We start from the raw sequence: 44,889 nt of genomic DNA, 5'->3' as shown, positions 1-44,889 counted from the left end.
GCTGGGCAGCTGGCACGGGGGCGGGGCGGGGCCGGGTCCGCCGGGTCGGCCGAGGCGTCCAGATCGTCCGGTTCGACCGGGTCCGTCGAGGACGTCGTCGCGTCGTTCCAGGACGTCGAGGCGGCGATGACCGAGGGGCACCCGGCGTTCGTCGCCGCCAACGGCCGGATCGGGTTCGGGCTCGACGAGTACCGGGCGTTCGCGCCCGAGTCCGGCGGCCGGTTCCGGTACCGGTGGCTCGCCGCCCGACGCGAGCACACGCACCTGGCGCTCGCCGCGGACCGGACCGAGCAGGCGCACTGGGAGTCGGAGCTGTCGGCGTCGGTCGTGGCCGGGTTCCGTGCCACGTTGGAGCGTCGCGGGCTCGACCCCGACGACTACGTGTGGCTGCCCGTGCACCCGTGGCAGTGGCAGCACCGGATCGCCGTGACCTTCGCGCCCGACCTGGGCCGACAGGACCTGGTCGACCTGGGCGAGGGACCCGACGAGTACCAGCCGCAGCAGTCCATCCGCACCGCGTTCAACCGCACCGAGCCGGCACGCTCGTACGTGAAGACGGCGCTCGCCGTGCAGAACATGGGGTTCCTGCGGGGGATGTCGCCCGCGTACATGCGGAACACCCCGGCCGTGAACGACTGGGTCGAGTCGATCGTCTCCGCCGACCCAACGCTCGCCGCTGCCGGGTTCTCGGTCCTCCGGGAGCACGCTGCCATCGGCTACACGGGGGACGCCTACCACCGGGTCGACGTGTCCTCGCCGCAACGCAAGATGCTCGCGGCGCTGTGGCGGGAGAGCCCGCTGCCGCGGGTGGCGGACGGCGAGCGACTGCTGACGATGGCGGCGCTGCTGCACCGCGACGCCTCGGGGAACGCCGTGGTCTCGGCGCTGATCGAGGCATCCGGTCTGCCCGCCGACGTCTGGGTCCGGCGCTGGCTCGACGCCTACCTGCTGCCCGTCGTGCACTGCCTGACCGTGCACGACCTGGTGTTCATGCCGCACGGCGAGAACCTGGTGCTCGTGGTGCGCGAGGGCGTCGTGGTCCGGGCCGTGATGAAGGACATCGGCGAGGAGGCCGCGGTGCTCGGTCGGCACGACGACCGCCCGGTCCCCGCCGACATCGACCGGATCGTGCACCCGGTGTCCGACGACGAGGCCGCGCTCGCGGTGTTCACCGACGTGTTCGACGGGGTGCTGCGGTTCGTCGCCGCGATCCTCGACCACGACGGGGTGCTGCCGGAGTCCCGCTTCTGGCAGGTCGTGGGGGAGTGCATCGACGCCCACGCCGCCGCGCACCCGGACCGCCGTCGTCCCCTGGACCTGCGGGTGCCGACGTTCGAGCACTCGTGCCTGAACCGGTTGCAGCTGCGGAACACCCTGTCGATGGTGGACCTGGCGGACCAGTCGGCGTCGCTCATCCGGGCGGGGGCGATGGCGAACCCGATCGGGCGGTAGGGGCGTGCGGCGTGAGCGAGACTGGTCCGATGGAGACCGGTGCTGGCGCGGGTGTGGGGGCGATCTCGGTTGCGATCGAGGACGTCGCCGAGGCACGCTGCGTCCTCGCTCGAGCGTCGCACCGTGCCGAACGCGTCGCGGGCATCGGATGGGTGCTCGGCGTCCTGGGGTTCGTCGTCGGGGTCTCCGGCATCGATCGCATCCCCACGGTCGATCCGGACGCTGGACTGTGGGTCGTGACCGTTGCGGCGATCGGCCTCGTGGTGATCGGGTACCTCGCCGCCTACTGGATCACCCGGAACCCACGGGCGGAACGGTCCGCCGCCGTCGATGCCGCAGCAGAGCGCATGATCGCGGCAGCGCGCGCCGGGGGATTTCCGGAGCTCGATCCGAAGAGCGTCCGGCGCGCGTTGCGCGAGGACGACAACGGGCCCGCGCCGTGGTTCGATCACAAACTCGGGCCGCAATCGTGGCCGGTGTGGCGGATCGGTACCGTCGACCCAGCGGAGAGCCACTTCGTCATCGCGGAACGATCGAACGATGCTCGAACGCTCACGGTCCGAGCCGAACCCGCTCAGCCGGGGTGGTGGTCCAGGGACTGAACGCCGACCGTCGGCCTCAGGGCTGGAGGCGTGTGGCCGTCCAGGCGCCCTCGGCGAGTGCGTACTGCAGTCGTCGGTGCATCCGGTCACGGCTGCCGTGCCAGAACTCCACGATGTCGGGCTCGAGACGCCAGGCAACCCATCGTGCAGGTCGGGGGACGTCGTCGCCGGAGTCGTCGAGCAGGTCGTTCGCGTCGTCGATCAGGTCCTGCAGGGTGCGGGGTTCGAGCACGGCGGACTGGTCGGCGATGGCCGTCGCGGCGCGTGACTTCGGGGAGCGGTCCGCGAACAGGGCGTCCGACTCGGCATCCGACAGCCGGACGACGTGGCCTTCGAACCGGAGCTGCTGCATCGTCTCGCGCCAGTACGCCTGCAGGGCTGCGTGCGGGTTCTCGGCGAGCTGCCGGCCCTTCGGGCTGTCCTCCGACGTGCCGAAGACCAGTCCGTTCGTCTCAATCCGCTTCACGTCGACGGTGCGAGCAGACACGCGGCCGTCGGCACCGGCCGTGGCGAGGGTCATCGAGAGCGGCTCGGAGACCTGTCGGTCCTTCGCCGCGGACAGCCACTCGCGAGCGAGGTCGAGCGGAGACGCTGGCGGGTTGTCGAACTCGGGCAGGTGCAGGGAGTCGTCACCGGAGAGCGGGGCAGAGGACATGTACCCACCCAACCGTGCGCGGGGGCTCGGTGTTCAGGGAGTCACGGACGGTCGTCGCCGGCACCCGGTCAGGCGTCGGGGAACTTCGCTTCGACGAACGCGCGTTGCGCCTGCACGGTGCCGAGGTGTTCGTCGGCCGGGGCGAACACATCGACGAGGTCCTTGAACCGAGGCCGACGACCGCGGCGGAGTCGGTACGCCCGCATGCCACCGCCCTGCTGTCGCGCCATCCCACTCGGCCACACGTCGACGCGTGCCCCCTGCACGCCCAGGAGCCAGCCCTCGTCGTCGAGCGCCTCGCGCACCAGGCTCAGTGCCTCGAAGGCGTCGTACGCCGTGGCCGTGTGCTCTGCGCCCAGCAGCAACACGGTCACGGTGTAGCGCACCTGATGATCGGGGTTCGTCAGGTCCATCTCGACGATCACGGTCGCCGGCGCGCTCGTGCCGTTCCTGTGAGCGGTTCGTTCGTAGGTCGTCATGTCACGCACCGAGCCGCAGCGCATTGAAGAACGGGACGCCCGGGTGGGCGATCGCGCCTCCCGGACCGATGGTCATCAGGGTTCCCGACTCGGACACCGTGGCGTTCCGCGGAGTCGCCGAGAAGACGCCCGGTCCGAACCCAGGGAACCTGACGCGGGACGCGATCTCGTCGAACGTCGCAACCCGGTCGAGCTCCAAGCCGTAGCCGACGTGACGATGCCCGAGCGAGTCGGTGTACTCGACGCGGCGGAAGGTCCACGCTCGTTCTGCCGGGCCCAGAGACGGCGAGACGGCTTCCGCCAACCGCGCGAGCTGCCGGCAGACGGCAACGCGCTCGGCGAGGGGACCAGCGGGGACCGAGTTGAGGAGCTCGTGGGCGAACGGGATGTCGATGACGGCAGGCGGGTGCTCCTGGTCACCGAAGGCCGTCGTGGTGATCTCCGTCGGGAGATCGGCGTGCCGCGCGAACGGGCGGTACGGCGGAAGCGGTGCTGCTCGGAGGTTGCCGTCGCCGTCGCGCCAGTCGCTCGTCAGGTCGAGCGGCACGTCGGCTTCCCCGACGATGCGGAGCGAGCGCTCGTCCTGTCCCCAGTAGGTGTCGCAGGCGACGCACCGGAAGTACGAGGTCCGCTGCTGGTGGCTGACGCCGATCGACGTCTCGACCCTGCCGTGCCGCGCAACTGCAGCGGTGCAGACCGAACACCCCGGCTCGATCGCCGTCGGATCCGCGCTCGGCATCGTCATCTGTTGATCACCACTCGGTTGAACAGGAGTCCGATGGGCGCCGTGACGCCCGGTCCGATCGCGAGGAGGGTGCCCGCCGAGTCCGATTGATGGGCGGTCGGACTGGGCGGGCGATGGTCCCCGGCCTCCTCGGGCAACGCGGCTCGATCGCTGAGTAGCTGCAGGCTCGGCTTCCCGCGGAGTACCGCCCCGTACCCGACGTGGAGGTGGCCGAGCTCGTCCTCAGCCTCAGCCATCGTGCTGTCCGTGGAGGAGTGCGCGGGCGGCATTCCGCCAGGCACGTGGAACGGCGTCAACGGAATCGACGATGGTGATCTCCGGGTGCGGTCGGTCTCCGAGGGCCCGGAGGATCTCCATGCGACGCCGGGCGGGATCCGGGGCGATCACCAGGTGCAGTCGCGGCCCGGTGGCGTTGAAGGTGAACAGTTCCCATGCGGTGTTCGGGACGGACACTCCGAGGACCACTTCGGCCCAGATGCCGCTGGATGCTGACATCCGCCTGGCGTGTGCTACTCGCGACTGGATCGGCAGGAGACCCCGCCGCGCTCGGGGGCGTTCGGCGACCGGCAATCCCTCCCAGTGATCGGCGGCCACGTCGACGAACACGATCGCGCGACCGCTGCGCTCGTCCTCGATCAGCGACTGACGACTCACCCGCCGTGAGCCGGTGCCGACAGCCGGCGGGCGGTCCCCGGCGATGGAGTACGCGAACTCGACGACGACGCCACGGTCGTACGGCATCGTGGCGGGCCGGCCGCTGTCGTCGATCGCCAGGTGCAGGTCATCGGGTACGGGGACAGCAGCGATGCGCACGCTCACCACCCTACGAGCATGTTCGTGGCGCCGGGGTGCTCCGCAAGGACATCAGGCATCCGGCAGAACGACGAGTGCAAAACGCGCCCGCTCACTCGCGAACCCACCGGGGAAGTCCCGGACCAGTGTTGTTCCGTCGTCGAGACGTTCCGCCGCCATGCCGTCGGGAAGTCGGAAGTCGGAGGTCGGCCAGCGCTGTTGATCGTCGGCCGTCCTCGGGGACGCTGCCCAGAAGCGAGATGCAAGTCGTCAGGAAGGGCGCCGGTTGATGGTCCCAAGCCTGCCCGTCGTCAGCACGAGAAGGGACTGTTTCGTCTCGTATCGAGGATGGCGGGTGTCACTGTGACACGGGTTCGATGAGGGCTGGCTGCTGGCGAACCCACATTGCGTGCTCTACCGGGATTTCGTCGATCCAAGCTGTCGAAACAGGATCTGGATGATTGATCGCGTGTGCCACCTCGTAGACGGCATCCGAATACCGCAGCCCGCTAGCTTCGTCATCGGCCGCAACAACGACAAGGACCTCGGCGGGAAGTACGTCGACTTGATGGCGGAGCAGCCATACGCGAGCAATACCGGCTGCACCCTTGGTGCGCTCCTGCAGTGCGCCACACAGATCACGCTCGCGGCGGCTCGGCGGTGCCAGCGTCACTGGAGCACCGGCGGGGAACAGGCCGCTGTCATTGATGACCTGATCTCGGTCGCCTGGACCGACCACCTGGGGATGCGGACGATCAATGTCAACGATGACGCCCCAGTCCTGCGGGATCATCCGGACCAGCTGGTGCATCGGAAGGCTCTTCGGCGTGGCGGGTACATCGCTGGTCATTCTCGCCCTCGCGTCATCGAGCTCGGTGAAAGCGAGGGCCAGCGGGACGCCCTCGTTCCCGACGATCGCTAGAGGTATGGCCAACCGGTCATGTCGCAGCACGATGACCTGCGTACGGGCGAACGCATACTTCGACGACATCATGGCGCGACGATGAGGATTGCTGGGAAGTCCACCGTTCGTCATTGGTTCAGTCGCCACTTTCGTCATCTATGACGAGCGCGAAGCGCGCCCGCTCCGTTGCAAACCCCCCGGGGAAATCTCGAACCAGAGTGCCGCCCCCGTGCAACCGTTCTGCGGCCATGTTGTTGGGGAGCAGGAGCTCATTCAGGATGGAAGGGCCTTTCATGAACACCGCAGACGAATGCTCCACCGCTTTCGAAAGACGCCGGTACGGATCGCGGTACAACACCCTACCCCCAGCTCGTTGCACAGACTGGACGACGTACGGCAATCGTCCCCATGCGGCCTCGGCAGGGTGCTTTGCGGGGACATCGTGACCGTTCCAGTTCGGGGTCAGATCGATCGCAGGACCGAGTCGAACGAGTGCCCGAGTGGCGGCATCTCGGTCGTCGTTGGCCAGGCTGTCCCCGGGCGTAGTCAACCGGAGATCCACTGAGTACCGGTAGTCACCAGATCGGACACCGTCCCTCAGCCGGGAGATCAGCCCGCCGGTGTTGCCTCGGAGTTCGACGACTTCGATCCCCTCGCCGAACGACCATTCCTTTTCGAGGTCGGCAATCGAGTACAAGGGCCCGACCGCGCTGAAGCGTCTGTCAACGAGGATCTCGTTGCCGCGCTGGCGGAAGGGGCCGCGGTGCTCCACGATGGTGAAGGCTCGGTCCTCGAGCCAGTTCATGAACGTGAGCAGACGACCGTACTCCGGCCAGAGCGGGTGCGGCGCGACCATCGAGTGATAACGACCATCCGGGGAGCGTTCGGGGATCGCGAGCCAAGATTCCGACCTTGGTAGGAGCGACCTACCCGACCGGGAGAGCCCCATTCTCATCGTGGCGTGCTGTCATGGCGCAGGTCGTTCAAGTAGTCGAAGGGAATGGCGTTCCCGCTCCGCAGAGACCAGCTTCCAAGGCGCTTGAGTCCGTCGCCGTACTCGTTCATACGCATCGTGTAGTCCGACGGCGACGTGGTGGCTGCGTCCATCGCCGGATGGTCGATCACGTTGGCTGCGGCCGACCAAGTGCTGCGGTCCCCGGGGATGAACACTTCTGTTGCGCCGCCGGCGCCGTACTGGGTGTTCGCGACAGCTGTGCCTTGGGCGTGGGGGATCGGTGCGGTGACTTCATAGGTAGTGCCGTCCGTCCGGAAGTTCTGGTACGGGCCGCGCTCGTCGTGGACGCCGATCTGTACCGACTCCGAGTACCTCCGCGCATCACCACCGGCGGTGATGAGATCGGACGTCGGGCCGTCGCTGACGACGAAGAACTCCCCGTTCCCGACAACCTGCAGACGCTTGCCGACAAGCGCAGTCGGGTCACCGGTCGTCCAGGGATCGACTCCCGGGTATCCAGCTCCCCAAGCCGACGGCTGTCCTTGCCAATGGCGAGCTCTTGCCGCCATCGAGGGAGCGTCCGACCGCCAGTAGGAGTCAAGCCCGTTCTTGAAGCCCTTGAGCGGATGCGCCAAGTCCTGCCGGATGCCGTTGCCCCCGCCGACCACGAAGGCGCGAAGAGATTCAAGGGTTCGGAGCGCAGTGCCGTGACGGACGTTGGACAGCAGATGGCGCGCAGGAGCGAACAGCGTTCGAGCCTCGGAGCCCACGTGCCGACCAGCGGAGCTGAACTTGGATGCGAGAGAAGCGCCCTTCGCGAACTCCCTCCCGATCTTCGCCGCGGTGGTGATTCCCTTCCCACCGGGCACACAATCGAGCAGCGCGAACGCGAGGTCCCACCCGTCGGCGGTGCCCTTGCTCATCTTGTACAGGGTGTCAGCGAGCACGAGCAGCGCTGCGCCGAGCACGATCCATGCGAGCGGTCCGCCGATGATCATCGCGATGATCCCACCCACCGCCACGACGACCTTCGCGATGGAGACGATGGCCTCCCATTTCTCGGACCCGAAGAACTTGTCCCACGTGGACTGCTTCCCGAGGCCCGCGTCCGCAGCTTCACCGATCTTCGTCGCGGTCCGCTGCTCCGCGTCCTGCCAGTCACTCTTCGCATCCGCCACGAGCCGCTTCGCCGCATCGATCCGCGACTGCGCCGCCGAGATGTCCCCCTGCGCCGACGACACCGACCCCTGCGCGACGGAAGCGTTGTCGGACGCTGCCCGCAACTGCGCAGGCGAGGGAACATCCACCCCGTCCGGCACGTCGGAACCCGCCGGGTACTCGTCGGCGACCTTCGACAGGTCCTTCGACGCGGACTCGTAGTGCGACAGCGTCGACTGCGCATCCGCCAACCGGTCCTGCGCCGCGGCGAGGTCCCCGGTGGCGTCCTTCGCGTCCGCCAACGCACCATCAGCCCGGTACTGGGTGTCATCGACCGTGTCAGCCCACCCCGACAACGCCGTCGCGGCGAGTTCGTACGAATCGACGAGCTTCGTCAGGTCCGACGGGGTGTCCTCGATCGCGTCGACGAACACATCAGCGGCCTCACCCTCCCAGTCGGTCAGCCACCCGGACCCCTTCACCGACTGCAACCGGGTCGACGCGTCATCGGCCGCGTCGGAGATGCGCTGGTACTCCCGCGCCATCATCCGCAACGTCGACGGATCCCCCTTGACCGGATCATCACCCTGATCGACGACGTCCCACCCCGACGGCCGCCCCACGACTACTGCGCCCTCGAGACAGCGGGTCCGCCGCCGCCGTTCTCGTCGTTGACCTGCAGGGCCTGTGCCAGCTGCTCGTCGGTCTCGGTGTAGGTCTCGATGGACGAGCTCAGCATGTCCGCCAACGCCTTCGTCGACTCGCTGATCTTGTCCCGCTTGTCGCCCCAGCGGTGGTCGAAGTCGTGCAGAGCGTTCTGCACCGTCCCCGAACCGATCTCGTCGTCGGACGCGTCGACACGCTTGTGCGCCTGCTCGAGCGTGCTGTGCACGGTCGTCAGGTCGTTCTGGAGCTCCCCGAGCCCCATCAGGTCAACCAGCAGTTTGCCTGCCACGGAACAATCCCTCCCCGATCACGAACCGGCGCCGTCAGGACGGCGCCACAGGAACCGCGACGACCCCGTGCCCCACGCGATCGCGGGGCACGGGGTCGACGACGGTGTCAGCCCTTGAGGCCGGAGGCCAGCGACTCGTCCGTCTCGGACAGGGTCTGCGAGGCCTTGGAGAGGAACGTGGAGAGGCCTTCGAGCCCCTGGACCGTCTGGGTCACGCCACGGTTGAACTCGTCGTAGGACTCGCCGAACGCGACCGACGACTTGTCGGTGACGTAGCCGTCCGAGATGAGCTGCTGGATCTTGCGCTGCAGTGCCGACAGACGGTCTTCGATGTCTGCCTGGCCCGCCTTGAGGTCGGAGGCTGCTGCCTCGAGGTCTGCGTACGAGACGTTGATGTTCGCCACGGTGTGACTCCCTTTCCCCGGAGTTTCGTTTGTCCCCCCAACGGGGCGTGTTGCAGGGGACACTACCATCGTCCTGCGACACGAAGTCAACGCTACGGGGGAATGCCATGACCTTCACGTTCACGATGGTCGACCGCGAGAGCGGCCAGACCGCGAACGTCTACGTGGACGGCGACGACTCCCGGGCGGTGCGCGAGCTGGTGGCCGAGGCCGAGCGCCTCATCGCCACGGACGTCGTCGCCTCCGGCCGGACCCCCGTGTACTTCGTCGGGGAACAGCCGCTCGACCTCTCGGCGTCGGTCGCCGAGTCGGGCGTCCGCGAGGGCGTGGTGGTGCGCCGGAGCCTCGAGCAGGTGCCGCCGCCGCCGCTCCGCCCGCTGACCGACGCCGAGGTCCGGATCGTGTCCGGGCTGCACGCGGGGACGATCGTGCGGGTCAGCACCGGCACGGTGACCATCGGTACGGCACCGTCCGCGCACGTGCGGGTACCGGTGAGCACCACGGACGAGGTCGAGGCCGAGGCGTCGGGGTCCGACACGGTGCCGGACATCGCCCTGCTCGTCACGGTGACCGCCGACGGCGCGAAGGTGCGCCCGGCGAACGGCTACTCCGGCGCGCTGCTGGACGGCGAGCCGGTCACCGAGGAGACCGACTGGCCCGAGACGGCACAGCTCGCGGTCGGCGGGGTCCTGCTCGGCTTCGGCCGTGCCCCGAACCGCGGCGCCCACCTGTCCCTGGCGGACGACGGCATGTCGCTCGAGTACAACCGGCCCCCGCGCATCCTGCCGCCGGACGAGCACACCCGCTACCAGCTGCCCCCGCCGCCGACCGAGCCCCCGGCCCGGGCGCTCCCCATCCTGATGGCGCTGGCGCCGATGGGCATGGCGGTCATGTTCGTGTCGACCACCGGTCGCTGGATCTACCTGCTCATCGCCCTGCTGTCGCCGATCCTGATGATCATCACGGGCCTCCAGGGCCGCCGGCAGGGCAAGAAGACGTACCGGCAACGCGTCGTGGAGTACGAGGACACCAAGGCGCGGATCGAGGCGGACGCGACCGAGAGCCTCCAGTCCGAACGTGCACGCTGGATCGCGAGCGCGCCGGACCCCGCCGCCGTCTACGAGACGGCGGTCACGCCCCTGCCGCGCCTGTGGGAGCGACGCCGGACGGATCCTGACCACCTGCTGGTCCGCGTCGGCACGGCGACGCAGCGCTCAGAGGTGACCATCGAAGACCCGGAGCAGCTGTCCCACAAGCGGACCGTCGCGTGGGACGCGACGGACGTGCCGGTGCGAATCCGCCTGGCCGAGCGCGGCGTGATCGGCATCGCCGGTCCGGACGACGACGCCCGACGACTCGCGAACTGGGTGGTCGCGCAGCTCGCGACGCTGCAGAGTCCGAAGGACGTCACCTTCACACTGCTCACCGACACCACGCGCACGTCGCTGTGGGAGTGGATGTCCTGGCTGCCGCACGTCCGCCGCGACGGTGCGGACCAGCCGATGACGAGCATCGCCTCGAACGCGGCGTCGACCGCGCGGGCGATCGCCGAGCTCGCCGCGATCATCGACGCCCGCAAGGAAGCCGGGATCGGCAAGAAGACCCCGCCGGCCGACGAGATCGTCGTCGTGATGGACGGCGCGCGCCGGCTCCGCGCGATGCCCTCGCTCGTGCAGGTGCTCAAGGAGGGGCCGTCGGTCGGGGTGTTCAGCATCTGCCTCGACCTGGACGAGCGGCTCCTGCCCGAGGAGTGCGACGCCGTGGTGGTCGTCCGCGACGACCGGGTGCGGGTCACCCAGCAGCGCAGCGAGCGCATCGACGACGCACGCCCTGACCTGGTCGACCAGGACTGGCTCGAGTGGGTCGCCCGGTCGCTGTCGCCGATCGTCGACGCCAGCCCGGACGTGCAGGACGGCGCCATCCCGTCGTCCGCCCGGCTGCTCGACGTGCTCCAGCTCGAACCGCCCACGTCCGAGGCCGTGCAGGCACGCTGGCTGCTCGGCGGCCGCAGCACCACCGCCGTGGTGGGGGCGTCGATCGACGGGCCGTTCGCGATCGACCTGCGGAACGACGGCCCGCACGGCCTGGTCGCCGGGACCACCGGTTCCGGCAAGTCCGAGCTGCTGCAGACGATCGTGGCGTCCCTCGCCGTGGCGAACCGGCCGGACGAGATGAACTTCGTGCTCGTCGACTACAAGGGCGGCGCGGCCTTCAAGGACTGCGTCGACCTGCCGCACACGGTCGGCATGGTCACCGACCTCGACACGCACCAGGTCGAGCGCGCGCTCGAGTCGCTCGGCGCCGAGCTCCGCACCCGCGAGCACGCCCTCGCCGAGGTCGGGGCGAAGGACCTGGAGGACTACCAGGACCTGCAGGCCAAGCGCGCGGCGAACGGGGACACGATCCCGAGCCTGCCGCGGCTGCTCATCGTCATCGACGAGTTCGCCTCGCTCGCCCGCGAGCTACCCGACTTCGTGAAGGGCCTGGTGAACATCGCCCAGCGCGGTCGCTCGCTCGGCATCCACCTGATCCTCGCCACGCAGCGTCCTGGCGGCGTCGTGTCGCCCGAGATCCGCGCGAACACGAACCTCCGCATCGCGCTGCGCGTCACCGACCAGTCGGAGAGCCAGGACGTCATCGGCGCGAACGACGCCGCGCGGATCGCCAAGTCGACCCCGGGGCGCGCCTACGTGCGGCTCGGCGCTGCCTCGCTGCTGCCGTTCCAGTCCGGTCGTGTGGGTGGGCGCCGGCCCGGCTCGGACGATCAGGAGGCCCGCCCCGCCCTGGTCCGCGAGCTCACGTTCGCCTCGTACAGCGATCCAGCCCCCCGCCCGGCTGCCGTCGAGGCCGCGGCCAGCGACGTGGAGGTCACCGACCTGAGCGTCCTCGTCGCGTCGATCGACGACGCCACCCGCGCCCTCGGCACCCCCGAGCAGCGGAAGCCCTGGTTGCCGCCGCTCGGCGAGGTCGTCGGGCTCGACGACGTCGAGGCGACCGGCACCGGCGACCTGGCACCCCTGGCGGTCGCCTGGGGCGTCGAGGACCACCCGGGTGACCAGCGGCAGCGCCCGGCGGTGTTCGACCTCGACGCGGACGGCCACCTGTTCGTCATCGGCTCGCCGCGCTCCGGCCGCAGCCAGACGCTCCGCACGCTGGCCGGCGCGATGGCCCTGCGGCTCGGCGTCGGCGACGTCCACATGTACGGGATCGACTGCGGCAACGGCGCGCTGCTGGCCCTCGGGGCGCTGCCGCACTGCGGTGCCGTGGTGCAGCGGCACGAACCCGACCGGGTCTCGCGACTGCTCGGCATCCTGCTCCGCACGGTGCAGGAGCGCCAGGCGGCCTTCGCCGCCGGTGGGTACTCGTCGATCGCGGAACAGCGGACCGACGCGGGCACCGTGCCGATGCCGCACATCGTCGTGTTCCTCGACCAGTGGGAGAGCTTCATGGCGACCCTGGCGGACGCCGAGAACGGTGCGCTGCACGACGCCGTCCAGACCCTGCTGCGCGAGGGCGTCGGCGTCGGCGTGCACCTGGTCGTCTCCGGCGACCGCACCCTGACGTCCGGCCGGATGTCGAGCCAGGTGGAGCGGAAGCTGCTGCTCGCCCTGGCCGACCGCGGCGACTACAACTACGAGGGCATCAACGGCAAGAAGCTGCCGGAGTCGATCCCACCCGGGCGCGGGTTCCGCAACGCCACGGCGACGGAGACCCAGGTCGCCGTGCTGCCCGGCGGCCTCGGGGGCCGCGACCAGGCCGCCGCGCTCCGGGGCATCGGTGACGAGGTCCGTGCGCACGTGCCGGCCGACGCCCCGAAGCCGTTCCGGATCGACGTGCTCCCGCGCTCCATCACCTTCGCGGACGCCGTGCGGTACCTGCCGTCGGCCGAGGCATCGGTCGGCCGGGTCGCACTCGGCGTCGGCGGCGACGAGCTCCGGCTGTTCACGCACGACTTCGTGCAGGACACCCCGGTCTTCATCGTCGGCGGCAGCCCCCGCTCGGGCAAGAGCACCGCGCTCGTCGCGATGGCCCGCCACGTGCTGTCGGCGGGTGGGTCGGTCGTCGCGGTGACACCGCGGGAGTCCCCGCTCCGAGCACTCGACGGAGCACCCCGCGTCACGGTCGTGACCGACGGCGGCATCGGCGCCGAGGGGCTGTCCGCCGCGATCGACACCGGCTCGGACGGCTTCACGCTCGTGCTGGTCGACGACGCCGAGGCCCTGAAGGAGTCGCCGGCCGAACCGGTGTTCCGGGCGATCATGGACTCCGACCGGGGTCGTTCGGTCGGGCTCGTCCTGGCCGGTGACGTCGAGGGCGTGGCGAGCGGGTTCCGCGGCTGGCAGGTCGACGCGAAGAAGGCGCGTCGGGGCATGCTCCTCGCACCGCTCAGCACCGTCGACGGCGACCTGATCGGCACGAAGCTGTCGAAGAGCCTCGTCACCCAGGACCGCGTCGCGGGTCGGGCGCTGCTGAACGACGCCGACCAGGCGCTCCGACTCGTCCAGGTACCGGCGGGCGACTAGCGCCGGCCGCGGGGGCGCCGGCCTCGGGGGTGGAGCCGGAGCCTGCGCAGCCCGGAGCCTGCCCGGTCCGGGGCCCGCTCAGCCCAGCGGCGTCTCGCTGACGAGTCCGACGGCGGGTTCGGCGCGGAGCGTGTGCCCGCCGAACACCACGGTGTCGCCGGGCTGCACGGTCGTGCGCTGCGACGGCACGAGCATCGCCGCGGGGAACCCCGGACGCTGCAGTTCGACGCCGTTCGCCGACGCGGTGTCGAGCACCCAGAGGGAGCCCTCGGCGCCGAACCCGAACTCCAGGTGGGTGCGGCTGAGCAGCCGCTCCGGGTCCTCCAAGGCGATCATGTGGGCGTGTCCGCCGTCCGGGTGGGCGCTCGCGGGGTCACGGCCGATCAGCCCGCCACCCGACACGGTCACCCGCTGGGCGCCGTCGAGGACGAGCACGGCAGCCGCTGCCTGGCGGGCGGGGGCGGCGTCACGACGGGCGGTGGTTCCGCCGGACGATCCGAGCGGTCGGCCGGGCAGCTGCGCCACGGTCGCCCGGACCCGGTCGGCACTCGCACGCGGAGCCGGGGGTGGCGTGGTGACCGACCGGGCGAGCTCGCCGCGCTGGGCCATCTGTGCCAGGTCACGCTCGTCGACCCGCTCGACGACGGGTTCGACGACCTTGCGCTTCTTCCGGAACGGCCAGAGGCGCATCAGGACGCCTCGCTGCCGACCGCGGCGGAGTCGATGAGCTCGAAGGTGTCGGTCACGGTCTCGAACAGTTCGTACAGGGGCTCGGCCAGGTCGGTCGCGGGCGACGAGACGCTGACCAGGGCGACCTGGTCGCCGGCGGGCACGAACGTCTGCATGAGCACGACGTCGAACGACCCGCGGCCGTCCGGCGCCTGCACCGTCGAGACACCCCAGACGCGCGGCACCCGGCCGACGCGGGGGACCTCGTGCACGTCGACGTGCATGCCGTCGTCGTCCCCGCCGAGTGCGGCGACGTGGTCGGTGAGCGCGGCGAGCGGGTCGCCGCCGGCCTCGGGCGCGGGCAGGACCGTCACGGTGAGGGCACCGGAGACGATGCCGTCCTCGCTCGGCTCGGCGAACGCGGCGCAGTACCGCGCGCCGCTGTCCCACGCCGAGCGGGCGAACCGGCGGAGCACCCGGACGATCTCGGTGCGGTGGTCCCACAGTTCCCGGTGGTCCTCGATGCGTTCCTGCACGAGGGCGCTGATCCGGTCGTCACGGCGTTCCGGTTCGACCGGGAGCTCGAACCAGGACCGCGGGACCGTGATGGCGAAGTGGTCGACCGACATGCCCGCTACCGTACCGTGGCGTGTCGCCTCGCGGTCCGCCGCATCGCCCGCAGCAGCAACGGCCCCGGCAGCCGCAGCAGCACCCTCGGCACGAGCGCCCGCACCCCGGCCACCACCCGGACGGTGCGCCGGAAGCGCCGTTCCTCCCGCGGCCCCCACGCGAAGCCGTACGCCGTGCGCACCCGTTCCGGCAGCATCCCCACGGTCACGACGCGGACGAGGGGCACCGCCGCCCGCACCCACAGCGGCGCGAACCGCGGGTGCAGCAGGTCGCGGACGACCCCGCGGGCGTCGTCGGTGACCTCGAGCCCCTCCAGCGTCCGCTGCCAGTACCGGTCGAACGCCGCCACCGAGGTCGGCCAACGCTCCGGCGGCACCCGCAGCGCGGTCGCGATCGGGGCGTAGGCGGCGAGGACCTGCTCGGCGCGGGCTGCGGAGACGCGTGTGCCGAACAGGTCGTGCGCCCGCCGGGCGGAGTCGAACAGGGTCGCGGCCACCCAGAGTTGCCGGTCGAAGTCGTCGGCGCCGGCGACGGGCCGGTGCGCACGGTTGACGAAGCCGGCTGCGGTCGCCGAGTCGGTCTCCGTGCCGATGACGACGGCGTAGACGAACATCAGGGTGTGGGCGAGCCGCTGCTGGGGTCGCCGGGCGAAGTCCGAGTGCCGTCGGACACCGGCCGCGACGACCGGGTCGGCGATCTGCAGCAGGATGGCGCGGCCGCCCGCGGCCACGGGCGTGCTGTCGGCGAGGAACCGCCGCAGGTGACGGTCGTGCACGCGACCAGCAGTCGGACGGGAGGCACGGTGCGGGTCGTGTGTCGCGCCTCCAGGCCGTGGGGTGGTCACGCCGCACCCCGTCGGCGTCGCGCCCGCAGGACGGGCCACAGGTCCGCGGCGATCGCCGCCAGGAGCGCGACCGCGCCGACGACCAGGGCGACCAGTGCGTACGAGGCACCGACGGGCGCGTCACCGGTCAGGGCGAGGAGCGTCGCGACGAGCCAGATCGCGGGGAGCGGCCAGAGGCGGGTCGGTGATCCGGTGACGACCGCACCGACGACGCCGACGACGAGGAGCGGGACCCAGCGGCCACCGGGCTCCGAGCGGGCGGCGAGGTGTGCCGCGGCGGCGACCAGCAGCATCGCCGCGACCGCCAGCAGCCGCGCTGCCGAGGGCATGCTGCGGACGCTGGAGCGGACTCGTCGGAACACGGCCCGATGCTACCGAGCCGTGTTCCGGGGGAGCCTGATCAGGTCAGCGCTCAGAGCGGCTTCGTGCCGAGGTCGTTGCCGAGGTCGGCGCGGTCCTCGTCCTGCTCGTTCTCGTGCTCCCACAGGTCGGGCGAGCCCTCGCGCGGGGACCCGCCGGTCGGACCGTCGTCGGAGCCGTCACCGGGCTGCGGCTCCACCGTCTCACCGGCGACCGCGTCGTTCGTCACCGTCTCGAGGGACTCCTCGGCCTCGTCCACCTCGTACGGGCCGACGTGCTCACGGTCGATGTCGTCGTCGCGACGCTGCTGGGACTCGAAGTCGTCGACGGGGCTGATGCCGGGGTCGCTCATGGTGGTTCCTTTCCGTTGCGGGCTTCCTGCCTACCCGCCGGCGCTTGGCGGCCGTCCGGTTTCGTGTCGTGTTCACCCGGGCGTCACCTTCCGGTCACACCGCCACGGCAGCATCGCCGATGCTCGGGGGAGTGGAGCGCGGTCGCCGACGGGTGGTCGAGCGACCGCGCCTTCCCCGCCCGGGTCGTCCGGGCCGCTGTCAGACGCGTTCGAGCAGGTCGCGTTGCTCGACGTCGGCGAGTGCGAGGGTGCGGTAGCCGGCGGACTCGAAGAACACCGTGATGCGGTCCTCTTCCGTGCTCATCACCACGCCCGTGCCCCACTCGGCGTGCTCGACGCGCGCATCCGGCGGCCACGCTTCGTCGTTCGCACCGTCGGCGACGTGGGCGGAGGCCTCGCGTGCCGTGCCGGACGAGCAGGTGTCGCAGTTCCCGCACGGCTCCGGCAGCTCGTCGCCGAAGTAGCCGAGCAGGAACTGCCGGCGGCACCCGGTCGTCTCGGCGAGCTGACGCATCATCGCGATGCGGGACTCCTCGACCCGTTCCCGTTCGGCAGCACGGTCGGCGGTGGCACGTGCCGCACGGTCGGCGTCCTGCGGGCCGTCCGGCACCCGGGAGACACCGTCCACGTCGTCGCGCAGGGCGCCGGCGTCGAGCAGGGCGTTGAGTGCTCGTCCAGCGGTGCGGGCCGACAGGCCGGCGGCCTCCACCAGTGCGGAGCGGGCGATCGAACCGGTCACCGGGACGGCGTCGAACACGGCCCGGACCGAGGCCGGTCGCGGCGAGCCGGACGCGAAGAACGTGCGCAGGCCGAAGTCCTCGGCGCGGTAGTGCAGGGTGGCGCCGGCCGGTTCGGCATCCCGCCCGGCCCGCCCGATCTCCTGGTAGTAGGCGTCGATCGACTCGGGGACGTCGGCGTGCACGACGTACCGGACGTCGGGCTTGTCGATGCCCATGCCGAAGGCACTCGTCGCGACCACCACGTCGACGTCGCCGTCCAGGAACCCGGTGTGCACGGCCTCGCGCTCCGCCACCCGCATGCCGGCGTGGTACGGCTGCGCACGACGACCGCGGGCGGCGAGGGCGTCGGCGTACTCCGTCGTCGCCGCGCGGGTGGCGACGTAGACGACGGTCGGCCCGTCGAGCTCGGCGACCTGGTCGACCACGGCCTGGCGCTTCTCGGCGTCCTCGGCGTGCCGCACCACCTCGAGCCGGATACCGGGACGGTCGAACCCCGAGGCGAGCACGAACGGGTCGCGCATGCCGAGCCGCTCGACGATGTCGTCCCGGACCGGAGCGGAGCCCGTCGCGGTCAGGGTGAGCACCGGCGGTCGGCCCAGGCGCTCCGCGACCTCGCCGAGCGCCAGGTAGTCCGGTCGGAAGTCATGACCCCACGACGAGATGCAGTGCGCCTCGTCGACGGCGACCAGCGCGACCCCGGCGTCGCGGAGTCGCTCGAGCACGTCGTCCTTCACCAGCTGCTCGGGGGCCAGGAACACGTAGCCGACCTCGCCCGCGGCGACGGCGTCCCACGCGTCGGCGACGTCCCGTGCCTTCTTGGTGGCGTTCAGGGCGACGGCTCTGGGTGCGTCGGGATGGTGCTCGAGCCCGACCACCTGGTCCTCCTGCAGCGCCACGAGCGGGGAGACGACCACGACGAGGCCGTCCAGCCCGAGGCCGGCGACCTGGTAGATCGCGGACTTCCCCGATCCGGTGGGCATGACCGCCAGGGCGTCGCGGCCCTCGAGCACCGCGTCGATGACGGACTCCTGGTCGGGGCGGAGCTTCCAGCCGAAGACCTCGGTGGCGCGGGTACGGAGTTCGGGTTGCACCGATCCACAGTGCCGAGCGCCAGCTCGGGCCGGTCCCAGCGGTGCGCGCAGCGGCTCACGCGCGTCGGGGCGGACCGGGGCCTGGCATCCGTGCACCGGCCGTCCACCGAGCAGCGCTAGGCTGCGTGGCGGCCGTTGTCTCGACATCGAGCGACCCTCGATGTGGAGTGCGCGACCGGGAAACCGATGCCGATCGCACGAACCGTGCGGGAAGAAGAACAGCGTGGATCTTTTCGAGTATCAGGCCAGGGACCTCTTCGAGTCCTACGGCGTCCCCGTGTTGCAGGGGATCATCGCCGACACCCCCGAGCAGGCGAAGGCGGCGGCCGAGAAGATCGGTGGCGTCGTGGTCGTCAAGGCGCAGGTGAAGGTCGGCGGTCGCGGCAAGGCCGGCGGTGTGAAGGTCGCGAAGACCCCGGACGAGGCGTTCGAGCACGCGCAGGCCATCCTCGGCCTCGACATCAAGGGCCACACCGTCCAGCGCGTCATGGTCGCCCAGGGTGCCGACATCGCCGAGGAGTTCTACTTCTCCGTGCTGCTCGACCGGGCCAACCGCTCCTACCTCTCGCTCACCAGCGTCGAGGGCGGCATGGAGATCGAGCAGCTCGCCGTCGAGAAGCCCGAGGCGCTCGCCCGGGTCGAGGTCGACCCGCTGACCGGCATCGACAAGGCCGCCGCGCTCGAGATCGCTCGGCAGGCGAACTTCCCATCGGAGCTGCAGGACGCCGTCGCCGACGTCTTCGTCAAGCTCTACGACGTCTACAAGGGCGAGGACGCGACCCTCGTCGAGGTGAACCCCCTCGTCCGCACCGGCGACGGCCAGATCCTGGCACTCGACGGCAAGGTCTCGCTCGACGAGAACGCCGACTTCCGCCACGAGGGCCACAAGGACCTCGAGGACACCGCCAGCGAGGACCCGCTCGAGGCCAAGGCGAAGGCCCACGGCCTGAACTACGTCAAGCTCGACGGCCAGGTCGGCGTCATCGGCAACGGCGCGGGGCTCGTCATGTCGACGCTCGACGTCGTCGCCTACGCCGGTGAGCGCCACGGCGGCGTGAAGCCCGCCAACTTCCTCGACATCGGCGGCGGCGCCTCGGCCGAGGTCATGGCCAACGGCCTCGACGTCATCCTCGGCGACCCGCAGGTGAAGAGCGTCTTCGTGAACGTCTTCGGCGGCATCACCGCCTGTGACGCCGTTGCGAACGGCATCGTCGCCGCGCTCGGCATCCTCGGCGACGCGGCCACCAAGCCGCTCGTCGTGCGCCTCGACGGCAACAACGTGGAAGAGGGTCGCCGGATCCTGGCGGAGGCAGCGCACCCGCTCGTCACCGTCGCCGCGACCATGGACGATGCGGCCGAGAAGGCCGCCGAACTCGCCGCCGCAGCGGCCTGAAGGGACTGACCATGTCGATCTTCCTCAACAAGGACTCCAAGGTCATCGTCCAGGGCATCACCGGCGGCGAGGGCACGAAGCACACCGCCCTGATGCTCAAGGCCGGCACGAACGTCGTCGGCGGCGTGAACGCCCGCAAGGCCGGCACCACCGTCACCCACGGCGACGTGTCGCTGCCGGTCTTCGGCTCGGTGCGCGAGGCCATCGACACCACCGGTGCCGACGTCTCGATCGTCTTCGTCCCGCCGGCGTTCGCGAAGGACGCGGTGATGGAGGCCATCGACGCCGAGATCCCGCTCGTCGTCGTCATCACCGAGGGCATCCCCGTGCAGGACTCGGCCGAGTTCTGGGCGCACGCCAAGGCGAAGGGCGGCACGACCCGGATCATCGGGCCGAACTGCCCCGGCATCATCACCCCGGGGGAGTCCCTCGTCGGCATCACCCCGGCGACGATCACCGGCAAGGGCCCGATCGGGCTCGTCTCGAAGTCCGGCACCCTGACCTACCAGATGATGTACGAGCTCCGGGACCTGGGCTTCTCGACCGCCATCGGCATCGGCGGCGACCCGGTCATCGGCACCACGCACATCGACGCGCTCGCCGCGTTCGAGGCCGACCCCGAGACCGAGGCCATCGTGATGATCGGTGAGATCGGTGGCGACGCCGAAGAGCGTGCGGCCGAGTTCATCAAGGCGCACGTCACGAAGCCGGTCGTCGGCTACGTCGCGGGCTTCACCGCTCCCGAGGGCAAGACGATGGGGCACGCCGGCGCGATCGTGTCCGGTTCGGCCGGTACCGCCGAGGCGAAGAAGCAGGCGCTCGAGGCCGCCGGCGTCAAGGTCGGCAAGACGCCGTCCGAGACCGCCGCGCTGCTGCGCGAGGTCGTCGCCGCTCGCTAGCGACCAGCCCGTTCCGCAAAACACCGGTGTTCGTCGGTTGAACCGCGTCCTGCGCGTGTTCGTCCTGCGAGCACCGGTGTTTTGCGTCGGCAGCCGCGCGGCTCCGGGGCGGCCGCGCGAGGGGCACGTATCCTCGCTGCGATGAACCGCCTGGGAACCGCTCTGCTCGCCGCGATCGAGGCGGTCGTGACGGTCGGCGTCGGCATCGGGATCGCCCTCGTGCCCCTGACGCTGCTCTGGGGGTTCGAGTACGGCCTGCAGGTCGACTGGGACGTGTTCTGGAAGGCCACCGGCAGCGTCTGGCTCGTCGGGCACGGCGTCGACGTCTCGTTCCTGCTCGGGTCCGCTCTCGCCAAGAGCACCGGGGTCAGCGGCGCAGCCGACCCCATCCACGTGACCCTGGCGGCCCTGGGATTCGCGGTCGTGACGGCCTGGCTCGGCGCCCGTGCCGGACGTCGGTTCGCGGAGACCGAGCACCGCACCACCGGGCTGCTGGTCGGGACCGCCGTCGTCGCGCTCCTCGGTCTGGCCGTCGCACTGTCGTCGACCTCGGCTGCCACCCGCCCCACGCTCTGGCAGGCCGTGGTGCTGCCGGCGCTCTGGTTCGGGATCCCTGCACTCGCCGCCTCCGAGGTCTGCCGTCGTCGCCGTGACCTGCCCGCCGACGCCGGCACCCAGCGGGTCATCGACCTGGTCGACCGCATCCCCGCCGTCTGGCGGACCGTCGCCGGGTTCGGCCTGCGCGCCGGGACCGCCGCGACCGCCGTGGTCGTCGGGGTTGCCGCGCTGCTGGTCGGCCTGCTCCTCTTCACCTCGTTCGCCGAGGTCATCACCCTGTACGAGCAGTCGCACGCCGGGGTCATCGGCGGCGTCGCACTCACCGTCGGACAGCTCGCCTTCCTGCCGGACTTCGTCGGGTGGGCGACCTCGTGGCTGATCGGTCCCGGGTTCGCCATCGGCACCGGGTCGAGCGTGTCCCCGATCGCCACGACCCTGGGCCCGATCCCCGGGCTGCCGGTCTTCGGCGCGCTGCCGACCTCCGGTCACACCTTCGGGCTCGTCTGGATCCTCGTGCCGGTCATCGCCGGGTTCGCGATCGGCGGCTCGATGCGGCCGCGGTTGGTGCGGGCCCTGGGCGCCACCGACTCCGCGCTGCACCGTGCGCTCGGCGGTGTCGTCGCAGGACTCGTGGCCGGGGTGCTCACGGGGCTCATCGCCTGGGTGTCCTCCGGTTCGTTCGGCCCCGGCCGCCTGGCCGACGTCGGTCCGCACGCCCTCGCGGTCGGCGGGTTCGCCGCACTCGAGATCGGCCTGCCGGCGATCATCGCGCTCGCCGCGGGCAGTGACCTGGTCCGGCTGCCGGACCGCGGATGGACGCGAGAGCGCTGGACCGAGGCCGACGAACCCGACGATGCCCACGACGCGGCGCGCGCCGGGGTCGATGTCGGCGAGGGGTCCCTGCTCGCCGCGCTCGACCAGGCCGGCGCCGGGCACACCACCGACGTGCACCGCTTCGTGGTCGAGGAGTCCCACGACGGGTCGACCGCTGCACGGCCCCGCGCGACGACCGAACACGTGACCGAGCCGGTCAGCAGCGAGCCCGCCTCCGCACCCGCACGACCCGCCTCCGCACCCGCACGACCTGCCTCTGCACCCGCACCCGTCGCACCGCGTGCCGGCGACACCGACCACGACGTCGAGCTCCCCGACTGGGCGAAGACCGACGCGGTGGCCGCCGACCGCCTGGCCGCCGAGCCCGAACCGGAGCGCCGTAGTGCCGGACGAGCAGCGCTGGGTGGCCTCCGCGACCGCCTGGCCGGTGCGGCCGAGGGCGTCCGGGGACGAGCCGGTGCACTCCGCGACCGCGTGACCGGCTCCGACGCCGAGCCGGAGCAGCCCGGCCCCGAGCGGCCCGCAGCCCAGGCAGCCGCGTCCACATCCGCACCCACCCCGGTGCCGACCGACGCCCAGCCCGCGTTCCCGTGGAGCACCGAGGAGTTCGTGGCCGGCCGCGACGACGTGGACGAAACGGCCGAGGCGGACCGCGTGGACGTCGCGCCCGACACCCGAGCGCCCGCCTCGAAGCCGGCGGAGCCGTCCCGCCCGGCGAAGTGGGACGTCACCGACCAGATCCCCGAGGACGAGCTGCCCTGGTGGCGGCAGCCGAAGGACGACCGGTAACAGCGCCCGTCGCGTGCGTGCCTGCCGGTAGGGTTGGTGCCGTGCTCGAACTGGTCGTCCTGATCTCCGGTACCGGGTCGAACCTCCGAGCCCTGCTCGAAGCGACCTTCGACGCCGAGTACCCCGCCCGTGTCGTCGCCATCGGTGCCGACCGTGACGCCGAGGGTCTCGGCCTGGGCGAGGAGTTCTCGATCCCGACCTTCACGGTGCCCTTCACCCGCTACGACTCCCGCGCCGAGTGGGGCCAGGCCCTGGCGGAGCAGATCCGCCCGTGGTCGCCCGACCTGCTGGTGCTCTCCGGCCTGATGCGCCTGCTACCCCCGGCCGTGGTGTCCGAGTTCGCCCCGGGGATCATCAACACCCACCCGGCGTACCTGCCCGAGTTCCCCGGCGCCCACGGCGTGCGGGACGCCCTGGCCGCCGGGGTCACCGAGACCGGTGCGAGCGTCATCGCGGTCGACGACGGCGTCGACACGGGGCCGATCCTCGCGCAGGAGCGCATCCCGGTGCTGCCGGGGGACACCGAGTCGACGCTGCACGACCGCATCAAGCCGGTCGAGCGCCGCCTGCTCATCCAGACCATCCTCGACATCGCCAACGGCACCACCGACCTGAAGGGCACCCCGAGCGCATGAGCGTGCACGCAGCCGACCCCAGCCTCTACCGCGACCGTGACGTGGTCCCGGTCCGCCGTGCACTCATCTCGGTGAGCGACAAGTCCGGCCTGCTCGAGCTCGCCGGCGCACTGGCCGACTCCGGGGTCGAGATCGTGTCGACCGGCTCCACCGCCCAGACCATCCGCGACGCGGGCTACGCCGTCACCGACGTCGCGAGCGTCACCGGGTTCCCGGAGTCCCTCGACGGTCGCGTGAAGACGCTGCACCCGTCGGTGCACGCCGGCCTGCTCGCCGACCTGCGGCTCGAGTCGCACGAGCAGCAGCTCGCCGACCTCGACATCGCGCCGTTCGAGCTCGTCGTCGTGAACCTCTACCCGTTCGTCGAGACCGTCGCGTCGGGTGCCGACACCGCGACCGTGGTCGAGAACGTCGACATCGGCGGCCCCGCGATGGTCCGTGCCTCGGCGAAGAACCACCCGAACGTGGCGATCGTCGTCTCCCCGGCGTCCTACCCCGAGGTCGTCGAGGCCGTCCGTGCCGGCGGCACCACGCTCGAGCTCCGGAAGCGCCTCGCCGCCCAGGCCTTCGCGCACACCGCCGCCTACGACACCGCGGTGGCGTCCTACTTCGCGAGCGACGTCGTCACCGCCGCTGCAGCCCCGACGACCGCCGGCGACATCCGGACCCCCGGTGCGTTCGACGAGCACCTGACGGTCGAGGCCGAGCTGTCGGCGACCCTGCGCTACGGCGAGAACGCCCACCAGGCTGCGGCGCTCTACACGACGTCGGACGGCACCGGCATCGCGCAGGCGACGCAGCTGCACGGCAAGGAGATGTCGTACAACAACTACGTCGACGCCGACGCAGCGGTCCGTGCGGCCTTCGACTTCGACGAGCCCGCCGTCGCGATCATCAAGCACGCCAACCCGTGCGGCATCGCGATCGCCCCGGCCGACGCCGCCGACCCGATCGCCTCGGCCCACGCCGCCGCGCACGCCTGCGACCCGCTCTCGGCGTTCGGCGGGGTCATCGCCGCGAACCGCCCGGTCACCGTGGCCATGGCCGAGACCGTGAAGGACATCTTCACCGAGGTCGTCGTCGCCCCCGGGTTCGACCCCGAGGCGCTCGAGATCCTGTCGCGCAAGAAGAACATCCGCCTGCTCACGCTGCCGGCCGACTTCGCGCTCGCCGACCGCGAGGTCAAGCAGATCTCCGGCGGCTTCCTGGTGCAGGACGCCGACCGCTTCACGGGCTTCGACCAGGCCACCTGGACCCTCGTCGCCGGCGAGCCCGCCGACGAGCAGACCCTCGCCGACCTGGCCTTCGCGTGGCGTGCGAGCCGTTCGGTGAAGTCGAACGCCATCCTGCTGGCGAACCAGGGTGCGAGCGTCGGTGTCGGCATGGGCCAGGTCAACCGGGTCGACTCCTGCCACCTCGCGGTGAACCGTGCCGGTGACCGTGCGACCGGCAGTGTCGCGGCGTCGGACGCGTTCTTCCCGTTCGCCGACGGCCTGCAGGTGCTGCTCGACGCCAGTGTCCGTGCGGTGGCGCAGCCCGGTGGCAGCGTCCGCGACGACGAGGTCATCGCCGCGGCGAAGGCCGCCGGCGTCACGATGTACTTCACGAGCGAGCGCCACTTCTTCCACTGATGTGAACAATCGGTGGCGAACCATTGCGCGCCGTGAGTCACTGTGAATAGTCTGTAAGGCTCCGCGGCAGGCAGCCGACGATCCCTCGGGACCGGCGGCACCGCGGACACAACGGTGACGAAGACGACGACTGGAGTGACGATGGACAACATGACCGGAACCGTGGCGACGGCCGCCCGTGCAGGTCTCGTGTCCGTCGTGGGGACCACTCCCGCACGGCGATCCCTGATCGCACCGCGGCCCCGCGCCGCGGCCGCCGTCTAGTCGGGCCGTTCCCACGGCCCCGCGACGCAGCACCACCGGCGTCCGCGAACCACCCGCCTGAACCCGGGGGACGACTGTCCCTCGGTGCCTCCGGCCCGACCGACGTCACGCGAGTGACGGCGGAGACGCGACCACGCGCCCGGCCGATGATCACCACGCAACGCCACACCGAGCCTCCAGGCCGAAGCCGCGCGACGCGAGCAAGCAAGCAGCAAGCAAGCAAGCAAGCAAGCAAGCAGCAAGCAAGCAGCGAGCACGCACCGCGCAGCGCGACCCGGGGACCCGGCAGACGCATGAGGACGCAACGCATGTCCAAGTCGCCCACCACGGCGCGCCCGTCCACCTTCCGCGCGATCGCGCGGATCTACCCCTACGTGAAGCCCTACCAGGGGCGCCTCATCGGCGGCATGGCCGCAGCGATGGGAGCCTCCCTGGTGGCGCTCGCAATCCCCTACGTGCTGCAGTGGCTCGTCGACGGTCCGCTGTCGTCGCGCGACTCGGCACAGATCTGGCCCGCCGGGCTCGGGGTGCTCGCCCTCGGTGTGCTCGAGGCGTTCTTCATCGCCTCGCGCCGCCGGCTGGTGATGCGCCCCTCGACCCGCATCGAGACCAGCATGCGCAACTCGCTCTACGCGAAGCTGCAGGACCTGCCGGTCGCGTTCCACGACCGCTGGGAGTCCGGGCAGCTGCTGTCCCGCTCCGTGTCGGACCTGTCGCTGATCCGGCGCTGGCTGGCCTTCGGGGTCGTCCTGCTCGTCGTGAACATCGTGACGATCGTCGTCGGCTTCGTCGTGCTGTTCACCTTCGGGTGGATCCTCGGGCTGATCTTCCTGATCGCGTCGATCCCGCTGTGGATCAACGGCCTGCTGTTCGAGCGCCGGTACTCCGCTGTCGCACGCCGCAGCCAGGACCAGGTCGGTGACCTCGCCACGAGCGTCGAGCAGTCGGTGCACGGCATCCGCGTGCTCAAGGCGTTCGGTCGCGGCGGCGCCAAGCTCGAGGAGTTCAGCGAGCAGGCCGAGGCGCTGCGCGGCACCGAGATCAAGAAGGCGAAGGCCATCGCGGGCATCTGGCTGTGGCTGCTGCTCGTGCCGGACGTCGCGTTCGCGCTGTGCCTGCTCGCCGGCATCTGGCTCGCATCGCAGGGGCAGCTCAGCGTCGGGCAGCTGTTCGCGTTCTTCGCGACGGCGACGGTGCTGCGGTTCCCGATCGAGTCGATCGGCTTCCTGCTCTCGATGACGTTCGACACCCGCACGGCGGTCGACCGCTTCTTCGAGGTCATGGACTCCGAGAACACCATCACGGACCCGGAGCACCCGAAGACGATCGCGGAGCCGCACGGTGCGCTGTCGTTCAACGGCGTGCACTTCCGGTACCAGGACTCCGCACCGCAGTACCCGGACCTGATCAACGGCGTCGAACTGCAGCTGCAGCCGGGCGAGACCATGGCGCTCGTCGGGCTCACCGGCTGCGGCAAGACGACGCTGCTCTCGCTCGTGCCGCGTCTGTACGACGTGACCGGCGGTTCGGTGACGATCGACGGGGTCGACATCCGCGACCTCACCCGCGAAGAGCTGCGCCGGCACGTCGGCGTCGCGTTCGAGGACGCCACCCTGTTCTCGTCGACCGTGCGTGAGAACGTGCTGCTCGGTCGACCGGACGTGCAGGGTGCCGAGGCAGAGGCGCTCATGCGCGAGGCGCTCGACATCGCGCAGGCGTCCTTCGTGGACGACCTGCCCGACGGCGTCGACACCCGGGTCGGTGAAGAGGGGCTGTCGCTGTCCGGTGGGCAGCGCCAGCGCCTGGCACTCGCCCGCGCGATCGCCGCACGGCCGTCGGTGCTCGTGCTCGACGACCCGCTGTCGGCGCTCGACGTCGACACCGAGGCGCGGGTCGAGGCGGGCCTGCGACGCGTGCTCGCCGACACCACGTCGCTCATCGTGGCGCACCGTCCGTCGACGGTGACGCTGGCCGACCGGGTCGCCCTGATGGAGAACGGCGTCGTCACGGCCGTCGGGACCCACCACGACCTGATGGCCACCAACGAGCACTACCGCTACGTCATCTCGTCGCTCGACGACGACGACGCGACCGCACGACAGGAGGCGATGGCATGAGCCAGCAAGAGAAGAACCTGCCGCTCGACACGTCGGCCGGGCCGGGAGGCGCGGATCCCGTCGTCGACGACATCGCCGACGCGCAGTCTGCCGCGCCCGTCACCGCCTCGATCACCACCATGGGCGTGCGCGGCGAGGAGCGTGAGGACTTCACGAAGGCCGAGAGCAAGCGCCTGCGGCGCCGGTCCCTCGCCCTGCTCGGGTCCCTCGCCGCACCGCTGAAGCTCCGGCTGGTGCTGCTCGGGATCGTGGTCGTGGTCTCGACCGCCGGCACCGTCGCGGGTCCGGCGCTCATCGCGTGGGGCATCGACAACGCCCTGCCCGCGGTGATGGACCAGAACGACTGGGTGCCGGCGTTCGGGGTCGTCGCGACGTACATCGTCGTGGCCGTCCTCGGCGCGGTGCTCACCGCCTGGTACACGGTGCTCGCGGCACGGATCAGCCAGGCGATCCTGTTCGACCTGCGCAAGCGGGTGTTCCTGCACACGCAGCGGCTCTCGCTCGAGTTCCACGAGACGTACACGTCCGGCCGGATCATCTCGCGCCAGACGAGTGACCTCGACTCGATCCGCGAGCTGCTCGACTCCGGGTTGAACCAGCTCATCCAGGGCGTGCTGTACATGGCGTTCACCGCCGTGGCCCTGGTGCTGCTCGACCCGACGTCCGGGCTCGTGCTCGCGGTGTCGCTCGTGCCGCTCTGGTTCCTGATCCGCTGGTTCCAGACGAACTCGCAGACGCTGTTCCGCTCCACCCGTGTCACCTCGGCGCGCGTCATCGTGCACTTCGTCGAGACGATGACGGGCATCCGGGCGGTGCAGGCGTTCCGCAAGGAGTCCCGCAACCGTGACGAGTACGGCGGCTACGTCGAGGACTACCGGGTGGCGAACACGAAGGTGTTCAACCTGTTCGGGACCTTCGACCCCGTGCTCGTGCTCATCGGCAACGCCACGCTCGCCGCGGTCGTCATCGTCGGCGGCTTCCGGATCGTCGGCGGGACGCTCGAGGTCGGTGCGCTGCTCGCGGTCGCGCTGTACGCCAAGCGCTTCTTCGACCCGGCGCAGGAACTCGCGATGTTCTACAACGGGTACCAGTCGGCCTCGGCGGCGATGGAGAAGATCTCCGGTGTCCTCGAGGAACGGCCGAGCGTGCCGGACCCCGTGAAGCCCACCCGCCTGGCGGACGCCACCGGGAAGATGGACTTCGACGACGTCGTCTTCGCCTACAACAAGGGCAAGGTCGTGCTGCCGGAGTTCGACCTGCACATCCCGTCGGGGCAGACGATCGCCCTCGTCGGGTCCACCGGTGCCGGTAAGTCGACGCTCGCCAAGCTCATGGCGCGCTTCTACGACCCGACCCAGGGCTCGGTCAAGCTCGACGGTGTGGACCTGCGCGACCTCGACACGAAGGACATGCGCCGCGCGATCGTCATGGTCACGCAGGAGGCCTACCTGTTCTCCGGCACCGTCGCGGACAACATCGCGCTCGGCAAGCCCGGTGCGTCCCGTGAGGAGATCGAGGCGTCGGCCAAGGCCGTCGGCGCGCACGAGTTCATCATGGCGCTGCCCGACGGGTACGACACCGACGTGAACAAGCGCGGTGGCCGTGTCTCGGCGGGTCAGCGGCAGCTGCTCTCGTTCGCGCGGGCGTTCATCGCGGACCCGAAGGTGCTCATCCTCGACGAGGCCACGGCGTCGCTCGACATCCCCTCGGAGCGACTCGTGCAGGAGGGCCTGGAGACGCTGCTCGCCGACCGCACCGCAGTGATCATCGCGCACCGGCTGTCCACCGTCGCGATCGCCCACCGGGTGCTCGTGATGGAACACGGCCGGATCGTCGAGGACGGCACCCCCGCCGACCTCATCGCCGGCACCGGGCGGTTCGCCCAGCTGCACGCGGCCTGGCGCGACTCGCTCGTCTAGGCCCCGGTCGGGCTGCACCACGTGGTTGGCTTGCTCCATGAGCAACGACAGCGTGGTGCAGCCCGGCGGCGTCGCCCTGCACGACCCCTTCTACGGTGCCCCCTTCACCGAGGCCGTCCGACGGTTCTGGCGGAAGTACACCGTGTTCACCGGACGGGCATCGCGCGCCGAGTTCTGGTGGTGGTGGCTGTCGTCGTTCGCGATCGGGCTCGTGCTGCAGCTCGTGCCGCAGGTGTTCACGCCGGACACCCCGGTGCTCGAGAACCCCGTCGGCTCGTACCTGTTCATGCTGTGGGTGCTCGCGACGCTCATCGGCTCGCTCGCCCTCGGCGCCCGACGGCTGCACGACGCGAACCTGTCCGGCTTCTGGCAGTTCCTGCACGTGCTGCCGGGCCTCGGCTCGCTCATCGTGTACGTGCTGTGCCTGCTGCCCGCGAACCCGAAGGGTGCGCGTTTCGACCGCTGACGGTGGACCCTGGCGGAGCACCCTGGCGGGCCGACCTGCGCGGCCGGGGATCAGAACGGGTCGTCCGCGTCCGTGGCGGGTGACCAGCGCGCACGACGCATGTCGAGCCTCCAGGCCGTCGTCCCCTGCACGAGCGGCGTCCCCTCGACGCGGTAGTGCTCGAGCGCACGGGCCTCGTGGTGCAGCGGCGGGTGCCCACCCGCGCGCACCACGCGCCACCACGGCAGGTCGGCGCCCTCGTGCGCCATCACCTTGCCGACGGCACGCGACGCCCGCGACCCGAGGGCTGCGGCGACGTCGCCGTACGTCATGACGTGACCCGGCGGGATCATCCGCACCACCTCGGCGACGGCGGCGCCGAAGTCGACGGGGGCGTCGTCGGATGCCACGTCGTCGGAGCGTACGTCGTCGGGGGAACGCTAGAGCGTCAGGACCGCGAAGTGGTCGCCGTACTGGGTCTCGCGCACGACCTCGAAGCCCACGGCGCGGAAGAACGCCTCGGGGCTGTCGTCGCCGCCCGGCTCGTACACGACCGTCAGCCGCTCGAACCCACGGCTGCGTGCCTCGTCCGCCAGACCGTGCACGGCGAAGCGACCGACGCCCCGGCCCTGCGCGCTCGCCGCCACGTTGACGCGCCAGATGCAGCTGCGCAGCTCTTCCTGCGCGTTGTCGGCGTCGAAGGAACCGATGATCAGGCCGAGGACCTCGTCGTCGTCGAGGACGACACGGGTCCACGCGGAGCTCGGCTTGACGTCGGACTCGGCGACCCCGTAGGTGGTCGGCTGCACGAACTGTTCCTGGCCCGGCTTGAGCGTCAGGGAGTTGGCCGCGGCAGCGGTCTTCGCGGAGAGTTCTTCCAGGCGCAGGTCGGACATGCGGCCAGGCTAACGGTGCAGACCCTGCGGAAGCCAGTGACGACGGCAGACCGAGACCGCACCGTTGCCGCGGTATGGTCGCGGCATGGCAGAGCATCGACGCGGAGCGAACCTCCCGTCGATCGGCGGGTTCAACCGCACCGTGGTCCTGGACGCCGTCCGCCGCTCGCCCGATGGCCTGAGCCGCGTCGAACTCGCCGCCCGCACCGGCCTGAGCGCGCAGACCGTGTCGAACGTCACCCGGTTCCTGATCGAGGCCGGCATGATCGTCGAGTCCGGCACCGTCGTCTCCGGCCGCGGCAAGCCCCGCACCATCCTGCGGCTCGAACCGGGCAGCCGGTACGCGGTCGGCGTGCACGTCGACCCGGCCGTCGTCACCTACGTGCTGCTCGACCTCGCCGGCACCGTCGTCGCCGCGTCCACGACCTCGACCCCCACCGCCGACGACCCGTCCGAGGTGGTGCGCACCATCGCCTCGGCCGTCGACGGGCTCGTCGCCGACGCCGGTGTGGCCGTCGACAGCGTGCTCGGTGTCGGGATCGCGAGCCCCGGACCCATCGACGTCGAGGCCGGCATCGTGGTCGACCCGCCGTTCCTGCCCCGGTGGCGGGACGTGCCCCTGCGCGATGCGCTCGCCGAGGCCACCGGCTACCCGGTCCTGCTCGAGAAGGACGTCACGGCAGCCGCGGTCGGCGAGATGTTCCTGGCGGGGGAGTCCTCGGCCCGGAACTTCGCGTTCGTGTACTTCGGCACCGGGTTCGGCGTCGGGCTCGTCGTCGACCACGAACCCGTGCGCGGGGTGGGGTCGAACGCAGGTGACGCCGGGCACATCATGGTCGACCAGGGGTCGCTCGCGGGCACCCCGGACGGCTCGGGCACGCGCGGCGAGGTCGGTGCAGCCGTCGCGCCGGACCGGCTGGTGCGGGTCGCGCGGTCGCGGGGTCTGGCGTTGTCGGGCGGCGGCGCGGTCGCCGAGGCAGATGCTGGTGCAGACGCCGCGGGTGCCACCGACGCCGCCGATGCCACGGACGCCGCCGACGCCGCCGATGCCGCCGATGTCGATGCCGTGAACGCCGCGTGGGACGGGCTCGCCGCGGCCATCGCGGACGGGGACGACACCGCCGTCACGCTCGCGGCCGATGCGGGTACCGTCATGGGCAACGCCGTCGTCCTCATCGTGAACCTGCTCGACATCGACCGCGTGGTGTTCGGCGGCCCGTTCTGGTCACGCATCGCGAGCGCTGCCCTGCCGGCCGCGCGGACCGCCATCGTCGGGTCGCCGCTGCTCGTGCCGAAGCACGCCGTGCAGGTGGTGGAGAGCGACCGCGGTGCCGACGTCGCCGCCGTGGGTGCCGCCTGCCTGGTGCTCGACGCCGCGCTCTCGCCGCGGGCCAGCACCCTGCTCATCCGGCGCTGACGGCACGGGCGCCGGCGCTCGGCGCCCTGCCCGGCCGGAGCACTCCGCCCCGGCCCGCTACGCTGCGATCCGACGCAGCCGCCAGGTGTGCGGGATCGACGGGGGACACATGACGGACAGCACGGACAGCGCGGACGGCAAGGACGGCACGGACGGCACGATGGACCCGCGGTGGGCGAGGGTGCGTCCACTCGTGTTCCGGACGATCATCGGCGCGGTCGTCGCCGCGGGCCTGGTCGGCATCGCCGCGGTGCTCCTCGGCGACTTCGGCATGGTCGCGGTCCAGCTGCTCCTGACGATCGTCGTCGTGGTCGTCTTCGCGTTGCTGTCCTGGTACGACGCCGACGTGTCGTCCAGGCGGTCGGGGATCTTCGCGTTCGCGAGCATCGCCACGTCGATGTACCTGCTCGTCGCCGGGCTGTACAAGGTGTGGATCGTGCCGACGGGCGTCTCCGGTGACGGCATCTGGTTCGTCCTGGAGCACTTCTGGCACTGGATCTGGCTCGTCGGCGTCGCCCGGGTGGCGCTCCTGCACGTCCACCTGCTCCTCGTGATCCACCGGCGGTACCCGACGCCCGTCCTGCAGATCGTCGCGAAGGCCACCGTCGGCGTCATCGCCCTGCTCGCCTTGCTGCTCTCGATCCCGCTGCTCGCGCCGGACGTCGACTACGCCCGCGGCTACTGGCGGCTCGTCTGGGTGGTGGTGATCCTCGACCTGCTCGGGACCGTCGTGGTGCCCCTCAGCAACGCCCTGTTCCGTCCGCGAGCCACGCTGCCGTCGGCGACGTGGCCGGCGCCCGAGCAGCAGCCGGCGTGGAGCGCAACGCCGACGCCTGCGGCTCCCGCACCTGCTCCCGAGGTGCCACTGCCGCCTGCTCCCGCACCTGCTCCCGCTCCTGCCTCCGCCACCGATCCCGCCCCCGGAACGGTCGTCGCGTCCGACGGGCGTCGCTACGCGTCCCGTCCGTCGGCCTCCCGCGCCCTGGCCTGGCCCCGCTACGTCGACGGCACGCCCCTGCCCGCGCTGCCCGACGGGACGCCGGACTTCTCGGAGGTCACCGAGCGCTGACACCTCGAGCAACGAGTGTGCAGCAGACGTCGGGTTCGCCGTGCGGACTCGACGTCTTCTGCGCACCGGATGCGGTGAGCGCGACCGCAGGGCGGACGGGAGGCGCGGTGCGGGGCCGCCCCGCGCCTCCCGTCCGCACGCGGCGGGTCCAGGGCGCCGGACGCGACCCGGGACACCGCCCGTTCACCCCGCGGCCACCGGCCGGTCGCGTGGATGCTGAACAGTCGTGCAGGTCTCCGCCCGCTCGCTCCCCCGAGAAGGACCCTGCATGCGCGCTCCCGCCCTGCGCCCGCCCACCCTGCGCATCGGTGCTGCCGTCGCGACCGCCCTGGTCGTCGCCGCCGGTGTCGTCACCGCCAGCCCGGCCCTCGCCGCCGTCGGTGACGACGACCCGGCCGTCGGCGCAGTCGCGGCGAACGGCCTCGTCGTCAACGAGGTCGAGTCGAACGGCGACGACACCGACTGGGTGGAGCTCAAGAACACCTCGGGCACCGCGATCGACCTGACCGGGTACGCGTTCCTCGACTCCGACGGCTCGCACGACGCATACGTGCTGCCCAGCGGCTCGACGATCGCCGCCGGCGGGTACTTCGTCGTCGACCAGCTGTCCGCGACCGCCCCCGGCTTCGACTTCGGACTCGGCGGTGCCGACACCGCGCGCCTCTACGACCCCGCCGGCGACCCGGTGCTCCGGTACGCCTGGACGACCCACGCGGGTGTCACCTACGGCCGCTGCGCCGACGGCGTCGGGCCGCTCGTGGACACCACGGCCTCGACCAAGGGGGCTGCGAACGACTGCTCCTCACCCGTGCGGATCAACGAGGTCGAGTCGCAGGACGGCACCCCCGGCGACTGGGTGGAGCTGACCAACACCGGCAGCACCACCGTCGACCTGGGCGGGTACGTGCTGCGGGACAGCGAGGACGACCACACGTACACGATCCCCGCGGACACGACCGTCGCGGCCGGGGGCTTCACCGTCCTCGACGAGGCGGCGTTCGGCTTCGGACTCGGCAAGGCGGACTCCGCGCGGCTGTTCGACGCCCGCGGTGCGGTCGTCGACTCGACCTCGTGGACGGCGCACGCCGCCACCACGTACGGCCGCAACCCCGACGGCACCGGCGACTTCGCCGAGACGGCAGCACCCACGAAGGGTGCGGCGAACCGGTTCGCCGGCGTCGTCACCGCCGAGGCCTGGCCCGGCGGCCCGGACGAGACCGTGCTCGACGACGAGGACACCTTCACGGGCGACTTGAGCGGCCTCGACTGGACGACCTCGAAGACCTCGCGGGACGGGCAAGTCTGGGCCGTGCAGAACGGCGACGGCCTGCTCTACCACCTGACCTCGGACGGCGCGGGCGGCTGGGCGCCGTCGAACGCCGCGGGCACCGACCTGCGCTACGCCGACGGCACGGGCACCCCGGACGCCGAGGGCGTGACCGTCACGAGCGACGACCCCGGCGCCGTCTACGTGTCGACCGAGCGCAACAACGACGTGTCGAGCACGAGCCGCCCGTCGGTCCTGCGCTACGCCACGACCGACGGCTCCGAGGGCACCCTGCGGGCCACCGACGAGTGGAACCTCGCCGCGGACTTCCCCGGGCTCGGCGCGAACGCCGGGCTCGAGGGCGTCACCTGGATCCCGGACACCTGGCTCACCGCGCACGGCTTCGCTGACGAGCGCACCGGCGCCGCCTACGCACCGTCGAGCTACGCCGGACACGGCGAGGGGCTGTTCTTCGTCGGGGTCGAGGGCACCGCGAGTGTGTACGCCTACGCCCTGATGGACGACGGGTCCTCGGCGCGGGTCGCCACGATCGCGACCTCGCTCGCCGTCGTCGCCGACGTGCAGTTCGACCCGACGCTCGACGCGCTCTGGGTGGTCTGCGACGAGGTGTGCTCCGGCCGGACTGCACTGTACGAGGTGACCGACGGGGCATTCACCGCCTCGACGCTGTACGAGGCGCCCTCGGCCACCGACCGCACGCTCGCCAACGAGGGCTTCGCGATCTCGGGCGTCTGCACCGACGGGGAGCGCGCGACCTTCTACGCCGACGACAACGACACGGACGGGTTCTCGCTCCGCACGGGGACGTACCCGTGCGAGGGCGGCGACACCGGCCCGGGCACGGAGCCCACGCCGACCCCGACCCCGGGCGACGGCGGCACGACGCCGACGCCGACCCCGGGCGGGACGCCCACCGCGGGTCCGACCCCGGGTCCCTCGGCTGCCCCGGTCGTTCCGGTGGCGCCGTCGGAGTCGTTGTTGACGGAGGCGAACCGTGGCGGGGTGTCGGCTCCGGCGACTGCTCGTGCGGGGGAGACGATCACGGTGACGGTGGGCTCGGCTTCGGCCGGTGACACGGTGAACGTGTGGTTGTTCTCGGAGCCGACGCTGATCGGCACGGCTGTGGTGGCTGCTGACGGGACGGTTCGGGTGACGATCCCGGCGGACACGGCTGCTGGTGCGCACCGTCTCGCGGTGACGGCTGCTGACGGGAGCCTGATCGGGTGGACCCCGATCACGATCACCACGGATGGGCAGCTCGCGTTCACGGGTGCTGCGGGGCTCGGTGCCGGTGCGTTGGTGGCGTTCCTGTTGCTCGCGGCGGGTGCGGGTGTGCTGGTCGTGCGTCGCCGACGTCGGACTGCGGCCGCCGCGGAGTAGCCCCCACGCCCCACGGGCGCACTTGGTGAGCAGGAATGGTCGGGTCCGCAGTGGGGACCCGACCATTGCTGCTCACCATGCGCGGTGGGCGCGACCGCGCGACGGACGGGAGGCGCGGTGCGGGGCCGCCCCGCGCCTCCAGGCCGGTGGGTGGCTGCGATCAGTCCGCCGACCCGTGCATGGTCTGGGTGTCGTCCTGACCCGGGATGGCGTCCTTCGTGGTCCAGCCGTACCAGCGGCCGTCGATCTCGGTGACCGCGCGGCCGTCGCCGCAGGTGACCAGGCCCTTCGTCGGGAGCTCCTCGGGCAGGAAGTCGGCGGTCATCGCCGTGCCGCCGTACGACTCGTCGAGCGGGGTGCAGTCGTCCACGTCGACGCCGTCCTTCGACGCGAACCCGATGACGTACCCGGGCTGCGAGACGTGGAGGCGGACGTCGATGTCCTTCGCGTCCTCCGGCACCCACTTCGGCATGAAGAAGGCCAGGTCCTCGGACTCCCCGGAGCGCGGAGCGTCGGAGTACGCGTCGAAGTGCTTCTGCGGGGTCTTGTTCGGCACGATGTCCTGGATCGCGCTGCAGCCGGCGGTCAGCAGCAGGGCGGACACCGCGGCGGTCGAGGCGAGGGCGATCCGGAGGGTGCGGCGGGCGGTGGTGGGGCGCGTGTCGGTGCTCATGGATCCAGTCTCACGACGGAGGCGACGCTGAAACATCACGTGCGCACCCGGAAGTGGTCGGGGGTTACCCCCACCCGGGCGCCGCAGTACGCCGGGCCTGCCGAGCAGTGCTCAGGAGTGCCCAGGTCGCCCCGGTAAGCAGGTTCGGTGCACCAGACGCAGCAGCCACCGGTCGGAGTCCCCTGGCACCAGGCCACCTTCCCCGCCTCGTTCTCGCGGTTCTGGCGGGGGTACGTCGTGTTCCGCGGTCGTGCCGCTCGTGCCGAGTTCTGGTGGTGGGCGCTGTGGTGGGCGATCATCTCCGCTGCGATCAACATCGTGTACGGCGTCGGACTCTTCACCACGCCGCCGCCGATGCCGAGCCCGGAGGAAGCGCGCGTCCTCGACCAGGCGATGCAGTCCTTCAACCCGTTCCCGGTCTGGTGGTTCCTGCTCACGTCGATGCCGGTCTTCGCCCAGATCGCACTGGGGGTCTTCGTGGTCGTCGGGCTCGCGGCGCTGCTGCCCTGGATCGCCATCGCGGTGCGGCGGCTCCACGACACGAACCGCTCCGGGTGGTGGGTCCTGCTCTGCTTCGTGCCCGCCGGCTACATCGTGCTCGCCGTGTTCCTCGCGCTGCCCTCGGAGCCACCCGCGGCGCCGCAGCAGTCCGGGCCACCCGTCGGTGATCGGCCCGCGCACCCGGTCGTGACGCCGCAGTAGCGTCGGGGCATGCAGCAGGAGATCCTCCGGTACACCGCGTTCGCCGCCGAGCCGGGCGGAGGCAACCCCGCCGGGCTCGTGCTCGACGCGGGCGGACTGTCCGACGACCAGATGCTCGCGGTCGCCCGGCAGGTCGGGTACCCCGAGACCGCCTTCGTCGTGGGTGCGACGTCGACCGGGCCGCGGGTCCGCTACTTCTCGCCGAGCGCCGAGGTGCCGTTCTGCGGGCACGCCACCGTCGCACTGGCCGTCGCGCTGGCCGAGCGCGAGGGGCCGGGCCGCCGGGTGTTCACGACCCTGGCCGGCGAGGTCGCGCTCGACGCCACCGTCGGTGCGGACGGCTCGGTGCAGGTCGCGATGACGAGCGTCGAGCCGGCGACACGGGACATCGACCCGGCCCTGCTGGTGCGGCTGTTCGACCTGCTCGGGCTCGAGGCGGCGGACATCGCTCCAGGGTTCCCGGTGCTGGAGTCCTTCGCCGGCAACTGGCACCCGGTGCTCGTGCTGCACGACCGTGAGCTGTTCCACCAGTTCCGGTTCGCGCCGGGGCCCCTGGCCGAGCTCAAGCGCGAGGCCGGCTGGGCGGGGACGGTCACGGTGCTGCACTGCACCGGCGACCGGGAGTACGAGGCGCGCAACCTGTTCCCCGCCGGGCGCATCACCGAGGACCCGGCGACGGGATCGGCAGCGGCGTCGACCGGGGCGTACCTGCGGCAGATCGGTGCAGTGCAGCCGGGCGACCGCATCACGATCCGGCAGGGGCGGCACGTCGGGCGTCCGAGCCTGCTGCTCGTGGACGTCCCCGAGGCCGGCGGGATCACGGTGACGGGGAGCGCGACGCCGATCTCCTGACGGACGTTCCTTCCCAGAACGCATGCGATGGGAAGCGGAATCGGGCGTACCTGGTCGAAACTTCCGACCTGGTACGCCCGATCCCGCTCGGTACGCCCGATTCGACCCGGTACGCCCGATTCCGCCCGGTACGCCCAATTCTGCCCGGTACGCCCGATTCCGCCCGAGAAACTCCTTGACACGGTTAAGTCAATACGGTGGACTAATCCTGCGCGCGGGCGATGGTGCCCGCGGACATCACCCGTGCAAAGGAGCACCGATGAAACGCACCCGCATCATCGCCGGACTCGCAGCTGTGGCCGTGGCCGCAGTCGGTCTGGCTGGCTGCTCGAGCTCGGGGTCCGCCTCGAGCGACACGATCAAGATCGCGTACCAGAAGTTCGGCGCCTTCCAGCAGCTCGACGCCCAGATGAAGGTCGTCAAGAAGCAGTACGAGAAGGACAACCCCGGCAAGAAGGTCACCCTCGTGCCCATCCAGGCACAGGGCAACGACTACTACACGAAGCTCGCGCTCATGAACAAGGCGCCGGCCACCGCCCCGGACGTCATGTACGAGGACACGTTCCTCGTCAAGGCCGATGCCGAGGCGGGCTACCTGCTGCCACTCGACAAGTACACGGACAAGTGGGACGAGTGGGACCAGTTCTTCGACAACGCCAAGCAGGCCGGGCAGGGTGACGACGGCAAGATCTACGGCGTCCCGATGGGCACCGACACCCGAGCCCTCTGGTACAACAAGGACATCTTCAAGAAGGCCGGGCTCGACGTCCCGTGGAAGCCGAAGACGTGGGACGACGTGCTCGCGGCGGCGAAGACCATCAAGGAGAAGCAGCCCGACGTCATCCCGTTCAACATCTACTCGGGCAAGGCGCAGGGCGAAGCCTCGACCATGCAGGGCTTCGAGATGCTCCTGTACGGCGCCGACGGCTCCGGCAACACCCTGTACAAGGACAAGAAGTGGGTCACCGGCTCGAAGCAGTTCGAGGACTCGCTCAAGTTCGTGAAGGACGTCTACCAGGGCGGCCTCGGCCCGACACCGCAGCAGGCGCTCGACACGAACGTCGGCACGACCATCGCCCAGACGTGGCTGCCGAAGGGCAAGCTCGCGATCGACCTGGACGGTTCGTGGCAGTCCGGCACGTGGCTCAAGTCCGGCACCGCGCCGTGGCCCGAGTGGAACGACGTGATGGGCCAGGCACCCATGCCGACCCAGAACGGGCAGGCTCCCGGCTACAACTCGATGTCCGGCGGCTGGACCCTGGCGGTCGGCGCGAAGTCGAAGAACCCGCAGGCGGCGTTCGACTTCATCACGAGCTTCCTCGACAAGGACGGTTCGCTGAAGTACGACACCGAGAACAGCCAGATCGCCGTCCGGAAGGACGTCGCGGACGACCCGGCCTACACGGCGGCGAACCCGACGTTCAAGTTCTTCTCGGGGCTGGTGGAGAACACCAACTTCCGCCCGGCGACGAGTGACTACTCGCAGGTGTCCAACGCGATCCAGGTCGCGATGGAAGCGGTCATGACCGGTCAGCAGTCGCCGAAGGACGCGGCTGCCGCCTACGACAAGGCCGTCAAGCAGGTGGTCGGCAAGGAGAACACCGTCTCCGCTGGTTGACGGACGTCACCCACCGACGGACTGGAGGCGCGGGGCGGTCCCGCGCCGCGCCTCCCGTCCGTCCTTCCCCACCTTCGGAACCCCTCCGCACCCGGAAGGCACCCATCGTGTCCAGCACCCCCCTCGCGCCGACGCTGTCGGCGCCCGGTGCGCCGAAGCGCACCGATCCACCCGTGCCGCGCAAGCGGCGACCACTGCGGAACGTCGGACGAGCGGTTCCGCTCCTGCCCGCCCTGGTCCTCCTCGTCATCTTCCTGCTCGGCCCCGTCATCTCGTCGTTCTACGGGTCGTTCACCAACTCGGCCCTGACCGGTGCCAGCGCGGCCGACCAGCAGTTCGTCGGGTTCCAGAACTACGTCGAGCTGTTCCAGGACCCGGACTTCCCGAAGTCCGTCATCCTGACCGTCGTCTTCCTGCTGGCCTCGGCCGTGGTGGGACAGAACGTGCTCGGCCTCGGACTGGCCCTGCTGATGCGCTCGGCGAACAAGGCCGTCCGGGCGATCGTCGGCACCTTCGTGGTGGCGGCGTGGGTCCTGCCCGAGATCGTGGCGTCCTTCGCGGCGTACGCGTTCTTCAACGACGAGGGGACGCTCAACACGTTCCTCGCGTCGATCGGGATCACCGGCGCGAACTGGCTCTACACGTACCCGATGCTCGCCGTGATCCTGGCGAACATCTGGCGCGGCACCGCGTTCTCGATGCTCGTCTACTCGGCCGCCGTGCAGGAGGTCCCCGAGGAGATCACCGAGTCTGCCGAGGTCGACGGAGCCACCGGCTGGCAGCGGCTCGTCTACATCACGCTCCCGGTGATCCGCCGGAGCATCTCGACGAACCTCATGCTCACGACGCTGCAGACCCTGTCGGTCTTCACGCTGATCTTCGTGATGACCGGCGGCGGTCCGGGCACGAACTCGTCGACCCTGCCGATCCTGGCGTACCAGGAGGCGTTCAAGTTCTCGCAGCTCGGCTTCGGGACCGCGATCGCGACCATCCTGCTCGTGGTGGGGGCGGTCTTCTCGATCATCTACATCCGGGCCCTCAAGCCGGAGGTGGACTGATGGCCATGACAGCCCCGTCCCTCGACCAGACCACGACCCGCTCGGTGACCGCACCGGGGTCGATGCACATGACGTCCCCGCGCGGCCGCACCATGCGGTGGGTGTCGAACGTCGTGCTGCTCGTCATCGCGGTGTGCTTCGCGGTGCCGCTGCTCTGGCTCGTGCTCGCCTCGTTCGACACCCAGGCCTCGCTTTCGGTGAAGCTGCCCTCGCAGTTCACGCTCGACAACTTCGCGAAGGTGCTCACCCCCGAGCTGTCGTTCATCCCGCTCGCGAACAGCCTGCTGCTCTCCGGCGGCACCGCGGTCGTCACCGTGGTGTTCGCGCTGCTGGCCGCGTACCCGCTGTCCCGGTACAAGATGCGGGTCAACAAGCCGTTCCTGTACAGCATCCTGTTCGGTACCGGCCTGCCGATCACCGCGATGATGGTGCCCGTCTACGCACTGTTCGTGTCGCTCAACCTGATCGACAACGTGTGGGGCTGCATCTTCTTCCTCGCCGCCACGTCGCTGCCGATGGCGATCTGGATGGCGAAGAACTTCATGGACTCGGTGCCGATCTCGCTCGAAGAGGCGGCGTGGACCGACGGCGCCTCGATGCTGACGACCCTGACCCGCATCGTGATCCCGCTCATGCGTCCGGGCATCGCGGTCGTGTTCATCTTCGTGTTCATCCAAGCGTGGGGGAACTTCTTCGTCCCCTTCGTCCTGCTGCTCTCGCCCGAGAAGGTGCCCGCCGCGGTGAGCATCTTCAACTTCTTCGGGCAGAACGGGGCGGTGGCGTACGGCCAGCTCGCCGCGTTCTCGATCGTCTACTCCGTGCCCGTCATCGCCCTCTACGTGATCGTGTCCCGAGGCCTCGGCGGCGGCAACGCCCTCGCCGGCGGCATCAAGGGCTGATCCGCCGGTCCACGCCCCGCAAAACACCGGTGTTCGCGCGTCGAACACCCGCGAACCGCGGTTCCGTTCGCGAACACCGGTGTCTTGCAACCAGAAAGGAAGCACATGCACCAGGACGAACCGCTCGTCGAGGCCCGGATCGCCCGCCTCGTGCGCGACCGCGTCGACCCCGCCGTCCTCCGTCGCTCGGCGCCGGTGACGATCGAGGCGTGGGAGGTGCCGGGCGAACCGGTGCCGTTCGACGCCGCCGTGGGTGAGACGTACACACCGTTCACGGTGGGGTCGCACTGGGGCGGACGCCCGTGGGGCACGACGTGGTTCCGGGTGACCGGGACCGTGCCGGCGGACTTCGGCACCGCGCCGGGGACCACCGCCGAGCTCCACGTCGACCTGGGGTTCACCAAGCGGCAGCCCGGGTTCCAGGCCGAGGGACTCGCGTTCCGTGCCGACGGCTCCACCATCAAGGCGATCGAACCGCGGAACGACACCGTGCCGCTCGAGGTCGGCCCGGGGGAGTCCTTCGAGCTCTGGATCGAGGCCGGGGCGAACCCGGACATCGGCGGCGACTCGTTCCAGGGCGCGACGCCGCTCGGCTCGCGCTCCACCGCCGGCGACGACCCGATCTACCGCCTGAAGGCCCTCGAGGTCGTCGAGCGCGACGACACCGTGTGGGAGCTGCAGCAGGACCTCTGGGTGCTGCGCGGGCTGATGGCCGAACTCCCCACCGACGGCACCCGCGGCGCCGACATCCTGCGGGCACTCGAACGCGCCGCCGATGCACTGGACCCGGACGACGTCGCCGGCACCGCCGCGGACGCCCGGCAGGTCCTGGCGCCCGTGCTCGCCGTCCCCGCCAGCCCCGCCGCCCACCGTGCGATCGCCGTCGGGCACGCCCACATCGACTCCGCCTGGCTGTGGCCCGTGCGCGAGACGAAGCGCAAGTGCGCCCGGACGTTCTCGAACGTGCTCGACCTGATGGACCGCGACCCCGACTTCACCTTCGCCTGCTCGTCCGCGCAGCAGTACGCGTGGATCCGCGACGAGTACCCGTCCATCTGGACCCGCATCAAGCAGCGGGTCGCCGAAGGGCGGTGGATCCCGGTCGGCGGCATGTGGGTCGAGTCGGACACCAACCTGCCCGGCGGCGAGGCCCTGGCCCGCCAGTTCGTCGCCGGCAAGCGCTTCTTCCTGGAGGAGTTCGGCATCGACACCCCCGAGGCCTGGCTCCCCGACTCGTTCGGCTACTCGGGCGCCCTGCCGCAGATCGTCCGCGCTGCCGGGTCGAAGTGGTTCGTCACCCAGAAGCCGTCGTGGAACGAGACGAACGTCATCCCGCACACCTCGTTCCACTGGGAGGGCATCGACGGCTCGCGCGTCCTGACGCACCTGCCCCCGGCCGACACCTACAACTCCGACGTCTCGCCCGCCGACCTGCGCCGCGGCGAACGGAACAACAAGGAACGCGGCACCGCGAACACCTCGATGCTGCTGTACGGCTTCGGCGACGGCGGTGGCGGTCCCACCCGCGAGATGGTCGGCGCCGCACACCGCCAGCACGACCTCGACGGGTCGCCCCACGTCACACTCGGCACGCCGGCGCAGGTGTTCGAGCAGCTCGAAGCCGAGCTGCCGACACCCGGGGTCTGGTCGGGGGAGATGTACCTCGAGTTCCACCGCGGCACCTACACGTCGCAGATCCGCACGAAGCAGGGCAACCGCCGCTCCGAGCACCTGCTCCGCGAGGCCGAGCTCTGGGCGGCGACGGCGGCGGTCCGGCTCGGCAGCGAGTACCCGTACGCCGAACTCGAGGACGCCTGGCACACCGTCCTGCTGCAGCAGTTCCACGACATCCTGCCCGGGTCCTCGATCGCGTGGGTGTACGAGAACGCCGAGGAGCAGTACGCCCGGGTCGCCGGGGTGCTCGAGGGGCTGATCGGGAGCGCGACGACGGCGCTCGCCGCAGGCGGGAGCGCAGCCGTCATCGGTGCCGCTGCCGGCGCAGCCGACGACACCGCGTCGGTCGTGCGCTTCAACGCCTCGCCGGTCGCGGCGGGGGACGTGACCGCCCTGGCAGGTTCGGTCGTCCACGCGCCGCGACCCGTGCCTCCCGTCCGGAGCGGCGACCGCTTCGTCTTCGACACCGGCGTCGTCACCGCGACCATCGACGCTGCCGGCCACGTCGTCTCGTTCGTCGACCACGCCACCGGACGCGACGCGATCGCTCCCGGCGCTGCGGCGGCGGAGTACACGGTCTTCCGGGACACCCCGAACCAGTGGGAGGCCTGGGACATCGACCGCGCGTACCAGCGCAACGGCACGGTGCTGTCGGCGTCGTCGGTCGCGATCGCGGGCGACGAGCTCGTCGTGGAACGGTCCTTCGGATCGTCGACGCTCACCACGCGCTACTCGGCCGTGCAGGGCGAACCGGAGCTGAGCGTCGAGACCGAGGTCGACTGGCACGAGCACCAGAAGCTGCTGAAGCTCGCGTTCCCGATCGACGTGCTCGCGTCGTCGGCCTCGAGCGAGATCCAGTTCGGGCACATCGACCGGCCGACGCACCAGAACACCTCGTGGGACCACGCCCGCTTCGAGACCTCGGCACACCGCTGGGTGCACGTCGCGGAGCCCGGGTTCGGCGTCGCCGTGGCGAACGACTCGACCTACGGCCACGACATCACGCGCGAGACCCGGCCGGACGGCGGGATCACCACGCTCGTGCGGGAGTCGCTGCTGCGCGGACCGACGTTCCCGGACCCGAACGCCGACCAGGGGCACCACGTGTTCCGGACGGTGATGCGGATCGGGGCCTCGGTACTCGACGCCGCCGACTCCGGGTACCGGCTGAACCTGCCCGTGCGGAGCGTGCCCGGGTCCGCCGAGGTCGCGCCGCTCGTCACGGTGTCGTCGCCGCAGGTGTTCGTCGAGGCCGTCAAGCTCGCCGAGGACCGCTCCGGAGACGTCGTCGTGCGCCTGTACGAAGGGCTCGGGGGCCGGGCGACGGACGTCGGGGTCGCCTTCGGGTTCGACGTCGCGTCGGTGTCGCAGGTCGACCTGCTCGAGCGGCCGCTGGAGCGCTCGTGGTCGGCCGGGGAGCCGGTCGTGCTGACCCTGCGTCCGTTCGAGATCGTGACGCTGCGCGTGCGTCGGGCCTGAGGCAGCGGGCCCGGCGTTCGGTCGGGGAGAGACCGCGGCGCCGGACGGGACACGGGTGCGTTCCGTCCGGCGCCGTGTTGCGTGTGGGGG

At 71.0% G+C, this 44,889-nt stretch carries 38 protein-coding genes; 20 read left to right on the top strand and 18 right to left on the bottom strand.

What is annotated here, in order from left to right:
• Together DEJ06_RS17020 and DEJ06_RS17015 are read left to right on the top strand one after the other, a co-directional pair.
• The coding region (locus DEJ06_RS17020) for an IucA/IucC family siderophore biosynthesis protein (protein ID WP_309147288.1) at positions 1-1,452 on the top strand (1,452 nt) is incomplete at its 5' end.
• Positions 1,453-1,463: 11 nt separating this feature from the next.
• Positions 1,464-2,054, top strand: a complete 591-nt coding sequence (locus DEJ06_RS17015; RefSeq protein WP_146245899.1) for a hypothetical protein — start codon at positions 1,464-1,466, stop codon at positions 2,052-2,054.
• Positions 2,055-2,070: 16 nt separating this feature from the next.
• Here the strand turns inward: DEJ06_RS17015 and DEJ06_RS17010 are convergent, their stop codons facing one another.
• From DEJ06_RS17010 to DEJ06_RS16965, 9 genes are all read right to left on the bottom strand, one after another.
• The gene (locus DEJ06_RS17010; protein WP_111040103.1) at positions 2,071-2,709 is read right to left on the bottom strand and encodes a pyridoxal 5'-phosphate synthase; all 639 of its coding nucleotides are present in this window, start codon (positions 2,707-2,709) and stop codon (positions 2,071-2,073) included.
• 68 nt (positions 2,710-2,777) lie between these two features.
• Positions 2,778-3,188, bottom strand: coding sequence for a hypothetical protein (locus DEJ06_RS17005; RefSeq protein WP_071414712.1), 411 nt, complete (start codon positions 3,186-3,188; stop codon positions 2,778-2,780).
• A gap of 1 nt (position 3,189) precedes the next feature.
• Positions 3,190-3,933 carry a hypothetical protein gene (locus tag DEJ06_RS17000; protein WP_111029004.1) on the bottom strand — a complete coding sequence of 248 codons (744 nt, stop codon included), beginning with the start codon at positions 3,931-3,933 and terminating at the stop codon, positions 3,190-3,192.
• Positions 3,934-4,161: 228 nt separating this feature from the next.
• Positions 4,162-4,746, bottom strand: coding sequence for a hypothetical protein (locus DEJ06_RS16990; protein ID WP_146245898.1), 585 nt, complete (start codon positions 4,744-4,746; stop codon positions 4,162-4,164).
• Positions 4,747-5,083: 337 nt separating this feature from the next.
• Positions 5,084-5,719 (bottom strand): hypothetical protein, encoded by a 636-nt coding sequence (locus DEJ06_RS18125; RefSeq protein WP_146245897.1) that lies wholly within the window; start codon positions 5,717-5,719, stop codon positions 5,084-5,086.
• A 46-nt stretch (positions 5,720-5,765) separates the two neighbouring features.
• Positions 5,766-6,434 carry a hypothetical protein gene (locus tag DEJ06_RS16980; RefSeq protein ID WP_146245896.1) on the bottom strand — a complete coding sequence of 223 codons (669 nt, stop codon included), beginning with the start codon at positions 6,432-6,434 and terminating at the stop codon, positions 5,766-5,768.
• A gap of 146 nt (positions 6,435-6,580) precedes the next feature.
• The gene (locus tag DEJ06_RS16975; RefSeq protein ID WP_111040098.1) at positions 6,581-8,365 is read right to left on the bottom strand and encodes a WXG100 family type VII secretion target; all 1,785 of its coding nucleotides are present in this window, start codon (positions 8,363-8,365) and stop codon (positions 6,581-6,583) included.
• Between the two features lie 2 nt (positions 8,366-8,367).
• Entirely contained in the window at positions 8,368-8,697 is a 330-nt protein-coding gene (locus DEJ06_RS16970) for a DUF6507 family protein (RefSeq protein WP_146245895.1), read from the bottom strand.
• 107 nt (positions 8,698-8,804) lie between these two features.
• On the bottom strand, positions 8,805-9,101 hold the full coding sequence (locus tag DEJ06_RS16965) for a WXG100 family type VII secretion target (RefSeq protein ID WP_071404660.1): 297 nt from the start codon (positions 9,099-9,101) through the stop codon (positions 8,805-8,807).
• A 107-nt stretch (positions 9,102-9,208) separates the two neighbouring features.
• Here DEJ06_RS16965 and DEJ06_RS16960 point away from each other — a divergent pair, with 107 nt between their 5' ends.
• Positions 9,209-13,624, top strand: a complete 4,416-nt coding sequence (locus DEJ06_RS16960; protein ID WP_111040096.1) for an FtsK/SpoIIIE domain-containing protein — start codon at positions 9,209-9,211, stop codon at positions 13,622-13,624.
• 78 nt (positions 13,625-13,702) lie between these two features.
• On the opposite strand, the gene DEJ06_RS16955 is transcribed toward DEJ06_RS16960, so the two are convergent.
• The 6 genes from DEJ06_RS16955 to DEJ06_RS16930 all read right to left on the bottom strand — a co-directional run bounded on the left by DEJ06_RS16955 (position 13,703) and on the right by DEJ06_RS16930 (position 18,310).
• Positions 13,703-14,314, bottom strand: coding sequence for an FHA domain-containing protein (locus DEJ06_RS16955; RefSeq protein WP_071404662.1), 612 nt, complete (start codon positions 14,312-14,314; stop codon positions 13,703-13,705).
• The gene (locus tag DEJ06_RS16950; protein WP_071404663.1) at positions 14,314-14,922 is read right to left on the bottom strand and encodes a hypothetical protein; all 609 of its coding nucleotides are present in this window, start codon (positions 14,920-14,922) and stop codon (positions 14,314-14,316) included. Before DEJ06_RS16950 ends, DEJ06_RS16955 begins: the two co-directional genes overlap by 1 nt.
• Before the next feature lie 5 nt (positions 14,923-14,927).
• Positions 14,928-15,698: an oxygenase MpaB family protein gene (locus DEJ06_RS16945; RefSeq protein ID WP_181436719.1), complete on the bottom strand. Its 771-nt coding sequence runs from the start codon at positions 15,696-15,698 to the stop codon at positions 14,928-14,930.
• Between the two features lie 65 nt (positions 15,699-15,763).
• Entirely contained in the window at positions 15,764-16,129 is a 366-nt protein-coding gene (locus DEJ06_RS16940; RefSeq protein ID WP_146245893.1) for a hypothetical protein, read from the bottom strand.
• Between the two features lie 50 nt (positions 16,130-16,179).
• Positions 16,180-16,479 (bottom strand): hypothetical protein, encoded by a 300-nt coding sequence (locus DEJ06_RS16935; protein WP_035809242.1) that lies wholly within the window; start codon positions 16,477-16,479, stop codon positions 16,180-16,182.
• 199 nt (positions 16,480-16,678) lie between these two features.
• Complete coding sequence (locus DEJ06_RS16930) at positions 16,679-18,310, bottom strand: RecQ family ATP-dependent DNA helicase (protein ID WP_111040093.1); 1,632 nt, start codon at positions 18,308-18,310, stop codon at positions 16,679-16,681.
• 223 nt (positions 18,311-18,533) lie between these two features.
• Between DEJ06_RS16930 and sucC the strand changes: the two genes are divergently transcribed.
• From sucC to DEJ06_RS16890, 8 genes are all read left to right on the top strand, one after another.
• Positions 18,534-19,703, top strand: a complete 1,170-nt coding sequence (gene sucC, locus DEJ06_RS16925) for an ADP-forming succinate--CoA ligase subunit beta (protein WP_111024796.1) — start codon at positions 18,534-18,536, stop codon at positions 19,701-19,703.
• 11 nt (positions 19,704-19,714) lie between these two features.
• Complete coding sequence (gene sucD / locus DEJ06_RS16920) at positions 19,715-20,602, top strand: succinate--CoA ligase subunit alpha (RefSeq protein WP_071404667.1); 888 nt, start codon at positions 19,715-19,717, stop codon at positions 20,600-20,602.
• 141 nt (positions 20,603-20,743) lie between these two features.
• A complete protein-coding gene (locus tag DEJ06_RS18445) occupies positions 20,744-22,783 on the top strand; it encodes a DUF6350 family protein (RefSeq protein WP_181436720.1) in 2,040 nt (679 codons plus the stop codon).
• 41 nt (positions 22,784-22,824) lie between these two features.
• Complete coding sequence (gene purN / locus DEJ06_RS16910) at positions 22,825-23,418, top strand: phosphoribosylglycinamide formyltransferase (RefSeq protein ID WP_071404669.1); 594 nt, start codon at positions 22,825-22,827, stop codon at positions 23,416-23,418.
• The gene (gene purH / locus DEJ06_RS16905) at positions 23,415-25,049 is read left to right on the top strand and encodes a bifunctional phosphoribosylaminoimidazolecarboxamide formyltransferase/IMP cyclohydrolase (RefSeq protein WP_111040092.1); all 1,635 of its coding nucleotides are present in this window, start codon (positions 23,415-23,417) and stop codon (positions 25,047-25,049) included. The genes purN and purH overlap by 4 nt, the downstream gene beginning before the upstream one ends.
• Before the next feature lie 572 nt (positions 25,050-25,621).
• On the top strand, positions 25,622-27,430 hold the full coding sequence (locus DEJ06_RS16900; protein ID WP_027466673.1) for an ABC transporter ATP-binding protein: 1,809 nt from the start codon (positions 25,622-25,624) through the stop codon (positions 27,428-27,430).
• 119 nt (positions 27,431-27,549) lie between these two features.
• Complete coding sequence (locus DEJ06_RS16895) at positions 27,550-29,349, top strand: ABC transporter ATP-binding protein (protein ID WP_110863292.1); 1,800 nt, start codon at positions 27,550-27,552, stop codon at positions 29,347-29,349.
• A gap of 37 nt (positions 29,350-29,386) precedes the next feature.
• Positions 29,387-29,815 (top strand): DUF805 domain-containing protein, encoded by a 429-nt coding sequence (locus DEJ06_RS16890; RefSeq protein ID WP_111040091.1) that lies wholly within the window; start codon positions 29,387-29,389, stop codon positions 29,813-29,815.
• Positions 29,816-29,865: 50 nt separating this feature from the next.
• Here the strand turns inward: DEJ06_RS16890 and DEJ06_RS16885 are convergent, their stop codons facing one another.
• Both DEJ06_RS16885 and DEJ06_RS16880 read right to left on the bottom strand, forming a co-directional pair.
• Positions 29,866-30,204: an MGMT family protein gene (locus tag DEJ06_RS16885; RefSeq protein WP_111024811.1), complete on the bottom strand. Its 339-nt coding sequence runs from the start codon at positions 30,202-30,204 to the stop codon at positions 29,866-29,868.
• A gap of 30 nt (positions 30,205-30,234) precedes the next feature.
• The gene (locus DEJ06_RS16880) at positions 30,235-30,690 is read right to left on the bottom strand and encodes a GNAT family N-acetyltransferase (RefSeq protein WP_027466669.1); all 456 of its coding nucleotides are present in this window, start codon (positions 30,688-30,690) and stop codon (positions 30,235-30,237) included.
• A gap of 85 nt (positions 30,691-30,775) precedes the next feature.
• On the opposite strand from DEJ06_RS16880, the gene DEJ06_RS16875 reads away from it, so the two are divergent.
• From DEJ06_RS16875 to DEJ06_RS18435, 3 genes are all read left to right on the top strand, one after another.
• Positions 30,776-32,107, top strand: a complete 1,332-nt coding sequence (locus DEJ06_RS16875; RefSeq protein WP_111040090.1) for an ROK family transcriptional regulator — start codon at positions 30,776-30,778, stop codon at positions 32,105-32,107.
• A gap of 109 nt (positions 32,108-32,216) precedes the next feature.
• Positions 32,217-33,176, top strand: coding sequence for a hypothetical protein (locus DEJ06_RS18440; protein WP_181436721.1), 960 nt, complete (start codon positions 32,217-32,219; stop codon positions 33,174-33,176).
• Between the two features lie 268 nt (positions 33,177-33,444).
• Complete coding sequence (locus tag DEJ06_RS18435; RefSeq protein WP_111040089.1) at positions 33,445-35,844, top strand: lamin tail domain-containing protein; 2,400 nt, start codon at positions 33,445-33,447, stop codon at positions 35,842-35,844.
• Between the two features lie 160 nt (positions 35,845-36,004).
• Here the strand turns inward: DEJ06_RS18435 and DEJ06_RS16860 are convergent, their stop codons facing one another.
• Positions 36,005-36,517 carry a hypothetical protein gene (locus DEJ06_RS16860; protein ID WP_111024089.1) on the bottom strand — a complete coding sequence of 171 codons (513 nt, stop codon included), beginning with the start codon at positions 36,515-36,517 and terminating at the stop codon, positions 36,005-36,007.
• Positions 36,518-36,664: 147 nt separating this feature from the next.
• Here DEJ06_RS16860 and DEJ06_RS16855 point away from each other — a divergent pair, with 147 nt between their 5' ends.
• From DEJ06_RS16855 to DEJ06_RS16830, 6 genes are all read left to right on the top strand, one after another.
• Positions 36,665-37,219 carry a DUF805 domain-containing protein gene (locus DEJ06_RS16855; RefSeq protein WP_111040088.1) on the top strand — a complete coding sequence of 185 codons (555 nt, stop codon included), beginning with the start codon at positions 36,665-36,667 and terminating at the stop codon, positions 37,217-37,219.
• 9 nt (positions 37,220-37,228) lie between these two features.
• Positions 37,229-38,071: a PhzF family phenazine biosynthesis protein gene (locus DEJ06_RS16850; RefSeq protein ID WP_111040087.1), complete on the top strand. Its 843-nt coding sequence runs from the start codon at positions 37,229-37,231 to the stop codon at positions 38,069-38,071.
• 259 nt (positions 38,072-38,330) lie between these two features.
• Entirely contained in the window at positions 38,331-39,689 is a 1,359-nt protein-coding gene (locus DEJ06_RS16845) for an extracellular solute-binding protein (protein WP_111040086.1), read from the top strand.
• Between the two features lie 107 nt (positions 39,690-39,796).
• On the top strand, positions 39,797-40,747 hold the full coding sequence (locus tag DEJ06_RS16840) for a carbohydrate ABC transporter permease (RefSeq protein ID WP_110894824.1): 951 nt from the start codon (positions 39,797-39,799) through the stop codon (positions 40,745-40,747).
• A 5-nt stretch (positions 40,748-40,752) separates the two neighbouring features.
• On the top strand, positions 40,753-41,646 hold the full coding sequence (locus DEJ06_RS16835; protein WP_371830315.1) for a carbohydrate ABC transporter permease: 894 nt from the start codon (positions 40,753-40,755) through the stop codon (positions 41,644-41,646).
• A 105-nt stretch (positions 41,647-41,751) separates the two neighbouring features.
• Positions 41,752-44,799 carry a glycoside hydrolase family 38 C-terminal domain-containing protein gene (locus DEJ06_RS16830; protein ID WP_111040085.1) on the top strand — a complete coding sequence of 1,016 codons (3,048 nt, stop codon included), beginning with the start codon at positions 41,752-41,754 and terminating at the stop codon, positions 44,797-44,799.
• The last annotated feature ends 90 nt before the right edge of the window (positions 44,800-44,889 follow it).

The organism is Curtobacterium sp. MCLR17_051 (assembly GCF_003234395.1).
GTDB classification, from domain to species: domain Bacteria; phylum Actinomycetota; class Actinomycetes; order Actinomycetales; family Microbacteriaceae; genus Curtobacterium; species Curtobacterium flaccumfaciens.
This window is presented reverse-complemented; position numbering and strand designations above follow the sequence as displayed.

Excerpts from the sequence above, each read along its gene's own strand:
- DEJ06_RS17010 (WP_111040103.1), bottom strand. The coding sequence starts at position 2,709 with ATGTCCTCTGCCCCGCTCTCCGGTGACGACTCCCTGCACCTGCCCGAG.
- DEJ06_RS17005 (WP_071414712.1), bottom strand. The coding sequence starts at position 3,188 with ATGACGACCTACGAACGAACCGCTCACAGGAACGGCACGAGCGCGCCG.
- DEJ06_RS17000 (WP_111029004.1), bottom strand. The coding sequence starts at position 3,933 with ATGACGATGCCGAGCGCGGATCCGACGGCGATCGAGCCGGGGTGTTCG.
- DEJ06_RS18125 (WP_146245897.1), bottom strand. The coding sequence starts at position 5,719 with ATGATGTCGTCGAAGTATGCGTTCGCCCGTACGCAGGTCATCGTGCTG.
- DEJ06_RS16980 (WP_146245896.1), bottom strand. The coding sequence starts at position 6,434 with ATGAACTGGCTCGAGGACCGAGCCTTCACCATCGTGGAGCACCGCGGC.
- DEJ06_RS16960 (WP_111040096.1), top strand. The coding sequence starts at position 9,209 with ATGACCTTCACGTTCACGATGGTCGACCGCGAGAGCGGCCAGACCGCG.
- DEJ06_RS16955 (WP_071404662.1), bottom strand. The coding sequence starts at position 14,314 with ATGCGCCTCTGGCCGTTCCGGAAGAAGCGCAAGGTCGTCGAACCCGTC.
- DEJ06_RS16950 (WP_071404663.1), bottom strand. The coding sequence starts at position 14,922 with ATGTCGGTCGACCACTTCGCCATCACGGTCCCGCGGTCCTGGTTCGAG.
- DEJ06_RS16935 (WP_035809242.1), bottom strand. The coding sequence starts at position 16,479 with ATGAGCGACCCCGGCATCAGCCCCGTCGACGACTTCGAGTCCCAGCAG.
- sucD (WP_071404667.1), top strand. The coding sequence starts at position 19,715 with ATGTCGATCTTCCTCAACAAGGACTCCAAGGTCATCGTCCAGGGCATC.
- DEJ06_RS18445 (WP_181436720.1), top strand. The coding sequence starts at position 20,744 with ATGAACCGCCTGGGAACCGCTCTGCTCGCCGCGATCGAGGCGGTCGTG.
- purH (WP_111040092.1), top strand. The coding sequence starts at position 23,415 with ATGAGCGTGCACGCAGCCGACCCCAGCCTCTACCGCGACCGTGACGTG.
- DEJ06_RS16900 (WP_027466673.1), top strand. The coding sequence starts at position 25,622 with ATGTCCAAGTCGCCCACCACGGCGCGCCCGTCCACCTTCCGCGCGATC.
- DEJ06_RS16895 (WP_110863292.1), top strand. The coding sequence starts at position 27,550 with ATGGGCGTGCGCGGCGAGGAGCGTGAGGACTTCACGAAGGCCGAGAGC.
- DEJ06_RS16890 (WP_111040091.1), top strand. The coding sequence starts at position 29,387 with ATGAGCAACGACAGCGTGGTGCAGCCCGGCGGCGTCGCCCTGCACGAC.
- DEJ06_RS16880 (WP_027466669.1), bottom strand. The coding sequence starts at position 30,690 with ATGTCCGACCTGCGCCTGGAAGAACTCTCCGCGAAGACCGCTGCCGCG.
- DEJ06_RS16875 (WP_111040090.1), top strand. The coding sequence starts at position 30,776 with ATGGCAGAGCATCGACGCGGAGCGAACCTCCCGTCGATCGGCGGGTTC.
- DEJ06_RS18440 (WP_181436721.1), top strand. The coding sequence starts at position 32,217 with ATGACGGACAGCACGGACAGCGCGGACGGCAAGGACGGCACGGACGGC.
- DEJ06_RS18435 (WP_111040089.1), top strand. The coding sequence starts at position 33,445 with ATGCGCGCTCCCGCCCTGCGCCCGCCCACCCTGCGCATCGGTGCTGCC.
- DEJ06_RS16860 (WP_111024089.1), bottom strand. The coding sequence starts at position 36,517 with ATGAGCACCGACACGCGCCCCACCACCGCCCGCCGCACCCTCCGGATC.
- DEJ06_RS16850 (WP_111040087.1), top strand. The coding sequence starts at position 37,229 with ATGCAGCAGGAGATCCTCCGGTACACCGCGTTCGCCGCCGAGCCGGGC.
- DEJ06_RS16845 (WP_111040086.1), top strand. The coding sequence starts at position 38,331 with ATGAAACGCACCCGCATCATCGCCGGACTCGCAGCTGTGGCCGTGGCC.
- DEJ06_RS16835 (WP_371830315.1), top strand. The coding sequence starts at position 40,753 with ATGACAGCCCCGTCCCTCGACCAGACCACGACCCGCTCGGTGACCGCA.
- DEJ06_RS16830 (WP_111040085.1), top strand. The coding sequence starts at position 41,752 with ATGCACCAGGACGAACCGCTCGTCGAGGCCCGGATCGCCCGCCTCGTG.